The organism is Nocardia sp. SYP-A9097, from assembly GCF_009649815.1.
Taxonomy (GTDB): Bacteria; Actinomycetota; Actinomycetes; order Mycobacteriales; family Mycobacteriaceae; genus Nocardia.
Genome location: NZ_WJIC01000007.1, coordinates 285,744 through 342,148 on the forward strand (window position 1 = coordinate 285,744; position 56,405 = coordinate 342,148).

The 56,405-nt window shown below is 66.1% G+C and carries 58 protein-coding genes and 1 tRNA gene (1 of these 59 only partly in view); 23 read left to right on the forward strand and 36 right to left on the reverse strand.

Going from position 1 to position 56,405, the window contains the following annotated elements:
* From pepN to GFY24_RS17635, 4 genes are all read left to right on the forward strand, one after another.
* A protein-coding gene (gene pepN, locus GFY24_RS17620) for an aminopeptidase N (protein ID WP_153806113.1) crosses the window boundary here: on the forward strand, positions 1–2,094 show its 3' portion. The gene continues 495 nt to the left of window position 1, outside the view; 2,094 of the gene's 2,589 nt are visible here — the last part of the coding sequence; its start codon lies beyond the left edge, outside the window; the stop codon is at positions 2,092–2,094.
* Between the two features lie 318 nt (positions 2,095–2,412).
* Positions 2,413–2,979 (forward strand): hypothetical protein, encoded by a 567-nt coding sequence (locus GFY24_RS17625; RefSeq protein ID WP_153806114.1) that lies wholly within the window; start codon positions 2,413–2,415, stop codon positions 2,977–2,979.
* Positions 2,980–3,146: 167 nt separating this feature from the next.
* Positions 3,147–3,752, forward strand: a complete 606-nt coding sequence (locus GFY24_RS17630) for a ClpP family protease (protein ID WP_153806115.1) — start codon at positions 3,147–3,149, stop codon at positions 3,750–3,752.
* The gene (locus GFY24_RS17635; RefSeq protein WP_153806116.1) at positions 3,749–4,339 is read left to right on the forward strand and encodes a ClpP family protease; all 591 of its coding nucleotides are present in this window, start codon (positions 3,749–3,751) and stop codon (positions 4,337–4,339) included. The genes GFY24_RS17630 and GFY24_RS17635 overlap by 4 nt, the downstream gene beginning before the upstream one ends.
* 223 nt (positions 4,340–4,562) lie before the next feature.
* On the opposite strand, the gene GFY24_RS42060 is transcribed toward GFY24_RS17635, so the two are convergent.
* From GFY24_RS42060 to GFY24_RS17660, 5 genes are all read right to left on the reverse strand, one after another.
* Positions 4,563–4,874, reverse strand: a complete 312-nt coding sequence (locus GFY24_RS42060) for a helix-turn-helix domain-containing protein (RefSeq protein WP_228566423.1) — start codon at positions 4,872–4,874, stop codon at positions 4,563–4,565.
* A gap of 396 nt (positions 4,875–5,270) precedes the next feature.
* Positions 5,271–5,738, reverse strand: coding sequence for a DUF5130 domain-containing protein (locus GFY24_RS17645; protein WP_309230975.1), 468 nt, complete (start codon positions 5,736–5,738; stop codon positions 5,271–5,273).
* Positions 5,725–6,006, reverse strand: coding sequence for a hypothetical protein (locus GFY24_RS17650; protein ID WP_309230976.1), 282 nt, complete (start codon positions 6,004–6,006; stop codon positions 5,725–5,727). The genes GFY24_RS17645 and GFY24_RS17650 overlap by 14 nt, the downstream gene beginning before the upstream one ends.
* A gap of 77 nt (positions 6,007–6,083) precedes the next feature.
* On the reverse strand, positions 6,084–7,691 hold the full coding sequence (locus tag GFY24_RS17655) for a glycoside hydrolase family 13 protein (protein WP_309231003.1): 1,608 nt from the start codon (positions 7,689–7,691) through the stop codon (positions 6,084–6,086).
* A gap of 154 nt (positions 7,692–7,845) precedes the next feature.
* Positions 7,846–8,250 carry a globin gene (locus GFY24_RS17660; protein ID WP_309230977.1) on the reverse strand — a complete coding sequence of 135 codons (405 nt, stop codon included), beginning with the start codon at positions 8,248–8,250 and terminating at the stop codon, positions 7,846–7,848.
* A 481-nt stretch (positions 8,251–8,731) separates the two neighbouring features.
* Here GFY24_RS17660 and GFY24_RS17665 point away from each other — a divergent pair, with 481 nt between their 5' ends.
* The gene (locus tag GFY24_RS17665; RefSeq protein WP_153806256.1) at positions 8,732–9,253 is read left to right on the forward strand and encodes an HNH endonuclease; all 522 of its coding nucleotides are present in this window, start codon (positions 8,732–8,734) and stop codon (positions 9,251–9,253) included.
* 20 nt (positions 9,254–9,273) lie between these two features.
* Here GFY24_RS17665 and GFY24_RS17670 read toward each other — a convergent pair whose 3' ends face one another.
* Positions 9,274–9,729 (reverse strand): MarR family transcriptional regulator, encoded by a 456-nt coding sequence (locus tag GFY24_RS17670; protein ID WP_309230978.1) that lies wholly within the window; start codon positions 9,727–9,729, stop codon positions 9,274–9,276.
* Positions 9,730–9,790: 61 nt separating this feature from the next.
* Here GFY24_RS17670 and GFY24_RS17675 point away from each other — a divergent pair, with 61 nt between their 5' ends.
* Positions 9,791–10,153, forward strand: coding sequence for a hypothetical protein (locus GFY24_RS17675; protein WP_153806119.1), 363 nt, complete (start codon positions 9,791–9,793; stop codon positions 10,151–10,153).
* Between the two features lie 30 nt (positions 10,154–10,183).
* Here the strand turns inward: GFY24_RS17675 and GFY24_RS17680 are convergent, their stop codons facing one another.
* On the reverse strand, positions 10,184–10,756 hold the full coding sequence (locus tag GFY24_RS17680) for a helix-turn-helix domain-containing protein (RefSeq protein ID WP_153806257.1): 573 nt from the start codon (positions 10,754–10,756) through the stop codon (positions 10,184–10,186).
* A gap of 369 nt (positions 10,757–11,125) precedes the next feature.
* Between GFY24_RS17680 and GFY24_RS17685 the strand changes: the two genes are divergently transcribed.
* Together GFY24_RS17685 and GFY24_RS17690 are read left to right on the forward strand one after the other, a co-directional pair.
* On the forward strand, positions 11,126–11,920 hold the full coding sequence (locus GFY24_RS17685; protein WP_153806120.1) for an AzlC family ABC transporter permease: 795 nt from the start codon (positions 11,126–11,128) through the stop codon (positions 11,918–11,920).
* Positions 11,917–12,234, forward strand: coding sequence for an AzlD domain-containing protein (locus tag GFY24_RS17690; protein ID WP_153806121.1), 318 nt, complete (start codon positions 11,917–11,919; stop codon positions 12,232–12,234). The genes GFY24_RS17685 and GFY24_RS17690 overlap by 4 nt, the downstream gene beginning before the upstream one ends.
* A gap of 50 nt (positions 12,235–12,284) precedes the next feature.
* On the opposite strand, the gene GFY24_RS17695 is transcribed toward GFY24_RS17690, so the two are convergent.
* From GFY24_RS17695 to GFY24_RS17730, 8 genes are all read right to left on the reverse strand, one after another.
* Positions 12,285–13,016: a dienelactone hydrolase family protein gene (locus tag GFY24_RS17695; RefSeq protein WP_194852910.1), complete on the reverse strand. Its 732-nt coding sequence runs from the start codon at positions 13,014–13,016 to the stop codon at positions 12,285–12,287.
* 91 nt (positions 13,017–13,107) lie between these two features.
* Complete coding sequence (locus tag GFY24_RS17700; RefSeq protein ID WP_153806123.1) at positions 13,108–13,782, reverse strand: hypothetical protein; 675 nt, start codon at positions 13,780–13,782, stop codon at positions 13,108–13,110.
* Positions 13,783–13,801: 19 nt separating this feature from the next.
* On the reverse strand, positions 13,802–14,248 hold the full coding sequence (locus tag GFY24_RS17705; RefSeq protein WP_255458687.1) for a thioesterase family protein: 447 nt from the start codon (positions 14,246–14,248) through the stop codon (positions 13,802–13,804).
* Positions 14,245–19,146, reverse strand: a complete 4,902-nt coding sequence (locus GFY24_RS17710; protein WP_153806124.1) for an NAD-glutamate dehydrogenase — start codon at positions 19,144–19,146, stop codon at positions 14,245–14,247. The genes GFY24_RS17705 and GFY24_RS17710 overlap by 4 nt, the downstream gene beginning before the upstream one ends.
* 363 nt (positions 19,147–19,509) lie before the next feature.
* Entirely contained in the window at positions 19,510–21,186 is a 1,677-nt protein-coding gene (gene ettA, locus GFY24_RS17715) for an energy-dependent translational throttle protein EttA (RefSeq protein WP_153806125.1), read from the reverse strand.
* Between the two features lie 10 nt (positions 21,187–21,196).
* Positions 21,197–21,643, reverse strand: a complete 447-nt coding sequence (locus GFY24_RS17720) for a single-stranded DNA-binding protein (protein ID WP_153806126.1) — start codon at positions 21,641–21,643, stop codon at positions 21,197–21,199.
* A 150-nt stretch (positions 21,644–21,793) separates the two neighbouring features.
* Positions 21,794–22,753: a threonine/serine dehydratase gene (locus GFY24_RS17725; protein WP_309230979.1), complete on the reverse strand. Its 960-nt coding sequence runs from the start codon at positions 22,751–22,753 to the stop codon at positions 21,794–21,796.
* Positions 22,750–24,789 carry a cytochrome c oxidase assembly protein gene (locus GFY24_RS17730; protein WP_153806127.1) on the reverse strand — a complete coding sequence of 680 codons (2,040 nt, stop codon included), beginning with the start codon at positions 24,787–24,789 and terminating at the stop codon, positions 22,750–22,752. The genes GFY24_RS17725 and GFY24_RS17730 overlap by 4 nt, the downstream gene beginning before the upstream one ends.
* Before the next feature lie 203 nt (positions 24,790–24,992).
* Here GFY24_RS17730 and GFY24_RS17735 point away from each other — a divergent pair.
* Positions 24,993–25,066 (forward strand) — tRNA-Arg (locus GFY24_RS17735).
* A gap of 103 nt (positions 25,067–25,169) precedes the next feature.
* Here GFY24_RS17735 and GFY24_RS17740 read toward each other — a convergent pair.
* On the reverse strand, positions 25,170–25,700 hold the full coding sequence (locus GFY24_RS17740) for a hypothetical protein (RefSeq protein WP_194852911.1): 531 nt from the start codon (positions 25,698–25,700) through the stop codon (positions 25,170–25,172).
* 254 nt (positions 25,701–25,954) lie between these two features.
* Here GFY24_RS17740 and GFY24_RS17745 point away from each other — a divergent pair, with 254 nt between their 5' ends.
* Both GFY24_RS17745 and GFY24_RS17750 read left to right on the forward strand, forming a co-directional pair.
* Positions 25,955–26,272, forward strand: a complete 318-nt coding sequence (locus GFY24_RS17745; protein ID WP_153806129.1) for a hypothetical protein — start codon at positions 25,955–25,957, stop codon at positions 26,270–26,272.
* A 417-nt stretch (positions 26,273–26,689) separates the two neighbouring features.
* A complete protein-coding gene (locus GFY24_RS17750) occupies positions 26,690–27,028 on the forward strand; it encodes a hypothetical protein (protein ID WP_153806130.1) in 339 nt (112 codons plus the stop codon).
* Between the two features lie 124 nt (positions 27,029–27,152).
* Here the strand turns inward: GFY24_RS17750 and GFY24_RS17755 are convergent, their stop codons facing one another.
* The gene (locus GFY24_RS17755; protein WP_153806131.1) at positions 27,153–28,397 is read right to left on the reverse strand and encodes a glycosyltransferase; all 1,245 of its coding nucleotides are present in this window, start codon (positions 28,395–28,397) and stop codon (positions 27,153–27,155) included.
* A gap of 269 nt (positions 28,398–28,666) precedes the next feature.
* Between GFY24_RS17755 and GFY24_RS17760 the strand changes: the two genes are divergently transcribed.
* Positions 28,667–30,034 carry an ammonium transporter gene (locus tag GFY24_RS17760; protein WP_309230980.1) on the forward strand — a complete coding sequence of 456 codons (1,368 nt, stop codon included), beginning with the start codon at positions 28,667–28,669 and terminating at the stop codon, positions 30,032–30,034.
* Here GFY24_RS17760 and GFY24_RS17765 read toward each other — a convergent pair.
* Positions 29,985–30,527 (reverse strand): YaeQ family protein, encoded by a 543-nt coding sequence (locus GFY24_RS17765; RefSeq protein WP_153806132.1) that lies wholly within the window; start codon positions 30,525–30,527, stop codon positions 29,985–29,987. The two genes, GFY24_RS17760 and GFY24_RS17765, sit on opposite strands and share 50 nt — an antisense overlap.
* 12 nt (positions 30,528–30,539) lie before the next feature.
* Entirely contained in the window at positions 30,540–31,583 is a 1,044-nt protein-coding gene (locus tag GFY24_RS17770) for a beta-ketoacyl-ACP synthase III (RefSeq protein WP_153806133.1), read from the reverse strand.
* Positions 31,584–31,669: 86 nt separating this feature from the next.
* On the opposite strand from GFY24_RS17770, the gene GFY24_RS17775 reads away from it, so the two are divergent.
* Positions 31,670–32,251 (forward strand): TetR/AcrR family transcriptional regulator, encoded by a 582-nt coding sequence (locus GFY24_RS17775; RefSeq protein ID WP_153806134.1) that lies wholly within the window; start codon positions 31,670–31,672, stop codon positions 32,249–32,251.
* Here GFY24_RS17775 and GFY24_RS17780 read toward each other — a convergent pair.
* The 5 genes from GFY24_RS17780 to GFY24_RS17800 all read right to left on the reverse strand — a co-directional run bounded on the left by GFY24_RS17780 (position 32,248) and on the right by GFY24_RS17800 (position 36,190).
* Positions 32,248–32,898, reverse strand: coding sequence for a TetR/AcrR family transcriptional regulator (locus tag GFY24_RS17780; RefSeq protein WP_153806135.1), 651 nt, complete (start codon positions 32,896–32,898; stop codon positions 32,248–32,250). The genes GFY24_RS17775 and GFY24_RS17780 overlap by 4 nt on opposite strands.
* A 39-nt stretch (positions 32,899–32,937) precedes the next feature.
* On the reverse strand, positions 32,938–33,357 hold the full coding sequence (locus GFY24_RS17785; protein ID WP_153806136.1) for a hypothetical protein: 420 nt from the start codon (positions 33,355–33,357) through the stop codon (positions 32,938–32,940).
* Between the two features lie 612 nt (positions 33,358–33,969).
* On the reverse strand, positions 33,970–34,707 hold the full coding sequence (locus tag GFY24_RS17790) for a GAF and ANTAR domain-containing protein (protein ID WP_153806137.1): 738 nt from the start codon (positions 34,705–34,707) through the stop codon (positions 33,970–33,972).
* Between the two features lie 59 nt (positions 34,708–34,766).
* Positions 34,767–35,549: an ANTAR domain-containing protein gene (locus GFY24_RS17795; protein WP_153806138.1), complete on the reverse strand. Its 783-nt coding sequence runs from the start codon at positions 35,547–35,549 to the stop codon at positions 34,767–34,769.
* A 146-nt stretch (positions 35,550–35,695) separates the two neighbouring features.
* On the reverse strand, positions 35,696–36,190 hold the full coding sequence (locus tag GFY24_RS17800; protein ID WP_194852912.1) for a hypothetical protein: 495 nt from the start codon (positions 36,188–36,190) through the stop codon (positions 35,696–35,698).
* A gap of 332 nt (positions 36,191–36,522) precedes the next feature.
* On the opposite strand from GFY24_RS17800, the gene GFY24_RS17805 reads away from it, so the two are divergent.
* The gene (locus GFY24_RS17805; RefSeq protein ID WP_153806140.1) at positions 36,523–37,092 is read left to right on the forward strand and encodes a hypothetical protein; all 570 of its coding nucleotides are present in this window, start codon (positions 36,523–36,525) and stop codon (positions 37,090–37,092) included.
* Positions 37,093–37,178: 86 nt separating this feature from the next.
* Here the strand turns inward: GFY24_RS17805 and GFY24_RS17810 are convergent, their stop codons facing one another.
* The 6 genes from GFY24_RS17810 to GFY24_RS17835 form a co-directional block, all read right to left on the reverse strand.
* Entirely contained in the window at positions 37,179–37,460 is a 282-nt protein-coding gene (locus tag GFY24_RS17810) for a hypothetical protein (RefSeq protein ID WP_153806141.1), read from the reverse strand.
* 85 nt (positions 37,461–37,545) lie between these two features.
* A complete protein-coding gene (locus tag GFY24_RS17815) occupies positions 37,546–38,454 on the reverse strand; it encodes a LysR substrate-binding domain-containing protein (RefSeq protein WP_153806142.1) in 909 nt (302 codons plus the stop codon).
* A gap of 113 nt (positions 38,455–38,567) precedes the next feature.
* Positions 38,568–39,713: an LLM class flavin-dependent oxidoreductase gene (locus GFY24_RS17820; protein ID WP_153806143.1), complete on the reverse strand. Its 1,146-nt coding sequence runs from the start codon at positions 39,711–39,713 to the stop codon at positions 38,568–38,570.
* 10 nt (positions 39,714–39,723) lie between these two features.
* On the reverse strand, positions 39,724–40,719 hold the full coding sequence (locus GFY24_RS17825) for an ABC transporter substrate-binding protein (RefSeq protein WP_153806144.1): 996 nt from the start codon (positions 40,717–40,719) through the stop codon (positions 39,724–39,726).
* Positions 40,716–41,453: an ABC transporter ATP-binding protein gene (locus tag GFY24_RS17830; protein ID WP_153806145.1), complete on the reverse strand. Its 738-nt coding sequence runs from the start codon at positions 41,451–41,453 to the stop codon at positions 40,716–40,718. The genes GFY24_RS17825 and GFY24_RS17830 overlap by 4 nt, the downstream gene beginning before the upstream one ends.
* Positions 41,426–42,250, reverse strand: a complete 825-nt coding sequence (locus tag GFY24_RS17835) for an ABC transporter permease (RefSeq protein ID WP_309230981.1) — start codon at positions 42,248–42,250, stop codon at positions 41,426–41,428. The genes GFY24_RS17830 and GFY24_RS17835 overlap by 28 nt, the downstream gene beginning before the upstream one ends.
* Positions 42,251–42,423: 173 nt before the next feature.
* Here GFY24_RS17835 and GFY24_RS17840 point away from each other — a divergent pair, with 173 nt between their 5' ends.
* On the forward strand, positions 42,424–42,900 hold the full coding sequence (locus tag GFY24_RS17840) for a serine/threonine-protein kinase (protein WP_153806146.1): 477 nt from the start codon (positions 42,424–42,426) through the stop codon (positions 42,898–42,900).
* A gap of 96 nt (positions 42,901–42,996) precedes the next feature.
* Here the strand turns inward: GFY24_RS17840 and ectB are convergent, their stop codons facing one another.
* The gene (gene ectB / locus GFY24_RS17845) at positions 42,997–44,259 is read right to left on the reverse strand and encodes a diaminobutyrate--2-oxoglutarate transaminase (protein WP_153806147.1); all 1,263 of its coding nucleotides are present in this window, start codon (positions 44,257–44,259) and stop codon (positions 42,997–42,999) included.
* Positions 44,260–44,543: 284 nt separating this feature from the next.
* Here ectB and GFY24_RS17850 point away from each other — a divergent pair, with 284 nt between their 5' ends.
* Genes GFY24_RS17850 through GFY24_RS17860 form a run of 3 tightly spaced genes read left to right on the forward strand, consistent with a single transcriptional unit; the run spans position 44,544 to position 47,141 of the window.
* Positions 44,544–45,347, forward strand: a complete 804-nt coding sequence (locus GFY24_RS17850; RefSeq protein ID WP_309230982.1) for an ABC-2 family transporter protein — start codon at positions 44,544–44,546, stop codon at positions 45,345–45,347.
* Positions 45,340–46,161 carry an ABC-2 family transporter protein gene (locus tag GFY24_RS17855; RefSeq protein ID WP_309230983.1) on the forward strand — a complete coding sequence of 274 codons (822 nt, stop codon included), beginning with the start codon at positions 45,340–45,342 and terminating at the stop codon, positions 46,159–46,161. The genes GFY24_RS17850 and GFY24_RS17855 overlap by 8 nt, the downstream gene beginning before the upstream one ends.
* Positions 46,158–47,141 carry an ATP-binding cassette domain-containing protein gene (locus tag GFY24_RS17860; protein WP_309230984.1) on the forward strand — a complete coding sequence of 328 codons (984 nt, stop codon included), beginning with the start codon at positions 46,158–46,160 and terminating at the stop codon, positions 47,139–47,141. Before GFY24_RS17855 ends, GFY24_RS17860 begins: the two co-directional genes overlap by 4 nt.
* A 12-nt stretch (positions 47,142–47,153) precedes the next feature.
* On the opposite strand, the gene GFY24_RS17865 is transcribed toward GFY24_RS17860, so the two are convergent.
* Entirely contained in the window at positions 47,154–47,816 is a 663-nt protein-coding gene (locus GFY24_RS17865) for a DUF4389 domain-containing protein (protein WP_153806149.1), read from the reverse strand.
* A gap of 275 nt (positions 47,817–48,091) precedes the next feature.
* On the opposite strand from GFY24_RS17865, the gene GFY24_RS17870 reads away from it, so the two are divergent.
* Genes GFY24_RS17870 through GFY24_RS17885 form a run of 4 tightly spaced genes read left to right on the forward strand, consistent with a single transcriptional unit; the run spans position 48,092 to position 52,095 of the window.
* The gene (locus tag GFY24_RS17870) at positions 48,092–50,743 is read left to right on the forward strand and encodes a nitrate- and nitrite sensing domain-containing protein (RefSeq protein WP_309230985.1); all 2,652 of its coding nucleotides are present in this window, start codon (positions 48,092–48,094) and stop codon (positions 50,741–50,743) included.
* Positions 50,740–51,168: a roadblock/LC7 domain-containing protein gene (locus GFY24_RS17875; RefSeq protein WP_309230986.1), complete on the forward strand. Its 429-nt coding sequence runs from the start codon at positions 50,740–50,742 to the stop codon at positions 51,166–51,168. The genes GFY24_RS17870 and GFY24_RS17875 overlap by 4 nt, the downstream gene beginning before the upstream one ends.
* The gene (locus GFY24_RS17880) at positions 51,165–51,515 is read left to right on the forward strand and encodes a DUF742 domain-containing protein (RefSeq protein WP_153806150.1); all 351 of its coding nucleotides are present in this window, start codon (positions 51,165–51,167) and stop codon (positions 51,513–51,515) included. Before GFY24_RS17875 ends, GFY24_RS17880 begins: the two co-directional genes overlap by 4 nt.
* Positions 51,496–52,095: an ATP/GTP-binding protein gene (locus tag GFY24_RS17885; RefSeq protein WP_309231004.1), complete on the forward strand. Its 600-nt coding sequence runs from the start codon at positions 51,496–51,498 to the stop codon at positions 52,093–52,095. Before GFY24_RS17880 ends, GFY24_RS17885 begins: the two co-directional genes overlap by 20 nt.
* A 360-nt stretch (positions 52,096–52,455) precedes the next feature.
* Here the strand turns inward: GFY24_RS17885 and GFY24_RS17890 are convergent, their stop codons facing one another.
* The gene (locus GFY24_RS17890) at positions 52,456–52,776 is read right to left on the reverse strand and encodes a hypothetical protein (protein ID WP_309230987.1); all 321 of its coding nucleotides are present in this window, start codon (positions 52,774–52,776) and stop codon (positions 52,456–52,458) included.
* A gap of 396 nt (positions 52,777–53,172) precedes the next feature.
* On the opposite strand from GFY24_RS17890, the gene GFY24_RS17895 reads away from it, so the two are divergent.
* Positions 53,173–53,787 carry a DUF4254 domain-containing protein gene (locus tag GFY24_RS17895; RefSeq protein ID WP_153806152.1) on the forward strand — a complete coding sequence of 205 codons (615 nt, stop codon included), beginning with the start codon at positions 53,173–53,175 and terminating at the stop codon, positions 53,785–53,787.
* A gap of 43 nt (positions 53,788–53,830) precedes the next feature.
* Here the strand turns inward: GFY24_RS17895 and GFY24_RS17900 are convergent, their stop codons facing one another.
* From GFY24_RS17900 to GFY24_RS17910, 3 genes are read right to left on the reverse strand one after another with little or no spacing between them, the layout of a single operon-like run.
* The gene (locus GFY24_RS17900) at positions 53,831–54,157 is read right to left on the reverse strand and encodes a hypothetical protein (RefSeq protein ID WP_153806153.1); all 327 of its coding nucleotides are present in this window, start codon (positions 54,155–54,157) and stop codon (positions 53,831–53,833) included.
* Positions 54,158–55,306 (reverse strand): acyl-CoA desaturase, encoded by a 1,149-nt coding sequence (locus GFY24_RS17905; protein ID WP_153806154.1) that lies wholly within the window; start codon positions 55,304–55,306, stop codon positions 54,158–54,160.
* An 11-nt stretch (positions 55,307–55,317) separates the two neighbouring features.
* The gene (locus GFY24_RS17910) at positions 55,318–56,379 is read right to left on the reverse strand and encodes a ferredoxin reductase (protein WP_153806155.1); all 1,062 of its coding nucleotides are present in this window, start codon (positions 56,377–56,379) and stop codon (positions 55,318–55,320) included.
* Positions 56,380–56,405: the final 26 nt, after the last annotated feature.

Below are 56,405 nucleotides of genomic sequence, written 5' to 3' on the forward strand. Positions count from 1 at the left end.
GTCATCTCCAACGGCGCGGTGGCCGGCAGCCGCAAGATCGGCGCGGTGCTGGAGCACACCTTCGCCACCACCCCGCGCATGAGCACCTACCTGGTCGCGCTGATCGCCGGTCCGTACGCCAAGTGGACCGACAGCTTCGCCGACTCGCACGGTGAGATCCCGCTCGGCATCTACTGCCGCGCCTCGCTCGCCGAATATATGGACGCCGAACGGCTTTTCACCGAAACCAAGCAGGGCTTCGGCTTCTATCACACCAATTTCGGTGTGCCGTATGCCTTCGGCAAGTACGACCAGCTGTTCGTCCCCGAATTCAACGCGGGCGCAATGGAAAACGCGGGCGCGGTCACCTTCCTGGAAGATTATGTGTTCCGCTCCAAGGTGACTCGTGCCTCCTATGAGCGCCGCTGCGAGACCGTGCTGCACGAGATGGCGCACATGTGGTTCGGCGACCTGGTCACCATGAAGTGGTGGGACGACCTGTGGTTGAACGAATCCTTCGCCACCTTCGCCTCCGTGCTCTGCCAGGTCGGCGCGACCGAATACACCAATGCCTGGACCACTTTCGCGAATGTGGAGAAGTCCTGGGCGTACCGGCAGGATCAGCTGCCGTCCACGCATCCGATTGCCGCGGACATCCCGGACCTGCACGCGGTCGAGGTGAACTTCGACGGAATCACCTATGCCAAGGGCGCTTCCGTACTTAAGCAACTGGTGGCGTACGTCGGACAGGAGCCGTTCCTGGCGGGCCTGCGCGACTACTTCACCGAACATGCCTACGGCAACGCCACTTTCGATGATCTGGTGGGCGCGCTGGAGAAGGCATCCGGGCGCGATCTCTCGGATTGGGGTGCGCAGTGGCTCAAGACCACCGGCTTGAATATCCTGCGGCCGGAGTTCACCGTCGACGCCGACGGCAAGTACAGCTCGTTCACCGTCATCCAGGACGGTGCGGAGCCCGGCGCGGGTGAGCGTCGCACGCATCGCCTGGCCATCGGCGTCTATGCCGATCAGAACGGAAAGCTGGTGCGTACCAAGCGCATCGAGCTCGATATCGATCCGGCCGAGCGCACCGAGGTGCCGGAGCTGATCGGTGTCGCCCAGGGCAAACTGGTGCTGGTCAATGACGACGACCTCACCTACTGCTCGGTGCGCCTGGACTCCGGATCGCTGGAGACCGTCGTCGATCGCATTGCCGATATCGCCGAACCGCTCCCCCGCACGCTGGCCTGGTCGGCCGCCTGGGAAATGACCCGGCAGGCGGAGATGCGGGCCCGCGACTTCGTCGCCCTGGTACAGCGCGGCATCGGCGCGGAGACCGAAATCGGTGTGGTGCAACGCCTTCTGATGCAGGCGCACACCGCCATCTCCTCCTACGCGGACCCGAACTGGGCCACCGAAACCGGCTGGGGCGAGTTCGCCGACCGCCTGCTCTCGCTGGCTCGTGCCGCCGAACCCGGCTCGGACTATCAGCTGGCGTTCGTCAACGCGCTCACCGGAGCGCACCTGTCGGTCCGCCACATCGAGGCGCTGCGCCAGGTCCTCGAAGGCGATCCGGCGGCCGCCCTCCCCGGTCTGGAGGTCGACACCGACCTGCGCTGGCGGCTCATCCAGGCCCTCGCCGCCGCCGGTGACCTGGACAACGACGGCATCGAAACCCCCGCCATCGACGCCGAATTGGGTCGCGACGACACCGCCGCCGGTCGCCGCCAAGCCGCCGCCGCGGCCACGGCCCGCCCGCAGATCCCGGTCAAGGCCAAAGCGTGGGCCACGGTCATGGAAGACGACGCGCTCCCCAATATCACCGCCCGCGCGATCGTCGCCGGCTTCGCCCCGGTAGGCCAGGCCGGCCTGCTCACCCCCTACGTCGAACGCTACTTCGCCGAAATCCCGTCCGTCTGGGACCGCCGCTCCAGCGAAGTAGCCCAAACCGTAGTGGTCGGCCTCTACCCCCACTGGGCCATCACCGAAGAAGCAGTCGCGGTAGCCGACAAATTCCTCTCCAACGACCACCCCCCGGCCCTGCGCCGCCTGGTCGTGGAAGGCAAAGCAGGCATCGAACGCTCCCTCCGAGCCCGAGCCTTCGACCGCGCGTAACCCCCACTCCCGCAGCCCCTTTCGTCTTCGCGCGAGAGGGGCTGCGGGCGATTTACTCACTCATTCCGAATGGCGTGGCGCTGTTCCCACAGCTTGGCCTCGGCGAAAGCCTCATGCACGTCGTATGCCGAAATATGCACTCGCATAGACTCCGCCGGCTGCGTCAGCGGGGACCGCCATTGTCGGCAGCCCGGTCAGCGGGTTCGGCAGTGGAGTGCCGGGTATCGGATGGTCGGTCACTTCTATATCTCCACGTTCTCTCTGGGTTGTTGTGCGGATATGGTTGCGGCACAGCCGGTTCGGCCGCAGAATCGCGGCGTGAGATCGGCGGGCTCGGTGCGGAGAGCACAGTGGGGGTTGGCGGCTTTCGCCTGCGCGGTATTGCTCGTGTGGGTCGGTCTGCTGGTGCAGGATCGGTGGTTCGATCCCCAGCGGCCGCTCGCGGATGTGCCGGAAGCCCTGACCTTCACCGGTGTTGTCACCGGAGAGTTGAATCTCGGTGTCAACGTGCACGATTCAGAGGTCTCACTCCCGCCCCTACTGGCGACGCAGTGCGCCGGTTCGAGCAGCAATTCGGTCAGCATCGTGGGCAGCGTGGGCACGCACAAGGTCGTTCTGGAGATCGTGATCCCCCCGGATGAGGGAGCGCCGAGGTCACGGCAACTCGCTGTCACCAACGCGCGCCTGTATGTTCCCGGCGGCCAGGAGTCCATGGGCCGAGTCATGCGATATCTTCCCGGCCAGCACACCGATCCACCGGGAACCATCACCGTCGATGCGGACCGGCAGACCGGGACAATGGATGCTTGGTTCGCCCAAAACACCACGGCGGCGGGCGAACAGGAACCCGCGACGCATGTCGTCGGCCGCTGGCGCTGCCGCTGACCGTCATCTCACCGAAGCCCGAGCATAGCCGCCGAGACATGCCAGACCGGGTTCGGCGACCAACACCGAAACAGGCTGGGCGGGAGCGCGCGGTGCGCTGCTGTGGGCGGATCTGCCGTGGGCAGCGGGAGCGGAAATATCGGTGCGGTGTGCGGCACGGTGGACGTATGGCACAGGATGAGAAGACGCCGATGTTCAACTGGCGCACACGGGAACAGCTGTTCGGGAAGCGGATTCTGGTGCTCGACGGGGGGCTGGACGACGACAATGGGGCGCTGCTGATGACGCAGTTGCTGCAATTGGCGGCGGAGGATCCCGAGACGGGGATTTCGCTGTGGATTCACTCGCCGGGCGGGTCGGTGCCCGCCATGCTCGCGATTCGGGATGTGATGCGGCTGGTGCCGTGCGATGTGTCCACGCTGGCACTCGGATTGGCTTGCAGTGCAGGACAATTCCTGCTGTCTTCGGGGACGCCGGGAAAGCGGTTCGCGCTGCCGCACGCGCGGATCCTCATGCATCAGGGGTCGGCGGGTATCGGGGGCAGTGCGGTCGAGGTGGAGGTGCAGGCCGACGATCTGCGCTACACCGTGCAGACCGTGCTCGGCCTGATCGCCCAGGACACCGGGCAACCGTTCGACCAGGTCTACGAGGATTCGCTGCATGATCGCTGGTTCACCGCGACGCAGGCGAAGGAGTACGGGTTCATCGACGGGATAGTCGAATCCTTCTGGCAGATCGTCCCGCAACGACAGAAGATGGGGATCTCGGCATGACCAGCTACACCATTCCCAATGTGATTGCCCAGCATCCGCGCGGCGAACGCATCATGGACGTCTACTCGCATCTGCTGGCGGAGCGCATCGTATATTTGGGCACGCCAATCGATTCCGGCGTAGCCAACGCGCTCATCGCGCAACTGCTGCACCTGGATGCCGACAGCCCGGGCCAGGAGATCAGCCTCTACATCAATTGCGAGGGCGGCGACCTGTCCGCCATGCTCGCCGTCTACGACACCATGCAGCACATCTCATCCCCGGTGGCGACCACCTGTGTGGGCCAGGCCATCGCGGTAGGCGCGGTCCTCCTGGCAGGCGGCGCGAAAGGCCGCCGCACCATGCTCCCGCACGCCCGAGTGGTCCTGCACCAACCCGCCATCAGCGGCCGAGGCACCATCCCCGACCTCATAATCCAAGCCGACGAGGTAGTCCGCCTCCGCGCCGAAGTGGAGGCCATCCTCTCCGAACACACCGCCCAACCCCTCGAAGCCCTCCGCCGAGACACCGACCGCGACCGAGTCCTCACCGCCCGAGCGGCACTCGACTACGGCCTGGTAGACCAAATCCTCGGCCCCCGAGACTGATTCAGCACCGCCCGGCGAACGGCGAGTGTGCACGCATGGCGGCAACAACAGCGTGTCGCCCGCCCTGCGTGCACACTCGCGGACGTGCGCACGGGAGCATGGCGGCCAACTCCGCTCGGCAGCTCGGCGCCCCCTACCGACTATCGGACTATTGGCCGGCATGCGCATGGGAGCTCGGCGGCCACTCTGCTCGGCAGCCCGGCCTACCTCGGCTTTGACAGTTTCAGGCGGCCAACATAACCGGGCCGTTGAAGACCTGGGCGGTGGGGCGGGTGATCGAAGCCAGGCGCTGGCGGCGGAGTTCGGTGGCGACCTGTTCGGTGAGGCCGATCAGGTCGGTGCCGAGCGCACCCGCCAGGGCGGCGATCATCTCGCTGGATGGTTCCTTGCGCCCGCGCTCCACCTCGGAGAGGTACTGCGGCGAAATCCCGGCTCGCCCAGCGGTTTCCACCAGTTTCTCGCCCTGCTCCTGCCGCAGCGCCCGCAACTGAGCGCCGAGCGCCTCCCGCCACAGCGGCTCACGAACCGGGCGCAGGGCGCGCGGACGCTCACCGAGACCTCGGCGGCCGCGGGATTCCGGGAGGCGATCACTCCGGGCGGAGCTGTTCAGGGTCTGGTCGCCCGGCCGCGAATCGCGCGGCCCGGGGACCGTCTGCGGCCGTTGGGTTTCGGCCCGCTCGGCGAGTCCGCCGGGGATGGAGTGGAGTCGCGGCTGCTCGGACATGGTCCGAGCGTAAGACTGCGGGCCGGCCCGGCGCGCTCCGTTCTGCTCAGAGCAGATTTCGCCCGCCACGATCTCTCGCGGTCGTGGCGGGCGAAGAACGGCGCACCCCTTCCCTCTGCGCGCACCCGGTCGAGAAGCGGGGGCGCGGAGATGGAAGGGGTGCGGGGGTGTCCCCGGCGCCGCAGATTCGCGGCGCCGGTGTGGAGATCAGACCCGGCCGATAGCGGCGGCCATGACGCGCACCGCGGAGACCAGGCCGTCGATGAGCTCGCCCTGACGGAAGGAGCTCAGCGCGGCGGTGGCGCCGAGCTGGCAGACCCGATCGTTGGCGCGCTCGGCGACCTCACGGCCGGAGCGGACCTCGACGGCCTTGGCATTGGGGTCGACGGCGATGAGCACCGAGCGGGCCGAGTCCGGCGTACCGGGGAAGACCGCGTCGGCACCGGAGCCGGCGTCCGCGCCCAGGTCACCGATGAAAATGTTGAACCGCACCTTGGTGGCCCGGGTCGCATCGGTGAGCGCGTTGTCCATGAGCAGCCGCTCATGATCGGTGAACGGCACTTCGCTGAAAACGAAGCCCGCCTCATGCACGCCGGAGACGCGTCCACTGACGGTGACCGCGTAGCCGTGAGGTAGCTCGGCCTCGTTCACCGCAGGCCAATTAGAACTTGCCACTTGCCCGGCCTCCGATCAGGTCCGCCGCGGCGGATTCGATAGCAGCATGGTTGCCATGCGATGACTCGGCATTGTCGTGGTGACCGGAACCGGTCACCTCGTCCGTCGCGCTCCACAGCACCGGAGGCTGGGTCCACTTCGCGCCGAGCTCGAAGTGGTCCGGCTTCTTGCCGGGCAGCGGCTTACCGAGGAACGACAAACCGGCGATCACCAAATAGATCGCAAGCGGGATGCCGACGTAGATCAGCACTGTCTGGAGAATGCTCACAGCCCAACGGTAATCGATGCCCGGATCGTCACCGCCGACCGGTGAGCGTGCGCGCGCACGTGTCGTCGCGATCTCGCTCAAACAAGCCAGGCCGTAGCGTTTGCCGGAAGTTTTCTGGCGCTAATCGGAGCGCTCGCCAACAACACTTCACCCGCGGGCAGGGTTATCACCGCATTGGTGGCATTGAGCACACACAGCAGCCCACCGTCGCGCCGAAATGCCAGACAGCCCGGTGGACTTCCGTACCACTCCAACCCCGGCCCGCCGAATTCCGGTCGCACCGCACGCAATTCGATGGCCATCCGATACAGCGACAGCATGGAGTCCAAGCGCTCCAACTGTTTCTCCACCGTCACCGCCGACCACGACGCGGGCACGGGGAGCCACGACGCACCGCTGGTGAACGCGAACGGCGGCTGCTCCCCCTCCCACGGCAATGGCACCCGGCACCCGTCCCGTCCGCGCTCGGTATACCCCGAGCGAACCCAGGTCGGATCCTGTAGCACCGCCTCCGGCAGATCATCCACATTGGGCAGACCCAATTCCGCACCGTTGTAAATGAATACGCTGCCCGGCAGCGCCAACTCCAGCATGATCATGGCCCGCGCCCGCGCCTGCCCCACCGCGCCACCGCCGTACCGGGTGACCTCGCGCTCCACATCATGATTGGAGAGCGTCCAGGTCGCACTCGCACCCACCGCCGCGACCGCGTGCAGCGAATTGTCCACGGCGTCACGGATTCTGTCCGGATGGAACGGCGTCTCGGCTAATCGAAAGTTGAATGCCAGATGTAGCTCGTCCGGGCGCACGTAATCGCCGAACCGAGTGTTGTCGTCGACCCACACTTCGCCGATGGCAACCGCATTCGGGAACTCGTCCATGAGTTTGCGCAACCGGCGATGGATTTCGTGCACGCCGGGATTGTTGAAGCGCGGATCATTGTCGTCGTGCACTACCAAATGGGAGTCGTCGACGGGCCGCTGCTGAAGCTCCATATCCGGTAGACCAGCGGGTTTGGCCATTCCATGCGCGACATCGATACGGAATCCGTCGATTCCGCGCTGCAACCAGAACCGCACGGTGTGCTCGAAATCCTGTGCCACCTCCGGGTTATCCCAGTTCAGGTCCGGCTGTTCGGGCGCGAAGATATGCAGATACCACTGACCGGGCCTGCCATCGGCCTCGGTGACACGCGTCCAGGCCGGGCCACCGAAAATACTCGGCCAATTATTCGGCGGCACACCGCCATCCGGGCCACGACCGTCCCGGAACCAATAGCGGGCGCGCTCCGGACTGCCCGGCGCCGCAGCCAGCGCGGCCCGAAACCACCGATGCTGATCACTGGTGTGATTGGGCACCAGATCCATGGTGACCCGCATCTCCCGGTCATGCGCCTCGTCGATCAGATCGTCCAGGGCGCGCAGACCACCGAACAGCGGATCGATATCGCGCGGATCGGCCACGTCGTAACCGCCGTCCGCCATGGGTGAGCGCATGACCGGGCAGATCCACAGCGCATCCACCCCCAGCAGCTCCAAATAGCCGAGCTTGTCACGCAATCCGCGCAGGTCACCCACACCGTCGCCATCGGAGTCCGCGAAGGAACGGGGGTACACCTGATAGAAGACTGCGGATCGCCACCACGGCGCCGGCGCGGGCACGAAACCCGGTGCGACGAAGGGCACAGCGGCGGAGTTCTCGGTCACAGCGGTAATGGTGCCAAAGCCTGCCGACACTCGAGGGCACGACGCCGACACTTGTCCAGATTCAGCAAATGATCAGCGGATGCGCTGCGGAACCGGAAACGCTCTGCGGGCCTACAACTTCTGCGCCACGAATTCAGATCGGCGAGTTCATGAGCGAATTGGCGGCCATCTCGAAGTAGTCGAGCAGCTGCTTGCGATGCGCGTCGTCCAGCAGCGCGGGTTCGATCTCGGCGACCGCGATGTGCATGGCGCGCAACCAGGCATCCCGCTCGATCGGGCCGACCTTGAACGGGTGGTGCCGCATCCGCAACCGCGGGTGCCCGCGCTCTTCACCGTAGGTGCGCGGCCCACCCCAGTACTGCTCCAGGAACATCCGCAACCGGCGCTCGGCCGGACCGAGGTCCTCCTCCGGGTACAGCGGGCGCAACACCTCATCACCCGCCACCTCCCGATAGAAGGCGGCAACGATCCGCTCGAAGGTCTCCGCCCCACCCACGGCTTGATAGAAGGAGGTCGCTGTCTGCTCGCCGGTGCTCACGGTGTCTATTTTGCCTCCGCTTCGCTCCGGCGGGGTCCGCGGCCCCTAAGTCCCGCTTCTTCCCTCCCTCCGCTCCTCCGCTTCGCTCCCCCGCTCCACTCAGTCCAGAAACGGGACGGCCGCGGACCTGCGAGGTGGACCTCTCGAGGCTGTTCCCGTGGGTGTTTCATACCGTCATGCGTCGTTCATCCGTTTGTGCCCGACAATGTGCGAAATCACCGTGCAATGTGCGGCGTTCCATGGTCAACTGGGTGGCAGTCTGCCGAATACCACATCATCGGACGAGTACGAATTCGGGGTATTGCCCATGAAGCAGCGGCACGGCGCCCGGCACGAGGCGCGCACGCACCGACAACTCCAGCCCGCCGACGTCCACAATCGTGGGTCGGGGGCTACTCCGCTGCACATCTTGTCCGAACATTCCCATCCGGATGCGCATCATGATCATTCCGCGCATCGCCCGGCCGATGTCCTTCCCGGCCTGAGCTGGTCGAAGAGTCGCGTTCTGCTCTTGAACGCCACCTACGAGCCCCTCACCGCGCTCTCCGCGCGCCGCGCTGTCGTACTGCTCATCTGCGATAAGGCGCATACCGTTCACGACAATCCCGAAGGCCCGGTTGTGCACTCCGCCGGCACCTCGGTGGCGCTCCCCTCGGTGATCCGGCTACGCACGTATGTGCATGTGCCGTATCGCGCCCGCGTTCCCATGACCCGCGCCGCTCTCATGCATCGCGACCGCTATCGCTGCGCGTACTGCGGCGGCAAGGCCGAAACCATCGATCACGTGATCCCGCGCAGCCGCGGTGGCGCGCACACCTGGGAGAACTGCGTAGCCTCCTGCGCTCCCTGTAACCATCGCAAAGCAGACAAAATGCTCAGCGAATTGGGCTGGACCATGCACCATCAGATGGTGGCGCCCAAGGGCCCACACTGGCGACTACTCACCGCCAGTTCGGAGTTGGATCCGACCTGGCTGCAGTACCTCGGCGAAGGCGCGGCCTGAATCCCGCGAACCCGCCCTGATCAATCCCCGGTCGGCAGACCGGCGTCGGCGGCGAGTCTGCCGAGCACACGCAGGAACGCACCGCGCTCGGCGGCCGTCAGTCCGGCGGTCAACTCTTCATCGAGCGTGCGCGCGGCGGTGGTGCAGTCCCGCAGCAACTCCCGGCCACGGTCGGTGAGCGTGAGCACCTGACGGCGACGGTCCGCGGGATCGCGCAGTCGCTCGATCGCGCCGAGACGCTCCAGATGGTCGGCCAGCGCCACGACCAGACTCGGTGCGACCCCCAGCCGTAGCGCCAATTCCTGTTGTGACGCAACCTGTTCCAGGCTCAAGGCCGTCAGCAGACCCGCGTGTTTGGGCTTGAGGTCGTATGCGGCGATGCGCGCGGCGAACCGGTCCGCGACCGCCGAGCCGAGGGTGCCGAGCCGGAAGGACAGCGTCGACGGGAGTCCCGCGGGGTTCTTGACTTCGTTCACGGTGCAGATGATACTTCTGCCATAACCATTCAGACAGTGAATGATTTATGGAGAGAATGATATGGATACCTATACGGCCATCGCCCTGGCCAATGCCGTCGTCGCGGTGATCTCGGGAGCCTCCAGCGTGGCGGGCATGGTCCGGCCGGCGCTCGCGGTACCGGGCGGCGGCACCGTCAACGAGGGAACGACGTTCTTCGCCTACGGATATGGGGCTCGCGCGGTACCGCTGAGCCTGGTCCTGCTGACACTGCTGGCGGTCGACGCGCGCGGCGGACTGGCCCCGATTCTCGTGGTCGCCGGATTGGCGCAGATCGGCGACGGCATTATCGGCGCGAGCCGGCGCAATTGGCCGATGGCGGCCACCTGCGCCGTACTGGCGGCCGTTCATCTGGGTTCGGCGTGGTGGCTTGCCACCACATGAAAGCTGTTGGAATACTGAGGAATTCGGCGTTCAGCTGTATTCGCTGACGAGCAGCGCCCAGGTACCGGGTTCGAGTGCCTCGAAGACGTGCGGCGAATCGCCGGGGTAGCAGATGTAGTCGCCGGGATGCAGTTCCACCGGGGCGTCGGCGGGGCCGACCTTGGCCCGGCCACCGCCCAGCACAATATGTTCGACCACGCCGTGGCTGTGCGGGTCGGAGTCACGAGAGTGACCGGGTTCGGCGGTAATGCGGTAGATGTCCCGGCGCGCGGTGGGCGGCGAGGCCGCGAGCAGCGTCGTCCGATACTCCGACTGGGATGAGGCGAGCATCGCACCCTCGCCCGCGCGGATCACCTGGACCATCGGCCGCGGCGGATCCAGCAGGCGCGAGAACGGAATATCCAGGGCGACGCAGAGTGCCCACAGCGTTTCGATGCTGGGATTCCCGGAGCCCGACTCCAGTTGCGAGAGTGTGGATTTCGCGATTCCCGCCTTACGCGCGACCTCGGTCAGCGAGAGCCCGGCGCGGGCGCGCTCGCGGCGCAGGGCGGCGGCGATGGCCTCCTGCGGTGACGCGGACGAAGGACTGTCGGACTGGGTCATATCGGGTTCACACAGTACCCGGCGCGAGCTTTCGACTACGACCACGCGGCCGATCGCAGACCAGCGGCGAGAAGGCCGCCTCGCAGCGAGCGATTCATGACGGGCGCGAACCGGCGATGGCCATGACGCGGCGGGCGGAATCGTGCTACCGATCGACGGGAAGCCCGCCGCCGCAATGCCCGTCGTCCCGGCAGGCTTTCGGCCGGGATCCACGTCACAGCGGAATGACCTGGCCGCGACGCGAGCTGTTGAAGTAGCGGCGGGGTTACCAAGGCTGCGACTGTGGAGTTTTGCGGCATGGCGATATGGCCGGTTGGCTGCGGACGGGGTCTTTGACTTACCGAGCGGGATGCGTTCAATATAGACGGCATGCGTTCGATATGGCGAACACTCGATCGGAGTGTAGTGACGGGGATTGCGGCGATCTGCCTGGCAGTCGCCATGATCGGCGTCTCCTACGGGGCGACGGCGGTCACCTCCGGATTCCCCACCTGGCTGCCCATGCTGATGAGCGTGGCCGTGGTCGCGGGCGGGTCCGAGTTCGTCTTCCTCGGCATTCTCACCGCGGGCGGCAGCCTCGTCGCGGCGGTGCTGGCGGGTTTGCTGGTCAATGCCCGGCACCTGCCCTACGGCCTGTCCGTGCCGGATGTGGTCGGCACCGGGTGGCGGCGACTGCTCGGCACGCACGTCATGAACGACGAATCGGTCGCCATGGCCCTGGCCCAGCCCGATCGTCCCCGCCGGCGCGCCGCCTACTGGCTGTGCGGGCTCGCCGTGCTGGCCGCTTGGCCGCTCGGTGCGGCTATCGGCGCGATCCTCGGGTCGGTTGTCCCGAACCCCAATGCCTTCGGCCTGGATGCGGTTTTCCCGGCGGTCCTGGTCACCCTGGTCCTGCCCGCTCTGCGTGACCCCCTCACGCGCACAGCCGCTCTCGCCGGTGCGGTGGTTGCGGCAATCTCCACACCGTTCCTGGGAGCCGGGTTACCCGTGCTACTCGCGCTCACCGCAGTCCTGCTGGTCGTCCGCCGCGCCGGTTCCGCCGACACCACCAACGAGGATGAGGTCGCGGAAAATGCCGGGTCGGCCACACACGTGGATGACACCGGTCGAGCCGAGAACATCGTTCTGGTCAATGCCGCCGCACAAGTTCAGGCCACCCCATGACGGGCACGCTGCTCGCGGGTGTCATCGCACTTGCCGTGGGCACCTTCGCTTTTCGGTTCGCGGGTCCGGCGCTACGGAGCCGGGTGAAGGTGTCCCCGCGCACGGTGAAACTTCTCGAGGTGTCCTCGGTGGTGCTACTCACCGCCCTGGCCGTCACCACACTCATGCCGTCGGGCGGCGGCCACGCCGGATTGGCACTCCCCGCAGGCGTTCTGGTCGCGGCCGTGCTGGCGTGGCGGCGAGCGCCGCTGCTGGTCGTCATTCTGACGGCGGCGGTCATCACCGCGGGCCTGCGTGTGCTCGGCGTGCACTGACGACAGCGCCACTCACGCTGGACCTTTCACCCGGTCGCAATGGCGAGACCTCACTCGCGCAGTAGGCCGACCAGGCGCGACCAGGCGTCTTCGGCGGCCTCCGGGCGGTACCAGTCGCGACCCGGGTAGACGAAACCATGTGGGGCGTCCTCGTAGACGACGAGTTCGTGCTCGATACCGTTGTCCGAGAGGGTCTTCTCGAGTTCGGCGCGGGCGGCGGCGTCGATGAGCGGATCCTCGCCGCCGAAGAACAGGATTACTCGACCGGTGATTCCCTCGGTCAATTCGATGGTGGGTTCGGGGGTCGAGAGCGGGATATCGGTATTGGTGAGCCAACCCGGATAGAAGGCGGCGAGCACATTCAGTGGGAGCTGGGTGGCGGCGTAGTAGGCGACGTGGCCGCCCGCGCTGAAACCGACCATGCCGACCGAGGTCGCATCGCGGCGCTTCAGCTCGTCGATGCAGGCGGCGATATCGGCGACCACCCCGACGCGATTCAGCGTGCGCAGGAGCTCCAGTCCGCGTTCCCGGCCTTCCGGAGTCCAGTCGAGACCGGCGCGAGGTTCGGTGCGATAGAACAGATCCGGGACCAGCACGGTGACGCCGAGGGACGCGAGCCGCTCGGCCGCGGCGAGCACCGACTCGTGCTGGCCGTAGATCTCATGGCCGACAATGACTCCCGGATAGTCGCCGGGCGCTTCCGGGTGGGCGAGGTAGGCGCTCATCACCGCGCCGTCGACGTCGATATCGATCCACTCCGTCACGATGCCTGTATCGCTCATGAACTCAAAGTAGCCATGGCCGCCGGGCGGCACCAATCGAACGGCCGATCCCTGCCATCGAATGGTCGATGGCAGGGCGGTGGCGTGAAAGTCAGTGTGAGAGTAAAGGAATCGCGGGACCGCGGCGGCGGGCGACCGATCCGTACCGGGCATCGAGGCGCAGCCAGGTGCGGGCGGCGCGCACCCGGACGATCTCGTCCACCGAGATCCGCCGGGAATCGGTCTCCTCACCGCTGTGCGGGATGAAATCCATTGCGGCCAAGGCGAAGACGACACGCATGGGGACCTCGACCTGTTCCCCGCCGCTCGACACGGTCAGCACCGTCTGGTCGAGGAGCGAGGCGGGCGGGCCGTGGCCGGAACCGTGTTCCTGCGCCAATTCCGCTCCGCGCTCGGCCAATTCGACGAGCATGCGGGCCGGCACATCATCGATATGCGCGAAGCCGGTCTCCGGCGGCAGCGCCGAGCGCCAGGCCGAATCCATGGCATAACCGAGCGGGAACGGAGCGGCACAGTCCGGGCCGTGCAGCCCGGCCAGCACCGTCTCCCCGCTCACGGTCACATCATCGGTGCTGAGAACCGCCACCACGGTGCGGACCGCGAGCGCCTCGAAACCGGTTCCGGCCCAGGCCGATACGTACCGATCACCGCGGCGGCGCAGCCGGATGACCGCGCCCGGATCCAGCCGCACCGCATGGGAGATGAAGGCGGAGAGGTTTTCTCGCTCCGCGGGGTCTGGAAGGTGCAGGGTCAGTTCGCCGGACATCACTGTGGTCGGACTCGGCTCAGTCGGCCAGCCACAGCGACAGGTAATCCCGTTCCGCGGGGTCGAGACGGCGTAGTCGCTGGGTGTCGATATCGAAGGCGGCGAGCTGGGTGGAGGCGACCACCGCGGCCGGGGAGTCCGGATCGGCCCCACCGGCACGCACCTCGTAGCCGACGGTGAAATCGACGGCACGCAACCGCTCGATCCACATGGAGACGTCCAGTGGTGAATCCTCGTGCCGCAGCTGGCCCTTGTACTGCACACGCAGGTCCGCGAGTACACAGCCCGAGCGCAGCCGCACGGTGGGCCGGTCATCGGTGAACAGCCACGGAATGCGAGCCTCCTCCAGCAGGGTCACCATGCGGGCATGGTTGATGTGCTGGAAGGCGTCCATATCGGACCAGCGCACCTCGACCTTGGTATGGAAGCGGACTTCCGTCTTGCCATTCAAACCGACACTCGTCAACGCGGTACCTCCGATTGCGCACCCACCCCGCTCACCATGCTGCGCACCTGACGCGCCGCAACCGACAGCGTGGCCAGGTCGTGGGTTCCGGACTCGAACAGCTCCGACAGGGCGGCACGGGCGCGACCCAGGCGGGACTGATTTTTCGACTCCCAGTATGCAATTTTCTCCTCGGCTGTCTCCTCCGGGTCACCGGCGGAGAGCACATCGAGGGTCAGCGAGCGCAGTGATCCGTACATATCGTCGCGCAGCGCGAGACGTGCGAGCGCATGCCAGCGATCACCGCGTTCCAGGTGGCTGACCGCCTGCAACAGCCAATCGATCTTGAGGTGATCATTGAGCGCGTAGTACAGCGCACCCACTTCCTCACCACTGCGATCGGTGATATCGGCGATATCGATCACATCGAGCAGCGGGAAGAGATTCAGCAGCCCGAACACCTCGGTCGCCAGACCGGACGGCGCACCCCGCTCGATGATCGCCCGCGACTGCTCGTTCAGCGTGTCGATGTGATGACCGCGCAGCCAGCCCGGCACCTTGGGCGCGAGCTGACTCACCTCATTGGCGTACCGGTGGATCTCCGCGCCGACCGCGACGGGTTGCGGTCGGTTGTTGAGCAGCCAGCGCGAGGCCCGATCCAGGGTGCGCTTGGTCTCGAGTTCGAGGGCGTCCTTTATACCGGTCGATACCTCGGCCGCGCGAATGCGATCCCACACCGAATGCAGCCCGAAAATCTGGGTGGCGGCGGTGAAGGCGCGCACCGCATCCGACGCGGTCGCCCCGATCTCCTCATTGAGCCGGTGCGCGTAGGTGATACCGCCGAGATCCACCATCTCGTTGATCAGCATGGTGGTGGTGATCTCGCGGCGTAGCCGGTGCTTCTTGATGGCCGCGCCGAAGCGGGCGCGCAGCGGGGTCGGGAAGTAGTGCGGTAGCCGCGCCGAGAAGTGCGCACTGTCCGGCAGATCGCTGGCCAGCAGATCCGTCTTGAGCGAAAGCTTCACGTGCGCCATGAGATTCGCGAGCTCCGGCGAGGTCAGACCCGTGCCCTGCTCCTGACGGAGCTTCATCTCCGCATCGCTGGGCAGCGCCTCCAGTTCACGGTCCAGGCCGCGGCGCTCCTCCAGTTCGGCGATGACGCGGTGATGCACATTGAGCATGCCCGGCGCCTCGGCCCGGGACATGCCCATCAGATAGTTCTGGGAGACGTTGTCCCGCAATACGAGTGCGGCGACCTCATCGGTCATGGAGGCCAGCAGCGGATTGCGTTCGGCTTCGGGCAGCTGACCGCTCGAGACCACACCGTCGAGCAGAACCTTGATATTGACCTCGTGGTCGGAGCAGTCCACGCCCGCGGAATTGTCGAGGGCATCGGTGTTCATCTTGCCGCCGAGACGGCAGAATTCGATGCGGCCCAGGGCGGTCACGCCGAGATTGCCGCCCTCGCCGATCACCTTGACGCGCAGTTCATTCGCGCTCACCCGGACGGTGTCGTTGGACTTGTCGCCCACATCCGCATTGGTCTCGGTGCTCGCCTTGATGTAGGTGCCGATACCGCCGTTCCACAGCAGCCCCACCGGGGACTTCAGAATGGCGCGAATCAATTCCGGCGGGGACAGCGCGGTGATATCGGCGGCCAGGCCGAGCACCTCACGCACCTGCTCGCTCACCGGAATGGACTTGACCGTGCGGTCGTAGACGCCACCACCGGCGCTGATCAGCGAGCGATCGTAATCGGCCCAGGACGAGCGTGGCAGCGCGAACATGCGCTCACGCTCGACGAAGGAGCGCTCCGCATCCGGGGTCGGATCCAGGAAGATATGCCGATGGTCGAAGGCGGCGACCAGGCGGATGTGCCGGGACAGCAGCATGCCGTTGCCGAATACGTCACCGCTCATATCGCCGACGCCGACGACGGTGAAATCCGTTGTCTGGGTATCGATATCCATCTCGGCGAAGTGCCGCTTCACCGACTCCCAGGCACCGCGCGCGGTAATACCCATGGCCTTGTGGTCGTACCCCACCGAACCACCGGAGGCGAAGGCGTCACCCAGCCAGAAACCGTATTGGTTCGCGACATCATTGGCGATATCGGAGAAGGTGGCGGTGCCCTTGTCCGCCGCGACCACCAGATACGTGTCATCGGTATCGCGGCGCAGCACCTGCGCGGCCGGAATCACCTGTCCGGTAGCGCGATCCACATTGTCGGTGATATCGAGCAGACCGGAGATGAAGGTGCGATAGCAGGCCACCCCTTCGGTCTGCAGGGCTTGGCGGTCGGTGACCGGATCGGTGGTGGCGGCCGGGGGCTGCTTCACTACGAAACCGCCCTTGGCGCCGACCGGGACGATGACCGCGTTCTTCACCGCCTGCGCCTTCACCAGGCCCAGGACCTCGGTGCGGAAATCCTCGAGTCGGTCGGACCAGCGCAACCCGCCGCGCGCCACCGGACCGAACCGCAGGTGCACGCCCTCGACCCGCGGCGAGTACACGAAGATCTCGAATTGCGGTCGCGGCTTGGGCAATTCGGCGATCTCGCGCGGCTCCACCTTGAACGACAGATAGTCGCGCGAGTGGCCGTCGGCGTCGGTGACGTAGTAGTTGGTGCGCAGCGTGGCTTTGATCAATCCGAGAATGGCGCGCAGGATGCGGTCCGCGTCCAGGCTCACCACCTCGTCGATGCGGTGCCGCATAGCGTCTTCCAGCTCGCGGGCGTGACTCTCGTCCGCGGAGCGCGGATCGAAGAGCGCGGCGAACAGGTCGACGAACATGCGTGCGGCATCGGGATAGGCGAGCAGTACGCGGGTGATATTGGCCTGGCTGTACGGGAACCCGGCCTGCTGCAGATATTTCGCGTAGGCGCGCAGGATGGAGACGGTGCGCCAGTCGAGTCCGGCGCGCAGCACCAGTTCATTGAGGCCGTCGGCCTCGGCGCGGCCGTACCAGAGCGCCTCGAAGGCGGTGGTGAAACGCTCACGCAGACCGCGCACCTGATCGTCGAGGGCCGTGGGGCGGGCGGAGGACTCCACCAGCTCGGCCTCCATATTCCGGTCCAGCGCCGCGCGCAACAGCTCCGGGCGGGCCAGCAGGCCGAAATCGTAGACCCACTGTTCGGGGCCGGAGTCGAACTCCAGTTGATGCGGCCGCTCGTCGATGACCTCGATGCCCAGGCTCTGCAATACCGGCAGCACCTGGCTCAGCGAGATACCGCTACCGCCGATGTAGAGCGCGAATCGCCAGGAGCCGGGCTCGGCGTCGGCATTGCGGTACAGGTACTGGGCGATACCGCCCTCGGAAAGCCGTTGCAGCCGAAGGATATCGGCGACCGCGCGGTCGGCGCGGAAATCCTCCTTGTAGCTCTCCGGGAGGGCGTCGACATAGCGCTGCACCACGGCCGGGTCCAGCACGGTGGAGTTGGCCACCTCATCGCGCAGGTGGTCTTCCCAGGTGCGGGTGGCCTCGGCGAGCAGGTGCTGAATGCGCAGCCGATTGGGTTCGGCGGTGTCGGCAATGGCGCCCACGTCGGGCAGCCGCACCGTGAAATACACACTGGCGATGTCGCTTTCGGAGACGCGCGCCGAATAGTCGATGGACTGGCCGCCGAGTTCACGGACCAGAATGTCCTGCATCTCCAAGCGCACTCTGGTGGTGTAGCGGTCCCGTGGCAGGTAGACCATGCAGGCCACGAAGCGGCCGTAGCCATCCATGCGCATGAACAGCCGAACCTGCCGGCGCATACCGATATTCAGCACGGCGCTGGCGGTGCGGCGCAGTGCGACACCGTCGGAGGAGAAGAGTTCGGTGCGCGGGAAGGACTGGATGACCTCGAGCATCTGCTGACCGGAGAAGGAGTCCAGGTCGAATCCGCTGGCCTCGATAATCGAGCGCACGCGGCGTTCGATGACGGGGATGTCCAGCACGTTCTCGTGCAGGGCGGTCACGGTGAAGACACCGATGAACAGGTGTTCGCCTGTGACACTGCCGGATTCGTCGATCTCGGCGACGCCGACGAAGTACGGGTAGACCGCGCGGTGCACGGTGGCCGGGACCAAACCCTGGGTGAGCATGAGCAGCGGCTGATCGCCGGAGTTGTCCGGGACACGGAAATCGGTGCCGTCCAGCGAACCCAGTACACCCAAGCCGGTTCCGGCGGCCATAACCGACTTCGCCTGTCCGGCAACGGTGCTGCGCTCGTAGCGGGCGTAGCCGAGCGGGGTGAGGTGGCCGTCCGCGAGCCAGCGCAGCAGGTTGGCGCAATCGGTGAGATCCGTTGCGGCAAAGGGTGATGCGCCCGCCTTGGCGGCATTGTCGAGCTCATCGGCGACCCGGCTCTGCACCTCGCGCATGGCCTCGGTATCGCCGATGACCTGACGCACATCGGTGAGCACATCGGGCAGGCCTTGCGCCACCTGGTCGAGCTGTTCGCGACTGGTGGAGGGATGCAGCTGAACGTGCATCCAGGATTCGCGCAGTCCGGTGGCGCCATTGCCGTCGACCTCATGTGGCACAGCGGTTTCCAGGCGACCCGACGCGTCGCGGGTGACCTCGAAAATGGGGTGCACGACCTCGCTGACGCTGACGCCCACGCGGCTCAGATACGAGGTGACCGATTCGACCAGCAGCGGCATGTCCTCGGTGACCATCTGCACCGCGGCACCGAGCTCGGCATCATCCTCGGGATGGTAGACGCGCAGGCTGGCGGTGCCGAGAGTACGCTGCATGGCCAGATCGATCTGGCAGCGGAAGATCTGGGTCGAGGTCGCGGGGATCGCACAGTCGGCGTCGCCCGCGTCGACGTGACGGAAGTACGCCTCCTCGAGTGATACGAGGTTGCCGCGCAACGAGGCGGGCAAACTCGCAGCCCACGCCGCGCTGGACAATTCGGACGAGACCGTCATTTCGCCTGCTCCTGGGATTCGGTTCCGTAACCACTTTGACGCCGGTCCGAGAGTAGCTGGGCGGCGCATGCGCCGGGCTGAATTCCTATCAATGCCACGACGCGTCGCACGGTTCTAGCAAACCGGGCGGTATGGCCTCGTCCATAGCGTACCGGAATAACCAGGTCGTGCGCGACAAACCTTGCACCAAAAGACATTTCACGCAATAGGGCGTACGCGAAACTGTCGAGTTCGCTCTGCGATTGCCGTGCAACCAGGGGGCCAATTGATGATCATCCTGGTGAACAGCGAGCCGTCAGTTAACGGCTTGCGGGTTACGCGCGAGCGATCCGAATCGCCCGCGCGTTTGCCGGATACGCCGACTCAGTCGCGAGTCAGCTTGCGGTGGGTGACACGGTGCGGGCGCGCCGCGTCCGGACCCATGCGCTCGATCTTGTTGGCCTCGTAGGCTTCGAAGTTGCCCTCGAACCAGAACCAGGCGGCCTCGTTGTCGTCATTGCCTTCCCAGGCCAGGATGTGCGTGCAGGTGCGGTCCAGGAACCAGCGGTCGTGGGAGATGACCACGGCGCAGCCCGGGAAGTTCTCCAGCGCGTTCTCCAGCGAGCCCAGGGTCTCGACGTCGAGGTCGTTGGTGGGCTCATCGAGCAAGATCAGATTGCCGCCCTGCTTGAGGGTCAGAGCCAGGTTCAGGCGGTTGCGCTCACCACCGGAGAGCACACCGGCTGGCTTCTGCTGATCCGGGCCCTTGAAGCCGAACGCCGAAACGTATGCGCGGGAAGGCATTTCCTGATTACCGACCTGGATGAAGTCCAGCCCCTCGGAGACCACCTGCCAGACATTCTTGCTCGGGTCGATACCGGCGCGGTTCTGGTCGACATAGCTCAGCTTGACCGTCTCGCCGACGCGCACGGTGCCGCTGTCCGGGTTCTCCAGGCCGACAATGGTCTTGAAGAGCGTCGACTTACCGACACCGTTCGGACCGATGACGCCGACAATGCCGTTGCGCGGCAACGTGAACGAGAGATCCTTGATGAGCTGACGGTCGCCGAAGCCCTTGTCCAGGTTCGCAACCTCCACCACGATGCTGCCCAGGCGCGGACCCGCGGGGATCTGAATCTCCTCGAAGTCCAACTTGCGGTGCTTATCGGCCTCGGCGGCCATCTCCTCGTAGCGACCCAGACGCGCCTTGTTCTTGGCCTGCCGCGCCTTGGCCCCGGAGCGGACCCAGGCCAGCTCGTCCTTGAGGCGCTTCTGCAGCTTCTGGTCCTTCTTGCCCTGCACCTCGAGGCGCTCGGCCTTCTTCTCCAGGTAGGTGGAGTAGTTGCCCTCGTACGGGAAGGTGCGGCCGCGGTCGAGCTCGAGGATCCACTCCGCGACATTGTCGAGGAAGTACCGGTCGTGGGTGACGGCCAGCACGGCGCCCGGGTAGTTGGCCAGGAACTGCTCCAGCCACAGCACCGATTCGGCGTCGAGGTGGTTGGTGGGCTCATCGAGCAGCAGCAGGTCGGGCTTGCTCAGCAGCAGCTTGCAGAGTGCGACGCGGCGACGCTCACCACCGGAGAGGTTGGTCACCGGCTCGTCCGGCGGCGGGCAACGCAGCGCGTCCATAGCCTGCTCCAGCTGGGAATCCACATCCCACGCATCGGCGTGGTCGAGGTACTCCTGCAGCTGGCCCATTTCCTCCATGAGCTCATCGGTGTACTCGACGCCCATGAGTTCGGCGACCTCGTTGTAGCGGTCCAGCTTCACCTTGACTTCGCCGAGGCCCTCCTCGACATTGCCGCGAACGGTCTTGGCCTCGTTGAGCTCCGGCTCCTGCATGAGGATGCCCACGGTCGCGCCCGGCGCCAGCCAGGCCTCACCGTTGTTCGGCTGATCCAGTCCCGCCATGATCTTCAGAACGCTCGACTTACCGGCGCCGTTCGGGCCGACAACACCGATCTTCGCGCCCGGAAGGAAGTTCAAGGTCACATTGTCGAGCACGACCTTGTCGCCATGCGCCTTTCGAACCTTAATCATCTGGTAAATGAACTCAGCCATATGGGCAAGCCTAACTGTGTTGAGTTGCCGGTTCTCCGGCGCGGTCGGCATCGGTGGGCGGCTGTGGCGACGGCTCGGGGCGGTCGTTGTGGCCGAAGTGTTTACGCAGCACCGGGGCGGTGCAACGGCCCAGGTCGGGGCCGAGGGCTGTGGCGCGCATCTCGAGATCGTTGCGCTCCATACCGTCTCGGGTGGTGTACTCGTTCGAGCGGAGTTGACCGTAGGCGATGATCGGATCACCGCGCTGCAGGGACGCCTCGACACCCTCCACGAGTTTGCGCCAGCAGTTCACTGTCAGATACAGGGTGCCACCATCGACCCATTCGCCGCTAGCCGCGTCGAAACGGCGGGTGGTGCTGGCCAGCCGGAAGCTGAGCACCTGCTCGCCATTGGGCAGTGCCCGGCGACTGGGATGGGTGACCACCCTGCCGATCACCGCGGTATTCGCCTCGTACATCGCTGTCCCCCTTGCCGATTCGGCTCGTCTGCTGTGGTGAATCCAGCTTGAACCGGCGAGAAGTCCGGCGACAGACCCACTTCCGCGATTGTGGATAACTCGGCGCTGTGGATAACTACAGCGCGCGGAGACCCGGGCGCGCGGCCCCGGCTACAGCGTCGCTAGATCGGTATTCGCGCCGCACAATACGATCACCGGCCGCTCCCCCGACCCCGGGACATACACCCCACTCTGAATCGCGGCCAGCGCCGTCGCCCCCGCGGGCTCCACCACAATGCGGAACTCACGCCACAGATACTCCCGCGCCATCACGATCGCGTCATCGCTGACCAGCAGCGATCGCACCGCGTACCGCTGCGCCACCTCCATGGCGATATCACCGATTCGATTGGCGCCCAGCGCATCCGAGGCCACGCTCGACACCTGGACATCCACCGGCCGCCCGGCCGCGATCGCCCGGTGCAGGGTCGGCGCGCCATGCGGTTCCACGCCGATCACCCGTCCGCGCAGCCCCAGCGCCACCGCGACCCCGGCGACCAGCCCGCCACCACCGACCGCGACCAGCACCGGCGGCCGGCCGCGCACCTGCTCCTCTATCTCCAATCCGACCACGCCCGCACCGGCCACGATGGCGGGCAGGTCGTAGGCGTGCAGCTGCATCGCGCCGCGCTCACGGGCGAGGTGGCAGGCGTATCGGTGTGCCTCCGCGTAAGTCGTTCCGTGCCACAGCACTTCAGCCCCGTGCGACCACATAGCCGCGACCTTCGTGTGCGGAGCGGATTCCGGCACCACCACGGTGCAGGAGAGTCCGCGCAGCGCGCTTGCCAGCGCCGCGGCGATACCCGCGTTGCCGCCGGACGCGATCACCACATGGGTGACTCCCGCATCGGCCTGCAGCAGCGCGTTCAAGCATCCGCGCACCTTGAACGTCCCGCCGTGCTGCAGATACTCGAGCTTCAAACTCACCGGCACGGGTCCGCGCGGACCCAGGATCTCGGTGTGGAAGACCGGTGTCTTACGGGTCTGGCCGTGCAGCAGCCGGCGCGCGCGCCGCACATCGGATCGATAGAGCCGCTTGGGTTTCCGGGTCGCCTGGGCGACGTCACTCACTTGCGTACCTCTCGATCACGCCGGGCAAGCTCGGCGTACATGGCGTTGTACGAAGCGAGTTCCGCGTCGTCATCCCGATCGGCGGCACGGTCCAGTCTGGTGGCCAGTTTCTTGTCGCTGCGTGACCATTGGATGAGCAGCGCCAGCATCACCACCACCAGCGGGATTTCACCGCTCGCCCAGGCGAGGCTACCGCCGGTGTGCTGGTCCTCGAGCAGGTTGTTGTTCCAGCCCAGGCCCAGGCCGCGGTAGAACCAACCGCCCAGGACCGTATCCATGCTCATCAGCGCGATACCGAAGAACGCGTGGAACGGCAGCGAACCGAACACCATGCCCAGCTTGGTCAGCGGCTCCACCTGCCGCGGCTTGGGATCGATCCCGATGACCACCCAGTAGAAGAGGTAACCGCTCAACAGGAAGTGCACGTTCATCAGCAGATGCGCGCCGTGCGAGCCGACGAACGTGTCGAACAGGCCGCCCAGGTAGAGCACGTAGAACCCGGACACGAAGAACACCGCGGCCACCACGGGCTGGGTCATGAAGCGCGATACCGGATTGTGCACCGCCGCCAGAATCCACTCGCGCGGTCCGGGCGGGGCGTCCCGGCCGGCCGGCGGCAGTGCGCGCAATGCCAGCAGCACCGGGCCACCCAGCGCGAACAGGATCGGCGCGAGCATGGACAGCATCATGTGCTGGCCCATATGCACGCTGAACATGGCCGGGGCATACCGGCCGACACCGGAACTGGTCGCGATGAGCAACACCGCGCACGCGCAGAGCCACGAAATGGTCCGGCCCACCGGCCACGCATCGCCGCGCTTGCGCAGCCGCGCCACGCCGCGCAGATACAGCACCGCGAGCACGATCGCGAGGGTGCCGAAGATCAGGTCGAAACGCCAGTCGAAGGCCAGGCGCGCGAGGTTCGGCGGACCGGCCAGGTTGTAGCCGATCTCGACCTCGGCCGGGGTCGGCACTTTCCGCAGTTCGGGCGGCGGGGTGCGGCCGAGGCCGACCGCCAGGCCGATGGTGGCGGCGAAGATCAGCGCTTCGACACCGGCGAATCGGATTAGCGCGCCGCGATCGGAGGGGTTTTTCTCCAGCGCGGGAATGGCGCGCTGCCGCTGCAGGTAGCCGATGATGCCGAGCACGATCAGCGCGGTTGTCTTCGCCAGAATCAACCGGCCATAAGTAGTACCGAACAGATCCGCCCACGGCACCCGAATCCAGGCATTGATCACACCGCTGATCGCGATCACCACATAGGAGACCGTCGCGATCCGCGAGAACCTGCGGGTGGCGAGCGCGGTGTACTCGCCATCACGCAAGGCGTACGCGAGCACCGCGAACAATCCGCCCACCCAGAAGCAGGCCGAAAGCAGATGCAGGATCAGGCTATTGGTGGCGATGTCATGCGCACCGCCCGCCGAGGAATGCCCGGTCAGCGCCACCGGCAGCAGTGAGAGCACCGATAGCAACAGCAGCGCCGGCGTCCAGCCCCAGCGCAGTGCGAGCCGGCAGCCGACCGCGAGCGCCAGCACGAAGAACACCGTGAATCGCCAGGACCCGGCCACATCGACCTGATCCGCGGCCTTCCACACCGACTCCGGGCGCAGCGAGTCCATGAAGGGTTGCCCGGTGGTATCCGACAGTGTCAGCGGCACCAGCAGCGCCGACGCGCCCGCCCACACCAGCGCCGCGTTCCCCGCGCGCCTGAGCGCGCGATATCCGCCCACATCGAGCAGACCGTTCTCCTGCGGTGGCACGAAGAACGCCGCGAACAGCAGCGATCCGATGGTGAGCGCCGCGGCAAGATCCGCGACGGCCCGCACCGCGGGCAGCCCGTACGTGGTCAGCGGCCCCGGATCCGGAATCCCCAGCAGACTCAGCGCCTGCGACGCCGAAAGCCCGACCACCAGCGCCGCCACCACCGCCGTGACCGCCCCGCCAAGCGCGGCCACCACCGTGAACGTCCCGCCCGACCCCGACCGATTCGCCTGAACAGCTGTAGCGGTGGGCGAATCCTGCGGCGACGACATACGCCCAGCGTAGTTCGAAGTTACGGTCCGAACTCCCCGGGGGTTTCCCGTCCTCCGGTCCGCTCCCCCGGCCCGACGCGCCGAACGGTTGCTGGGCGAGCCCCCAATCTCCTCCTGGACGCTCGCTATACTCAACTCGCTGGACACCGAGATCAATATGGTTCAAGGTGTTTGGTGGCCGCATCGCCCAGATGCCCCGCACTGCCTCCGTAGCTCAGTTGGATAGAGCAAGGGCCTTCTAATCCCTAGGTCGCAGGTTCGATTCCTGCCGGGGGCGCTTTCCAACCCTGACCTGCGACGAAGTCGCGAGGTTCAGCGGTGCCCACCTCCATCCGAACCCAAACACGGGTGCGGGGCCATCACTGTCGATGTAGCAGTCCCTACCGGTCGCGACCGAGGGAAGGCTCGAGAACCGTGGCTGCCTCGAGCACACCTTTACAGGTGGCGGCATCGGTGGCCATACCGATCCGCAAGGTTCCCAGTTTGGTGCGGAGGTAGGCGTCGCAACCCATCGGAATCGTCTTGTCCAGCACGGCAAGTGACTGTGGTGTGGTGAATGCCTCTCGACCATTGATGGTCGTCGTGGTCGGATGGCCGTTGACGTCCGAGCGGGCGTAACCGAGTGCCCGTTCGTAGGCCGAGTTGGGGCCTATGTTCATGACATGCTCCAGGACCAGCCCGCCACCGCCGGTTCGGTCCACCGCGCAGCGTTGGGGGAAGGTGTCCGGTGCCGGATGGGTTTTGGTGGCGGGGTCGAAGCCCGCTTTGCGGAAGGTGCCGTTCTTGATGTCCGTGCACGGATCGAAGAGCGCCGATCCGGTCGGGCCGTCATCAGCATCATCCGCACCACAACCGCTCGCGAGCGCTACCGCACACGCCACGACAAGAATGCGACCGAGAGCCGTCCGCACAGTTCCTCCCCGAACAAACCATCCCGCAATGGAATAGCAGAGCTTCCGTCCCGCTGTTCCCTATCGGGACGCGATGCTAGCCGGTCTTGTCGTCCACTAGGTGGCCCAGCATTTACGACGGCTGGGTAGTCCTACGGATTCGCCGGGAGCTTGAGTCGGCGATGTTGGTGCGCATGATGACTACATGCGCCCTGGTGCCGAGCTCGCAGACCAATCGTCGGCGAATCCCTGTGTGGGACTGGGTGATCACTGGCGTGTGCCTCGTTCTGGACTTCGTGACCGCGATGGGCTTGGCGCTGTTCACCGGAATGTTCGCGATGGCAGGGGATTCGTGTGCGCCTGACAGCCCCTGCATGGGCCAGGTCGGCCATGGCATCGCTATCTCTCTACTGGGGATACTCGCAGTCCTGGTAATCGGATTGGGCTGTGTGATCGTCGCTGCGATCTCCCGCACCCGGCTGTTCATCTGGGCTCTGGCGACCTTGCTACTGCTGCCGGTCCCCTTTGCCATCGGTAGCAATATCGCCAACCATGCCTCGGAGCTGAGCACGGTTGGACCGTCGCACCCCTGATCCTGGACAACCGGCCGGGACCGCGTGCTCCAACCGACGGGGGATGTCGGCCGAGTACGGCTGGGCCGCAACCAGAATGGCGTAGTGGTTGGCCTGGGTCGACATTTTGGAGATCGGCTGTCTGGGAGTAGAAGATCTCGTACGTCGGCCAGTGACCGATCCTGAAGTCCGGCCCGGGGTATCAGAGGAGTGCGAAATGCCACCGCCTGCACCGCGCCGCCAGCTGGGCTGTCTGACAGCTATGGCTTGACGCCATCGACGCAGCCGACCCGCCGGCCGCAGCCCCGTCCGACTTGTGCGCGGCGATCGGCACTGCACTGTTCGAGCGGTTGGTCCCGCACGGGGTACCTCTGAGCCAGGCGATCTATTCGTCGGGTTCGGACGCGGCCTGCGATTACCACACACCCAACGACCGCTTTGGTCGGTTCGAACACGTATGGCTTCCTGCATGTTCGGCTGCTGCGCTACGGCAGGGTCGGCTGGAGCTCGGGTTCGGATCTTGCCTCCGACGCCCTCGCCGAATCCTGTGAGAACACCGCGATCGGCGGGCGGTTCCAGGGCGCGCACGGCCTCGGGGATGAGGCATGTGTCGCCTACCAGGACGAGGGCGCGGGCGGTACCGGATTCGGCTCGGCGATCCTTCGCCGTGGCGCGGACCTGGTCTGGGTGGACTACTACACGAACCCGGGCACCACCGATCAGGCCCGGCGAGCAGTCACCGACGTGGCATTGGCTGCCCTCGCCGGTGTCCCCTAGCTGAAAGGGGCCCAGGGTCACCAGCTTGATCCAGTTCGGCAACCTCACCTCGTTGACACAACAGTCGGTCCTGGCCGCCGACGCCGATGGCTGGATCGTTCCACAGCCGTAGCTGCACCAACTGTCAGACGGTTGAGCGGGCGATGACGGATTCGATTTCCTGTAGGACTATGCCTGCGCCGTCTTCCTCAGCTAGTTCGGCGGCTACCCGGGTCAGGTTGGCTCGGAGTTGGGGATCGGTGGTGGCGGTTTGGATGGCGGCGGTTAGCCAGTCGGGGGTTAGGGCGGGTTGGCGGGTGGTGGCGGCGGTTGCGCCTAGGAGGTTCAGGCGGTGGGCCCAGAATTGTTGTTCGGGGATTTCGGGGACGGCGATGGTGGGGACTGCGGCGCGTAGGGCGGCGGCGGAAGTGCCTGCGCCACAGTGGTGTACGGCGGCGGCCAGGTGGGGGAAGAGCCAGTCGTAGGGGATGTCGCCCAGGGGGAAGATGTTGTCGTCGGCTACGTTGAGGCCGGTCCAGCCGGCTTGGACTATGCCGCGGACGCCGGCTCGGCGTAGGGCGGTGCGGATGATTTCGCCCAGTTCGGCGGTTCGTTGAGCGTCGTTGATATTGCTGCCGAAGCTGACGAAGACGGGGGCGGGGCCTGCGGCGAGGAATTTCAGCAGGTCGGCGGGGGGCTCCCAGTCGAGGGGGCGGGCGGGCCACCAGAAGCCCGCGACGTCGATGCCCTCGCGCCAGTCGATGGGGCGGGGTGCGACGGTGGGTGAATAGCCGTGCAGGATGGGCCATTTCGCGGCGGTGCGGCGTCGGCGCAGTTCGCGGACCGATGTTTTGGGCAGGCCGAGTTGGTGCCGGAATTCGCGCACTACCGCGCCGTAGCGGCGGTCTACCAGCCAGGCGCCGATATCGGAGGCCAGCCGATTTCCGTAGGGGCCGAGCGACCAGACGCCGGCGACCGCGGGCGGGTATTCGGCTGTGGCGCAGGTGGGTTGGAGGCGCAGGCCGATGCTGGGTATCCCATTCGCCTCGGCGAACGGATGACCCGCGAACTCGGCGTAGGGGGTGAGCAGCAGCAGATCGGCGGGCTCGTCCCGCAATGCCGCGAGCAGACCCTGGCCGATAACCCGGAAGCCCGCGGGCGTATTGAACGCCGCCACGGTCTTGCGCTGGACCTCCGCGTAGTCGCCCTCGAAGCCGAAGTTCAACTCCATCAGTCGAAATCGGAGTCCGCACCCTTGGATCAGCTCCGCGAAGCTTTCATGCCCGGCGATGACGACCTCGTGTCCGGCCTGCTGGAGGCGGGCGCCGAGGCCGGTCAGCGGTGCGACGTCTCCCCTGCTGCCGATGGCGACAATCACAATCCTGCTCATAAACTCTCCCGTTCCAATGGCCAAGAGCCACACCGGATCCTATCGATCAAGCTCGAAGTCGGCATGGTTTACGCTGAGCGCCAAAGGAATTGGGGGCTTCCCTCGCACAGACCGCGCGGTGCCCGACGGACGCCGAGACGGAGATACCGGGCCGCCTACTCCCTCTTATAGCCGATTTCCATAAAACGAACCGCAGACTCGAATTCACCGAGTCGAAACACTCCGAACCACACCGGCGAAACAGTGAATGCCGATGCTTCACCCGACCCGTGAAGTTAGAGGTAATTGGTGTGAATTCGGGAGATACCGCGTGGGTGCTGGCCAGTGCGGCACTGGTCATGCTTATGACGCCGGGCTTGGCGTTCTTCTATGGCGGCATGGTCGGCGGCAGGAGCGTGCTGAACATGCTCATGATGAATTTCGTCGCGCTCGGTGCGGTGACGACGCTGTGGCTGTTGTACGGGTACAGCGAATCATTCGGCTCGGATGCGTATCAGGGACTGATCGGCGGACTGTCGCATGTGATGCTGCGTGATACGCACGGCACGCTGTCCGGGCCGGCCGGGCATCAGATTCCGACCATGGCGTTCGTCATGTTCCAGCTCATGTTCGCGATCATTACGACCGCGCTGATATCGGGGGCGATCGCGGGGCGGGCGAAGTTCTGGGCGTGGGTGGTGTTCATAGTCGGCTGGACGACGGTGGTGTATTTCCCTGTCGCGCATTGGGTTTTCAGCACGACCGGGTTCACCGGGACTGATGATGCCGGGAATTCCTCGGATTTGGGTGGCTGGATTGCCAACCGGCTCAAGGCATTCGACTTCGCGGGCGGTACCGCGGTGCATATCAACGCGGGTGCGGCGGCGCTGGCTCTGGTTTTGGTGATCGGTGATCGGCACGGCTGGCCGCGTAGTATCGCGCGCCCGCACAATGTGCCGTTCACCCTGCTCGGTGCCGCGCTGCTGTGGTTCGGCTGGTATGGCTTCAATGCCGGATCCGCTTTGACCGCAGGCGATCTCGCGGCGCTGGCCTTCACCAATACCACCATCGCGACCGGTGTCGCCTCGCTGGCCTGGATCATTGTGGAGCAATTGCGTGACGGTAAGCCGACCACATTGGGTGCGGCGTCGGGCGCGGTCGCCGGACTGGTGGCCATCACTCCGGCCTGCGGATTCGTCGGCCCCTCAGGCGCTTTGGCGATCGGTGTCGCGGCGGGTGTGATCTGCGCATTGGCTGTCGGCCTGAAATTCACCTTCGGCTATGACGATTCGCTCGATGTGGTCGGCGTGCATCTGGTCGGCGGCCTGGTGGGCACGCTGCTGGTGGGCGTCTTCGCCGATGTCACGGTGAATCCGGCGGGCGGTAACGGCCTGCTGTACGGCGGCGGCTGGGCACAGTTGGAGCGGCAGTTGATCGCCGCGTGCGCCGTACTCGGCTACTCCTTCGTGGCCACGTATATCGTCGGCTGGCTCATTCATAAGACCATCGGTTTCCGGGTCGATCACGAGGCCGAGGTGACCGGCATCGACGAGGCCGAACATGCCGAATCCGCTTACGATCTGGGCATTTCCGCGTCGAGCGGTGCGCCTATCCGATCGGCTGTTCCTGCACCGATCCGCGCAGACTGGCGTCATTGATATCCAGGTACAGCACCCGCTCGGTGATCGAGAGTGACGCGGTATTGCGCCGATCCAATACCGCCACAACGGAATCGATGAATTCCCGGTCGAAGCTGTAGAGCGGAATCGCCTCGGCCCGGTGAATCTTCTTGCCCGCCAATTGGGCCAGCACCTTCACCGGATCCCGATGGGTGTAGATGGCCGCGCGCCCGGCCAGTTTGCTGCCGCGATGTACGCGCTCGGCGTCCGGCGCGCCGATCTCGATCCAGGCGGTGATCTGCCCGGTGAGATCGCGCACCAGTACCGCGGGTTCATCGGCGGCGGAGACCCCGCCCTCGCTGAAGGTGATGCCCTCTTCGTATTCGAGCAGATACGCCAGCAGCCGGGTCACCATGAACTCGGCCGATTCCGACGGATGCCGGGCCACCCGCAATTCCAGATCCTGGTAGACCCCGCGATCGATATCGGCGAGCTGGATTGCGAAGGTGTGCATCGTTGCGCTGAGGGCCATAGTGGCTGCAGCTTATCCGGTGGTGATGGCCGGAAGAGTCACCACCTGACCGGCATAGGCCAGGCCCGCGCCGAAGCCGAGCAGCAGCGCGGTGTCGCCGGGCTCGGCCTCGCCGGCACGGAGCAATTGCTCCATAGCCATGGGAATGGAAGCGGCACTGGTATTGCCGGTTTGGGCGATATCGCGGGCGATGGCGACCGAGTCCGGCATATGCAGGGTGCGGGTGAGCGCATCGGTGATGCGGCTATTGGCCTGGTGCGGGATGAAGGCGTCGAGGTCGTCGACCGATACCCCGGCGCGATCCAGGGCGTCGCGGCATGCCTTCTCCAAAAAGGTTACGGCCCAGCGGAATACGGCGGTGCCGTTCATCCGAATGTAGGGCCGCTCGGTATGTCCGCCCGCGGCCTCGGCGGCGGCGACCTCGGCGAAGTATCGCGCGAAGTCCTTGTCCTGTTTGATGGCGTCGGTCTGGCTGCCGTCCGACCCCCAGGCGACCGGGCCGATGCCCTCGACGTCGGAGGGTCCCACGACCACCGCGCCCGCGCCGTCCGCGAAGATGAACGCGCAGGTCCGGTCGGTGGGATCGAGTAGATCCGAGAGGCGTTCGACGCCGATGACGAGCACGTGCCGGGCCTGGCCCGCGCGCACCAGATTGGCGGCGTTGGCGAGCGCGTAACAGAAGCCCGCGCAGCCGGCGGAGACGTCGAAGGCGGCGGTGTCGTGCATGCCGAGTTCGGTGGCCACGATCGCACCGGCGGAGGGTCCGAGCACCATCTGCGAGGAGGTCGCCAGGATGACGGCGTCGACCTGTTCGGCGGGGATATTCGCGGCGGCTAGCGCGTCGCGGGCGGCGGCGGTGCTCATGGCGACGATGGTTTCGTCGGCCTCGGCCCAGCGGCGGGCTTCGATACCGGAGCGGGTGCGAATCCATTCGTCCGAGGAGTCGATGCGGTCGACGATCTCGGCGTTGGGGACGACGCGGCGGGGCCGGTATACGCCGAGGCCCAGGGTGGTGGCGTGGGTTACCGGGGTTGCGGTGGCGATCTGCGCGGTCATGGCATCCTCTCGACATGAACCGATCGGTTCACATGGATAGGTTTAACATGGACCGATCGGTTCAAGCAAGGGTTGGAGGAACTTCCATGACGGCGGGACCGCGTGCTCGATTGATCGCGAGCACCATCACGACGGTGCAGGAACACGGCGTGCACGCGGCGGGCCTGAGTGAACTGCTCAAGCGCAGCAATGCCTCACGCAATTCGCTGTATCAGCACTTCCCTTCGGGCAAGGGCGAATTGGTGGAGGCAGCGGCCAGGATTGTGTCCAGGGTGGTGTACCAGCACGTCAGCCGTATGGCCGATGCCCTGCCCGGCGCCCCCTCCCCTGAACGCTGGCTGGAGGATCTGCTCGCCTTCTGGCGCGTGGAGCTCGAGACCAGCGATTACCACGCCGGATCGTTCATGATGGCCGCGGCGCTCGACGAACTCGATCCGGCGCTGCAATCCACCGCAGGGCAGGCGTTCAGGGAGTGGACCGCCCGGCTCGCCGACGGCCTGGTCGCGGCGGGCATCGAGCGCACGGCGGCGAGTTCGCTCTCCGGACTGCTGCTCTCGGTGATCGAGGGCGCGATCGTGCAGAGCCGCGCGCTCAAATCCAGTCATCCGTTCGATGACGCGAGCACCCAGCTCGCCCTGCTGCTACGCCACCATTTGAAAGCGGACTAGCGAATCGCCTTGCGCAGCAAGGTGAGCCAGCGATGCACGGGCGGCCGCAGGTCTGCCAGACTGTCGGGCGTCCCCGCCTGCAGGCCGAGCAGCGAGCGGGTGCCGTGCAGGCGGTCGAACAACAACCCTTCGAGCAGGCTGATCGCATTGTGCGCGGCCTGCTCGGCATCGGGCGCGCCGAGGGCTTTCATCAGCGCGGTGGCCGCGGGCAGTGAGAAGAGGCAGCCCGCGAGCGCTTCACGCAGGGTCTGGTCCGCGGCGGTATCGGCGGCCAGCGCATACCGGGCGAGCGCGTCCCGGCGGCGCGGCCCCAGCAGCAGATCCAGTTGCCCGGCCATGAGATCGGCGGCCGAATCCACCGACGGCGCGCTCGGACCCTGCGATTGCTGCGCGGCCAGAAACGCCTGCCGTGAGGTAGTGGCGAGGTGAATTACCGCCGCCCGCAACAGATCCTGCCGAGTCCGGTAGTAGTACGAGGTCGATCCGCGCGCGATTCCGACCCGATCGTCGATGGCATGATGCGTAACCGCCCGATTCCCGCCCTCGGCGGCCAATTCGAGCGCGGCCGCACAGATCGCCGCCCGCCGACCCGAGCTCTCGGAGGTCCCCCGCTTTTGAGTCGGTGCGGATGCGCTACTGCGAGCCATCGCGGCCCTTCCCTCCGATGCCGCCATCTTCCTCCACAGTTATAGAGGATTCCTCAGCTCGGGGCTGCGCCAGCGTTGTGGGTCGAGCATGCGCAGGCCGCCGGCGGCGGGTTGCCAGGCACCTGCCACCCAGGCGCTGCCCGCCCAGTGCATGCGGTTCACCCAGCTGGATTGTGGGACGGTGACGATTCTGCCGTGATACTGGTCCAGTTCCAGCGCGCAGGCGGAGGCGACCAGGTAGGGCGCGCCGGGGACGGAGTCGGGGGCGGGGAGTCGGTCGCAGACCTGGTCGGCGGCGAGGGTGAGGTCGGCGGCAACCACCGTGCCGATGGGGAGCACGGCGACGCGGTCGGCGTCGACGTGGACCGCGACCACGGTCCATTGCAGGAATACCGCACCGTCGTCGTCCTCGATAGGCTCGGGATACGTACCGCCGCCGGTGTTTTCAATGCTGTTCATCACGCCCCCTGGGCGGATTCGAGTGTCGGTCGAATCGCCGGAGTTCGGAAGGGTGCACGCCGGACCCGCACCGGCCACTGGAACTCACGGGTCGATACGGGACCGAACCGCTCTCATATTATCGCGACAGCATGTCCGCAAACGTAAAACTCTTTGCCACACAAGTAAACTCATGGCGCTAGGGTTCGAGTCACGCCGGTCGGCATTCGCGGCCGAACCGCCGCCGCCACGCACCATCGACCGCACGGTCGCCGCGATCACGGCCTGTTCCAGCCCTATGCCCACCAAACGATGCCGGCCGCGCCATGCTCGCGATCGCCGGGGACCGCTTCGTCATGACCGAACTGCGCATCGGCCGTCCGGCGGCGCGTAACCGCCTGCACTGAAAAGGGATTCGAGCCCGCGGCCCGGATTCCGTTCGGGTACGCGAACAGTGGGTGACGATCGCGGAAATACATTGTGCTGCTCCAGGTTCGCTTCGGCGGACGGGACGACGTCCGTGCCGTGCGCAAATCGACCACCGGGGTCCGGAGCAACTCGAAGTGCGGTACGAAGTTTACCCCCGGGCGTTCCGCGGGGCATCCGTAGCGGGCACCCCGCCGAGGGTCCGCACTATTTGCGGACCTGATGCTCCAGGATGGCTTCGAGCGTGACACCATGGTCCACCAGTGCGCGCGAGACATCGGCCAGCCGCTGATTGGTATCGCGCGCGTATTTACGCAGCGACCCGAACGCGGTATCCATATCGAGATGCGCGCGCTCGGCGAGCATGCCCTTCGCCTGTTCGATGACCACGCGGCTGTTCAACGCGATATTGAGTTGATCGTTCAGCACCAGTGAGTCGGCGAGAATGCGCGCGTGCACAATGCCGATGGTCGCGAAATCGGCCAGTGCCTGCCCGATCCGCACCTCATCGAGTCCGAGCACGCCCGCGCGAGTGGTGAACAGGTTCAGCGCCCCGATCCGGTCGTTCCGCAAGCGCAGTGGCAGGGCACAGACCCCGCGGAATCCTTCGAGGGCGGCGCGCTCGGCGAAGGCGGGCCAGCGCTGGGTGCCGTGTTCGAGATCCTCGACCAGCACCTGTTCGCCGGTCCGGTATGCCTGCAGGCAGGGCCCGGCGGCGGATTCGACCTGGAGCAGTTCGAGCAGCCGGGATTCCTCGGAGGTGGAGGCGAAGACCTGCAGGTCACCGTGCCCGTCGGCCAAAAGCAGTCCGGCCGCGTCGGCGGGTAGCAGATCGACACTGGTGTCGACGAGCTCCTGGGTCAGCTCCACCGGGTCGTAGTCCACCACCAGGGTGTCCACCATGCGTACCAACGCGGCGGTCAGCGCTCCGTCTCGACCTGCCATCCTCCACTCACCTCTTCTCTCGTCAATCCTATGGGCGTGCCGGGTCGGGCGTGTCGGCGCTAGGGAACCGGTTCCGGGTCGGGCTCGTGTTCGGATGGGAAGCGCAGTCGGCGCGCGACCACGGCGGCGGCGGTCTCGCCGAGGGTGGCGCCGGTGGCGAAGGCATGTCCGACCAGCCTCGCATAGGCGGCGGCGGACGAATCCAGTTGTACCGCAACCATTCCGGTGGCCTGGTGGATCTCGCGCGCGGAGACCGACTGTTCCCACCAGGGTCCGAGCGCGAGCCCATCGAGCTCGCGCCCGCCATTGCGCGAGGCCGGGGTCAGGGCGGCCAGCAGCACCGTGGTGATCACATCGGCGATCCGAACGGCATCGGTATACGCCTGGACATCGCGGATCACCGGGTCCGCGCCGACCAGGTCGAGGAATCCGACCCGGATCGCACCCAGCCGCAAGGGAATCGAGCAGATCGATGAGAGCGATTGCGGCAGCCGGTCCCACTGGGCCAGTAGCGGCCAGCGGCCACCGGTGACCGCGCTGCCGAAGTCGGGGACGCGAATGGGGATGCCGCCCAGATGCGCGTCCGGGCCGGGACCCTCACCGACCGCGGCTTCGGCATCGGCATCGGCATCGGCCAGTCGTCCCGCGGCCCCGCCCACCGCGCCGAGTACCTCCCACCGACTGTCCGGCATGGCGAGGGTGAGTGCCGCCGCCTCGATCGGCAGCACCCGAACGCAGGCGGCGCAGAGGCGTTCGCCGTGCACCGAGGCGGAATCGGCATCGGCGCCGAGTTCGCGCAGTACCGCCAGGAATTGAGCGACCACGGTGTGCGGCGGGTTCACCGGAAACCGCCGGAGCAACGCCCTCGGTCGACCACCATCGCCGGCTCCCGTCCGCGTTGCCGCATCACGGCGGCTGAACCGCGGTGTATTCGCGCCACTTCATGCCAAATGGGGCGAACCACTCGGGACCGTGCGGGTGACGGCTTTCACGACCCCGCACTGCGGCGTTGCGCGGTGCGCCAGTATTGCGGGTCCAGCATGCGCAGGCCACCTTCGGCGGGCACCCATTCGGTGGCGATCCAGGCGTTCTCACCCCAGTTCATCCGGTTCACCCAGGTCAGTTGTGGCACGGTGACCACGCGGCCGGCGCGCATATCCACTTCGAGGGTGCACGGCGAGGCGACGAGGTAGCACGCGCCGGGAATCCCGTCGGGAGCGGGCAGGCGTTTGCGGACCTGTCCGGCGGCCAGGTCCAGGTCGGCGGCCATCACCATGCCGATGGGCAGTAGCCCGACCCGGTCGGCGGTCACGACGACGGCCACCACCGTCCATTGCCGGCAGTCGGACTCGTCCGAATACTCGTCGGATATGGCTGTGGCGCAGGCCACGGAATCGATCAGCCGCGCATATTCGGTGCGGGCTCGGGGGACGAATCCATCGGATTCCACACCGTCGCCGGTGTTCTCGGTAGCGCGCATCACGTCCCTCAGGGCAGGCTCGATCAAGTTGTCGAACCGCCGGGGTCTCGAGCGGTACAGTCCGGAGTCACCAGAGCCGCTGGTTTTCCACGGGTCGGACCGAACCGAAATCAGTCTATCGCTGTAGTATCTACGCCGATGTAAAACTCGTTGCCGCACAAGTAAACTCAGCTCACACCGGTCGGTATGCGGTGGAATATCGCATACCGGATGTTCGCGCACCCGAATAGCGGTCGATACACCACGACCGAACGGACCGCGGCCCGGGAGGCCATTAACTCGTCCGGCAGCCGACGCGATAACTTGGACAGGTGATGAAGGATTCCGTAACCACAATGGCAGGAGCATGGCGGGCAGGTGACGGCACCGCGGTGCCGTTCCGGGAGGCAACCGTGGCGTGGGCGCTGGCAGCGCACGCCGAATTGGCCGAAACCGCAACCGGGTACGGACATTTCGTCACCGTGAACGAGCTGGCCGAGCGCGTGCAGGAAGTCTCCGGCGTGCACACCAAGGCCCCGACACGCACCTGGATGGATGCCATTCTGCGCAAGGTGGCCCGGCGCTGCCATAGCGCGGGTGAGCCGCCGCTGGCGGCGTTGTGTGTGCGGCAGAACCACACCGTGGGCGATGCCTATAAATATGTACTCGAATTGGCGGGGCTGCCGATTCCGGTCGATCTGGAATTGCATGCTGCCTATGCCCGTTGGCAGTGCTACGAGTTCTACGGGGCCGCGATTCCGGCCGATGGTGGTGTGCCGCCGCTCACTCCGAAGGTGGCGGCCAAGCGCCGGATGACAATCGCCACACCGCTGGTCGAGCCGAAGCCGGAGCAGGTGCGCGAGCGGCTGTGTGAGGAGTGCTTCATCCAGTTGCCCGCGAACGGCGTCTGCTACTTCTGCGCGTAATCACGCCGATCGAAATTCACCGTGCGGAGTCGGATCGCCGCGCATGCTGCGAAAGTCGCTGTGCCGATAAAGGATTCGGAGCCCGGTCAGGGATTCGGTTCATTGTCGGGCAGCGGATCGGGCATCTCCTCGAGGGCGGCGATCTGCAGGTGGATGAAGGCGGCTATGCGATGCCGGGCCGCGGCGGGTAGTCGAGCGATATCGGCAGCGGCGAGCGGATTCTCACCCAGTGGCGGAGGCGGCTGCGCGTCCGCCAGGTGAGGTGGCTCCGCCGCGGGCTCCCCGGGCACCACCTCCAGATGAGGACGCTGCGCAGACGCCGGACTGTCGGGCTCGTCCGGGTCGGCGGCGACGGCTGATCGCACCATGTCGTGACCATAACCCGTTCGCGAGCGACGCGTGAGGCGTTGGCGCACTTGAGCCTTCGCGATGCGGACGGTGTGAGCGCGAGTGTTACGCGGGGCGACCAGCGATGCTGTAGAGGTCTCGGGCCGGGCCGGTGAGGCGCTGTCCCTTGGGCCAGACGGCACGTAGATCCCGGTTGAGATCCAGACCGGTCACCTCGGGGGACACCAGGGTGCCGTCGGCGAGTTCACCCGCCACCGCGAGCGAACTGAGCACCGCCGGGCCGACGCCCTCGGCCACCGCGGTTTTGATGGCGGTGGTGGAGGAGAGTTCCAGCACCACGCTCGGCTGCCAGTCCGGGATGACGCGAGTCATGGCTCGCTCGAACGAGATTCGGGTACCCGAGCCCAGTTCCCGATAGATCAGCGGTGTCCGCGCGAGCTCCTCGGCGCCGAGTGCGCACCCCCGCGCCCAGCGATGCCCCGGCGGCACCACCACTACCAGGCGGTCCCGGGCCACCAGATGTGTCTCCAACTCCCCCGGCACCACCGGACTCTCCACGAATCCGATGCCCGCGCGCCCGTCCAGTACCGCCCGGGCGACCTCCGCCGAATTCCCCGACTCCAGCGCGAGCGACATCTCCGGCATCCGAGTCCGCAAGGCCATCAACCACTTCGGGAACAAATACTCCGCGACCGTCTGACTGGCCGCCACCCGCAACCGCGAATCCCGCTGCTCGCGCAGGGTCCCGATCCCGGCGTCCAGCCGCGCCGCCGCCTCCACCACATCCCGTGCCCACTCCGCGATCAGCGCCCCCGCCGCCGTGGCCCGCGACCCCAGCGTCGTCCGCTCCAGCACCGGCACCCCTACCAACTGCTCCAGATAACGAATCCGCGAACTGGCCGAAGGCTGGCTGATCCCGTGCGCCTTGGCCGCCCGCCCCAAACTCCCCAACTCGATCACCGACAGCAACAGCTCCAACGCGGCAAGATCAGGCACCCGAGGCGACAACGGCATAGACCCACCCTATGCCTGCCCGGCAAACCCACTCTCGAACCCCGCGAGTGTGCACTCAGGGCGGTGACCCCCGCGTGTCGCCCGCCATGAGTGCACGCTCGGCGGTCTTGCGGCTAGCTGCTGGACGCGCCTGCGAAGGGGATGGTGGCGGGAGCGGCGGGGCGGCGGGTGGGGTGCTGCCAGAGGCCCTTTCGTTCCAGGATCGGGAGGACGCCTTCACCGAACCAGTACGCCTCTTCGAGGTGGGGGTAGCCGGAGAGGACGAAGTGGTTGATGCCCACCCTGGCGTATTCGACGAGTCGTTCGGCGACCTCTTCGTGCGAGCCCACCAGGGCGGTGCCCGCGCCGCCGCGTACCAGGCCGACGCCCGCCCACAGGTTGGGGGCGATCTCCAGTCGGTCGGTGCTGCCGCCGTGCAGTTCCGCCATGCGGCGCTGGCCTTCGGATTCGCTCCTGCCGAGGGCGGCCTGTACTCGTTCGATATCGGCCGGGTCGATTCCGGCGAGGAGTTTGTCCGCGACGGCCCAGGCCTCTTCCGAGGTGTCGCGGGTGATGACGTGAATTCGCAAGCCGTAGTCCAGCTTTCGGCCGTGATCCACCGCGAGCCCGCGAATCCACTCCAGTTTGCGGCTCACCGCGAGCACCGGTTCACCCCAGGTGAGGTAGGTGTCGGCGTACTGCGCTGCGACCGGTCCGGCGGGACCGGAGGAGCCACCGAAGAAGACCGGCGGTACCGGGTCGGGATGATTGGAGAGCAGCGCGTTCTCCACCCGAATATGTTCGCCCGCAAAGGAAAACGGCTCGTGCGAGTTCCACAGCGATTTCACCACGTGCAGGAATTCCCCGGTGCGCGCGTACCGGGTCTCCTTGTCGGCGAAGTCGCCGAAGGCCGCCTGTTCGGCCGGTTCGCCACCGGTCACCACATTGAGCAGCAAGCGCCCCTTCGAGTGTCGCTGGAAAGTGCCCGCCATCTGCGCGGCCAGGGTGGGACTGATCAGCCCGGGGCGCAGTGCGACAAGGAATTTCAGTGATTCGGTGGTGCCCGCCAGCATGGCGGTGGTGAGCCAGGCGTCCTCGCACCAGGATCCGGTGGGGGTGAGCACCGCCTCGAATCCGTTCGTCTCCGAGGCCGCCGCGATCTGGTTCAGATAGTGCAGCGAGGCCGGGCGGTCACCCGACATGGGGGTGCCGTGCCCTCCGACCACCAGGCCGCGCGAGTCCCCGGAGGTGGGCAGAAACCAATGAAAAGACAGGCTCATTCGATTTTCCTCAGGAGTTGAAGCGGTCATTGAAGCGGGTGTCGACGAAGTCGGTGATGGTCACCTTGCCGGGGATGAGACCCGCGCCGGTGAAGGCGTCGGCCACCGACTGCTCTTCGGCGATGGTGGCGTCGTCGAGCGGATGATGCTGGTATGAAGCGCGTTTCACCGCGATCAGGGTGATGTCGTATGGCACGCCGGTGATTTCGGAGGATTGCCTGGCCCAGGTCTCCGGATTCGATTTGATCCAGGTCTGCGCGCGCTGGATGTGGGTCAGCAGATCACGCAGTGCCGCCGAACTGGCCTTGTTGGCAAGGGCTTTGGTACCGGCCACGAAGAAGGAATCGCCGCGCAGGTATCCCTCGCCCGTCACCAGTGCCCGATTGCCGCTCTGTTCCGCCTGTGCCACATAGGGATCCCACACCGCCCAGGCATCGACCCGGCCGGTGGAGAGCGCCGCCAGCGCGTCGGCGGGCTGCAGATACTGCGGTTCGATATCGGCGAAGGTGAGACCGTTCTTGGCCAGCACGGTCAGCAGATGCTGATGAGCGGAACTGCCCTTGGTGACGGCGATCTTCTTGCCGCGCAGGTCTTTCGGATCCTTCAGCGCGGAATCCTTGGGCACCAGGATCGCCTGCCCGGTCAGTCCGCCGAAGTAGCTCGCCACAATCTTGATCTGCGATTTGGCGGCTGCCGCGAACACCGGCGGCGCGTTGCCGACACCACCCAGATCCACCGAACCCGCATTGATGGCCTCGAGAATCGGCGGCCCGGCGGTGAAGGTGGACCATTCCAGCTTGTACGGCAGGTTCTTGCCCTCGCCGGATACCTCGAGCAGGGCCTGCAGCGCCTGCCCCTTCTGGTCGCCGATATGCAGCGTCACCTGCGAAAGATCCACGGAGCCATCCGCGTTCACGCCCTTGGTGTTGTCGTCACCGCTCCCGCAGGCCGCGGTCGCGAGGGCCGCGGTGACCGCGAGGGCGGCGATGAGACGTCGGGTGATCATGTGGTTCCTTCCGGGTTCACGCCGAGTTCGGCGAGCAGACTCGCGCGCAGGGCGACGAATTCGGGGTGATCGCGGCGGCGTGGCCGCGGCAGGTCGATGCGCAGTTCGCGGGCGATCCGCCCGTCGGCGAGCACCAGGGCGCGATCGGCGAGCAGTAGCGCCTCGTCCACATCGTGGGTGACCAGCAGGACGCCGGGCCGGTGTTCGGCCCACAACTGCAGCACCAGGGTGTGAATGGTGATGCGGGTCAAGGCATCCAGTGCGCTGAAGGGTTCGTCCAACAGCAGTAGATCGGGTCCCCGGACCAGGGCGCGGGCCAGTGACGCGCGCTGTGCCTCGCCGCCGGAGAGGGTGAGCGGCCAGGCGTCGGCGCGGTCGGTCAGTCCGACCTCGGCCAGGGCGGCACGGGCAGCGTCCTTCGGATTCGCTTGCCGCAGACCGAGAGTGATATTGGCCAGTACTCGCTTCCACGGCACCAGGCGCGGTTCCTGGAAGGCGACGGCCACCTCATCGGGAACGGTGAGTTCGCCCTCGGTATCGCGATCGAGTCCCGCCAGCGCGCGCAGCAGGGTGGATTTCCCGGATCCGCTGCGGCCGAGCAGGGCCACGAATTCACCGCGACGAATATCCAGATCGATGCCGTGCAGGACCCGTCTTTCGCCGAAGTCCTTGACCAGACCGCGAACTCGGGTGTCGGCGGCCGATGTCACTGCGCCAGGAAGCCGCGTCGCCATGCCAGCGCTCTCCTTTCGATGATCCGGACGATCGCGTCGGTGAGCAGCCCGAGCACGCTGTAGACGAGCAGTCCGACCACGATCACGTCGGTGCGCAGGAATTCGCGGGCATTGTTGATCAGATAGCCGAGTCCCGCATCGGCATTCACCTGTTCGGCGACGATCAAGGCCAGCCAGGCCACGCCGAGCGATTGCCGCAATCCGACCAGGGTCTGCGGTAGTGCCCCCGGCAGCACTATGTGCCGGATGAGCGCCGCCCGCCCGAGCCGCTGCACCCGCGCGAGTTCGGCGAGTTTGCCGTCCACACTGCGGATTCCGGCAAAGGTGTTGAGGTACAACGGAATCGCCACACCGAAGGCCACCAGCACGATCTTGGGCAGCTCGCCGATCCCGAACCACAGAATGAACAGCGGAATCAGTCCGTAGAACGGCAGCGTGCGCAGCATCTGCAGAATCGGATCGACCAGGCTCTCCCCCACCCGGCTCAGCCCGGCGGCCAGCGCCAGTGCGATACCGGCGACCGCGCCGATGGCGAAGCCCAGCGCGGCCCGCTGCAGTGAGATGGTCAGCGCGTCGACGAGGGTGCCGTCGGAGATCAATTCCCCGGCCGTCCGCACCACGGTGACCGGCGAGGCCAGCAGTCGTTCGGGCAGCACCCCGGTGGCCGAGGCGACCTGCCACAGCAGCACCAGCAGCACCGGACTGATCAGCCGAACCCAGGAAATCGGCACGCCCGGCAGGCGTACCAGGCGCGGCCGAGCTGTAAATGGCCTGGCCTGCACGGCAACTGAAGACACGACAGCACCTCGGGCAATTGGGGGACGGGGACCGGGCGGCCGAGCCCTCCGGTCGCCTCGTTCGAGGTTGCCGCCCCGCGCACGGCTCGTCACCTGTTGGAATCCGTGTGATTCTTGATCAGCCGCATCCGGTGACTGCCACAATGGATCCGCGCCGAGGAGCAGAGGACGTAATGACCGGTCCGCATCGCCCGCTCACCGTCGGATCCCGGTTCGGCCCGTACCGGCTGATCGGGCGCGGTGGCATGGGCGAGGTGTATCAGGCCTATGACACGGTCAAGGACCGGACCGTGGCCATCAAGGTGCTCCCCGAACGGCTGGCGCAGGATCCGGTGTACCGGCAGCGTTTCCAGCGCGAATCGCGTGCGGCGGCGCGGTTGCGCGAGGCGCATGTGATTCCGATTCACGACTACGGCGAGATCGACGGGCGACTCTTCATCGATATGCGCCTGGTGGACGGCCACAGCCTGCGCGGTCTGCTCCACCGACACGGGCCGACGGCCCCGGGCCGCCCCGTCGGGATTATCGAGCAGATGGCCGCCGCGCTGGACGCCGCGCACAATGACGGTCTGCTGCCACCGGATCATCCGGAGGACGGCCCGAAAACCGAAGCGGCGCTGCTGATCTGGTTCCAGCGGAACTTCGGCTGAGATCGGAAGGGGTGATGCCGGGCTCCCTCCGCAGCTGGGAGCCCGGCACCGGGTCGGCACCGGTGTGGGCGGTGACGACGTTCTGGGAGTGCGCCGCTAGTGAGCGTCGCGCACGATCTCCACGGCCCGGGTGAGAATCCCGAGACCATGGTCGATTTCGTCCTCCGACGCGGTCAGCGGCGGCAGCAGCTTCACCACTTCGTCGGTGGATCCGGAGGTCTCCACCAGCAGGCCGAGTTCGAACGCGATCCGGCAGACCTTGGCGGCCTGCGAGGCATCGTCGAACACCAGGCCGTGCACCATGCCGCGACCGCGGGTGGAGATGCCATGGAAGTCGGTGGTCAGGGTGGTCAGATGTTGCTGGATGCGCGCACCTTTGGCGAGGGTGTCGAGCTCCATGCGATTGTCGGACCAGTAGTGCGTGAGCGCGACCTCACCGGTGATGAAGGCGGCGTTATTACCCCGGAAGGTGCCATTGTGCTCACCCGGAGCCCACTGGTCCAGCTCCGGCTTCATGAGTACCAGCGCCATCGGGAGCCCATATCCGCCAATGGATTTCGACAGCGTCACGATATCCGGATTGATGCCCGCGACCTCGAAGGAGAAGAACGGCCCGGTGCGCCCGCAGCCCATCTGCACATCGTCGACGATGAGCAGAATCCCACGCGCGGAACACATATCGGCGAGCGCGCGCAGCCATTCCGGGCGTGCGACATTCACCCCGCCCTCGCCCTGCACGGTCTCCACGATGACGGCGGCCGGCTTGTCGAGCCCGGACGAGCTGTCGTCCAGGGCGCGCCGCATCCACGAAAGCCCGTCCATGCCTTCGAGATACCCGTCGTAGGGCATCGGGGTGGCATGCACCAGCGGAACGCCCGCCCCGGCGCGCTTGGCCGCATTACCGGTGACCGACAGCGCGCCGAGCGTCATACCGTGAAAAGCGTTGGTGAAGTTGAGAACCGCGGTGCGCCCGGTGATCTTGCGAGCCAGTTTGAGCGCGGCCTCGACGGCATTGGCTCCGGTCGGCCCCGGGAACTGGACCTTGTACTCCAGCCCGCGCGGCGCGAGCAGCACGTCCCGAATGGTCTCCAGCAGACGGCGTTTGGCGACGGTGGACATATCCAGCCCGTGCGTGATGCCGTCGCTCATCAGGTAGTCGATGAGCGCCCGCTTGAGCACCGGATTGTTGTGCCCGTAGTTCAGCGACCCGGCCCCGGCGAAGAAGTCCAGATACTCCTTACCGTTCTCGTCGGTGAGCCAGGACCCGCGCGCGGCCTCGAAGACCGTCGGCCAGGAACGACAGTAACCGCGCACGTTGGATTCGAGGGTCTCGAATACGGTCGTCTCGGCCACGGTCATCGATCGTCCTAGCGTCGGAGCAAAGTGAAACAGGGATGTTTCTACCATTGATCGATGACGCGGCGGAGGGTTTTCGGCGAATCCGAACGAACAAGACGAAAGTGACGGCCGTCCCATCCGGAACGGACCGAGCATAGTCCGGTCGAACCGAACGAATCACACCCCGCACAGCGACGACCACACGAACAGTCCGTGCACGCGCCCCTCGGTACCCCGTTAGCTGGGAAACCGCTGTGCGCGAAGCACATTGCCGGTGCGGCCGTGTCGGGTAGTGTGAAACTCTTGTGCGTGCCGAGGTGGGGGTTTACTGGCAACTGGTGAAGGCCGGATTTCGCAGGCAGTCACACTATCGCCTGGCTCTGGTGGCGGGGCTCATCACGAATGTGGTGTTCGGATTCGTGCGGGCGGCCGTCTTGACGGCTGCGGTGCACGCCAATCATGGCTTCGGGGGTTACGACGCAGGCACCATCGGCGCGTACATCTGGTTGTCGCAGGGGCTGCTCGGCGCGATCGCGTTCTGGACGCTGCCCGATATCGTGGAGCGCATTCGCACCGGCGATGTGGCCATCGACTTCCTGCGGCCCATCGATATCCAATTCGCACATCTGGCCGAGTATCTGGGGCGGGCCGCGTACTCGCTGCTGCCGCGCGGATTGCCCAGCCTGCTCATCGGCGCACTCACCTTCGGGCTGGCGCTGCCGAATACCGCCGGACCGTATGTGCTGGGCGTGATCAGCGTGGCGGCGGCCATCGCACTCTCATTTCTGTCCATGTTCGCGGTATGCCTGGCCGGATTCTGGATGGTGGATACGCGCGGTCTGCGGGCGCTGCACATGATCTGCGGCACCTTCCTGGCCGGATTGTTCGCACCGCTGCATCTGTTCCCGGAGTGGTTGCGCGCCATCGCCTTTGCCACACCCTTCCCGTCCATGCTGCAGTGGCCCATCGATGTGATCTCCGGCCGTACCACCGGGCTCGCGGCGGTGGGAATTGTAGTGACGCAATGCCTCTGGCTCGGGGTACTGGTGCTGCTGGGCCGAGTGATATTGCGCGCCGGCCGCCGCAAACTGGAGGTGCAGGGTGGCTGAGACACCTTCCCGCCCTGCACGATTGGCGCCCTACCGGGCCGTGCTGGCCTCCCGCCTGCGCGCCCAGCGATCCTATCCGCTGTCCTTCGCCACCGATCTGTTCAGCGCCTTCCTGATCGGGCTGGTCGAGTTCGCCGAAATGTGGGTGATCTTCCACAATGTGCCGCAGCTGGGCGGACTCGAGCTGAACTCCATGCTGCTGCTGTTCGGGATGAGCAATACCAGCTTCGCGATGGCGGATATGCTTGTCGGGCACGCGGATACGCTGCCCGCCTATATCCGCATGGGTAAGCTGGACGCCTTCTATCTGCGCCCGCAACCGCTGCTGCTGCAACTCATGACCAGCGATATCGCCTTGCGCCGGGTGGCCCGCATAGCGGTCGCGGGGACCGTGCTCGGCTTCGGCCTGGCCCGCAATGACATTCACTGGAGCGCAGCACATATCGCCCTCTTCGCGATCACCCTCGGCTCGGGCGTCGCGATCTTCGCCGGACTCTTCGTGACCGCCGCCGGTGTGCAGTTCTTCCTCATCGACGGAGCCGAGCTGACCAATGCCTTCACCTACGGCGGCTCGTACGCGTCCATGCAACCGGCCTCGGTCTTCCCCACACCCATGAAACTCATCTTCGGATTCCTCATTCCGGTCGCCTTCACCTCGTACCTGCCCGCCATCGCACTGCTGGATCTACCCGGATCCGGACTGCTGCCGAGCTGGCTGGCATGGGCGTCCCCACTGGCGGCGCTGTGGGTTTGGGCACTCGCGCTGTACTGCTGGCGACTGGGTACCAGGCACTATCAAGGAGGCGGCGGGTGAGCGAACCGATAATCGACATCGACGGTCTGACAAGGACTTTCGTACTGCGGCGCAAGAACGGGCGGTGGCGCAGGCGGCGCGAGGTGCTCACGGCGGTGGACGATATGAGCTTCACCATCGAGCCCGGCGCGGCCGTCGGGTACATCGGCGCGAACGGTGCGGGCAAGTCCACCACCATCAAGATGATCACCGGCATTCTGGTGCCGACGACCGGGCGACTACGTACCTGCGGGCTCGATCCGGTGCGGCAGCGGCGCGAACTGGCGAGCCGAATCGGGGTGGTGTTCGGGCAGCGCTCGCAGCTGTGGTGGGATCTGCCACTGCGCGAATCGTTTTCGATCCTGTCGGCCATTCACCGGCTGGAACCCGGTGCGGCGCAACGGCGCACCGCGGAGCTGGTGGAGCAGCTGGAGATGGGCAGCACCCTGGACACCCCGGTGCGGCAGCTCTCACTCGGGCAGCGGATGCGCGCCGAGGTCGCCGCGGCGCTACTGCACTCGCCGGAGCTGGTAATCCTGGATGAGCCGACCATCGGCCTGGATGTGTTGTCCAAGCAGCGATTACGCGAATTCCTGCGGCATGAGCGCAGCAGCCGCGGCACCACACTGCTGCTCACCACACACGATATGGGAGATATCGAGCGGCTGTGTGACCGCGTACTGGTGGTCGATCAGGGCAGTCTGGTCTACGACGGTTCGCTCACCGGATTGGCCGCCACCGTCGGCGCGCACCGGGTGCTGACCGTCGATCTGGCCGAGCCCACCCTGGATCTCACCGATCTACCGGGTGCGAAACTGCTCGGCAGCGAGGGCGGCGGTATCCGCCAGCGGCTCGCCTTCGATACCGAGATCACCACGGCCGCACAGCTGCTCGCGGCGGTGTCGGCGCGGGCCGAGGTGCGCGACCTGTCCATCGAGGAACCCGATATCGAGGATGTGGTGCGCCGCATCTACGAGGCTGCGGCGCACCCGCTTTCGTGAATCCCGCCCTGGTTAAGACAGTTCCGAATCGTGGCTCAGATGCTGTTCGGGCTCATGCGGCCCTTGATCCAGCCGGAACGGCGGGTACACGTCGGTCATCAGACCGCCGTAGGCGTACACCCGGATGGCCCAGCGGTTGACGCCGACCACGAAATCGTAGAGCCCGCGCGGGTACTGTCCGGTGAAAAGCAAGGCGATCGCCGCGACGAGCAACAGAATCGGCAGCAGCGTGAACTGATTCCGGCCGCCACCCATCAATGCCGCGATGATCAAGTAGTGCGGGATGGCCAGTAGCCACCATTTGACCAGAACCAGCCAGCGGTTCAGTTGCTCTGGATAGTCGATCTCCAGATCGGCCGGATAGTTGGGATCGGGTTCCAGGCTGAACGGTGGATACCTGTCGGTACCCAAAACCGTGTAGCCATAGAACCGCACCCGCCACGACCAGCGCTTCACACCCACATTGAAATCGAAGAGTGCGCGCGGAAAGCTGCCGGTGAAGAGAATGGCGAAGAAAGCCACGATCGTGACGACGAAATAGGCGATGTACAGGAAGATCAACACGATCACATGTGGAATGGCAAGTATCCACTTAACCAGCCACATCCAGCGGGTCAACCCCGGATCGAGATCGCCGCGCACCCGCACGGGATAACCGGGAGCACTTGGTTGCATGATGCACTCCTCTCGAGCGCCGGCGACCGCGATGTCGGGCGCCGGAAACAGCGGTGCTGCCGTTGTTCACACCATTGTCTTCCCCCGGACGCGAAGATCACATCTGCTTCTCACCTATTGTGAGCAGATTTGTAATAGCGCAAACCCGGTCGAGTTTCACCCGCCACACCCGTCACATTCGAATTGCGGCGAACGCCTGATTGTGCGACGTTGCTGATTATTCCCCCCGTGCACTCGGCCGAGTCGGCACGGACGGCCGATGTTCAGGAGTGAGTGTGAATTTGCGTCCGGCACGCTTGTTGCCGCGCGGTAACGTAATCCTCACGCCCGCACTGGAATTCCTGCGACCCCCGACAATTCGAGCGCGACTGCGCCGAATTCTGCTGGTCGCGGTGGCGCTGGTGCTGGCACTGCTCGCCGTCATCATCAACGGCGAGGTCATGCGCTACCGCGATACCGGAAGTGCCGCGCACGCTGTGGATCTCGCGCTCGCGGTGCAGGATCTGGTGCACGAGGTGCAGCGCGAGCGCGGGCTCACCAATGGCCTGCTGGGTGGCGACGAAACGGCGCGACCCGCCGTCACCGCCCAGCGCACCGCGGTGGATACCGCACTGCGGCAACTGAATCGGGAACTGGCCGAGAACGCACCCGGCTCGGATCAGGTGCGCGGCGCACTCGATCAGTTCTCCGGAATCAGCGCCAAACGCGGCGATGTGGACGCACGCCGCATCGACCGATCGTCCTCGTTCACGTTCTACACCAGCGCGATTCTCGCCTTGAATCAGGCGCGGCCGGGTTTGGAGACCGCGCAGGACAGCTCGCTGTGGCGCGGTATGCAGACGCTGTACGCGCTCGGAGACGTCAAGGAGTTCACCGCACAGCAGCGCGGATTCCTCAATGGCGTCTTCTCCGCCGGCTCGTTCGGCTCGGGCGAGTACGTGCAGTTCCTCGACATCCGCGCCGGAAAGCAGTCCGCCATCACGGCTTTCGAGCGCAATGCCACCTCCGAGGAGCGCTCGCAGCTCTACGCCGCCATGCGCACCGACGAATCGGTGCGCGCCGCCGAGGCCGAGGCGGTCGCCATCGGATCGATGCGCGGGCCGCTGATGGAGCCGGTGAATCCGGCGGACTGGTGGCGCGAGATGACCTCGGTCATCGACTCCGAGCGCGGCGTACAGCGCTTCGTCGGCGATGAAATCCACTCGCGCGCGGGCGAATTGCGACGCGACGCCGCGATCGTATTGGCGCTGTACGTACTCGCCGCGCTCACCGCCATCGGCGCCATGATCGCGGTGGTGATCAGCACCGCGCGCGCCATCATCCGGCCACTGGCCGACCTCGCGGCCGAGGCCGACGCGGTCTCCGGACAGCGCCTGCCGCAGCTCATCACCGACTGGCAGGACAGCTCCGGGAGTGATCCCGCGCCACCGGAACCGGTCAAGGCCGATGCCACCGCGGGCGAGGAAATCGCCTCGGTGGCACGGGCTTTGGACCGGGTGCAGGCCACCGCCTTCGAACTCGCCTCGGCGCAGGCGCGCCTGCGCCGCAACACCACCGAATCGCTGTCGAATCTGGCCCGGCGCAATCAGAATCTGGTGCGCCGGCAACTCGGTCTGATCAGCGATTTCGAGCGCGAGGAGCTCGATCCGAAGGCACTCTCCAATCTCTTCGAACTCGACCATCTGGCAACACGTATGCGGCGCAATGCCGAAAGCCTGCTGGTGCTGGTCGGCGAGTCCAGTCCGCGCCGCTGGGCGCAGTCCATTCCACTCACCGATGTGATCCGCGCGGGCCTGTCCGAGGTGGACGATTACCGCCGTGTTGTCATGCGCCGCCTGGACGATGCCGCCGTCGCGGGCTCGGCGGTGAGCGAACTGGCGCATATGCTCGCCGAGCTCATCGAGAACGGATTGGCCTTCAGCCCACCGGATCTCGAAGTGGAGATCTACGGTCGGCGGCAGGGCCAGCGCTATCTCATCGCGATTGTCGATCACGGTGTGGGCATGCCCACCGAACAACTCGCCATTGCCAATGCCCGGCTGCGCGGTGAGGCCGATTTCCTGGTCGCGCCCACCCGCTACCTCGGGCATTTCGTCGTCGGCCGCCTCGCCCAGCGCCTGGGCATCGAGGTGGAGCTCACCGTCTCCCCCGTCAGCGGCGTGGTCGCGCGGCTGCTGCTGCCCGAGGCCCTGCTCGGGGACCAAGCGCGTCCGGCCGTCCCCGAGGTCGGTGCCCTGGACGCCAAACACGCTGCCACCGCCGAACTTCCGACCACCATGCCCGAACCCAGCTATGGCCGGCACCGCCCCGCCCCGGCCCCGCCTGCCGCGGTCGGCACGCCCGAAGTGGTGACCGCCGGTGAGACCGATCGCAATGCCGAGCTCGCCTTCACCACCGGAACGCTGACCACCGCCGCGATCATCGAACCGGTCGACCCGCGCGGCAGATACGCCAATGGCGCGCGCAGCGTTCCGACCGTCGGCAGTTCGGTCAAACTCATCCCGCTCGGCGAGGCTCCCGATAGCGGCGCGGCGCAGCACCTTTCGGCCGGACCCGCGGTCGTCGCGTCCGCACCGGGCACGGGGCAACCGGACAATCCCGCCGCTACCTCCGGCGCGGCGCGGGCATCCTCACCGGAAGCAGCCTCCGGTGTTACGGCTTCCGCCCCGCAGGTGCAACGCACACGAAACGGTCTCGTCAAGCGCAGCAGGAAGACTCGTGAGAATTCGGGTGCCACGCCGGGTGGCGCCCAACCCGCGCCGCCGTCCCCGCCGGCCGCCCCGCAGGCCGACCGCACCCCGGAAGAGGTGCGCGGCATGCTGGCCGGTTTCCGGGCCGGGCATCAGCGTGGCGAACGCGGTGTGCCGCTCGGTAATACGGGCGCACCCGCCCGGCCCGGCTCGAACAACCAGGAGGACCGCAGGTGACGACCCATTACACCGAGACCGACCCGCACGCGTTCAATTGGCTGCTGGCCGATTTCGTACGCGGCACCGACGGCGTGCGCGATGCCGTCGCCGTCTCCTCCGACGGATTGCTCATGGCCAAGTCCGAGGGCCTGGATCGGAGCGGGGCGGACCGGCTCGCGGCCATTGTCTCCGGGCTTACCAGCCTGGGCCGAAGCGCCTCGCGCAGTTACGATTTCGACGGTCTGCGGCTGATTATGATCGAAATGGGCCGCGGTTTCCTCCTGGTGTCGTCCATGACCAATGGCAGCTGCGTCGGCGTCATCGCCGACCACAATGCCGATGTGGGCCTGGTCGGATATCAAATGGCCATTCTCGCCGAACGCGCCGGCGCGCTGCTCACTCCCGCGCTCATTACCGAACTGCGGGAATCGCTGGGCCGATGAATGATTCGACCGGAGCGGCCGAAGCCGATGCACAGGTGGTGCGACCGTTCATGATGACCGCCGGGCGCACCACTCCCCTGGTCGACGGGCTGCGCATCGAAACCCTGGTGCGGGCCTCCCCGGCCGCGCTCTCGGCCCCACTGCGCTTCGAATTGGAGCGGGTGGTGCGACTGTGCCAGCGACCGCACTCCATTGCCGAGATCGGGGCCGCGCTGCGGGTGCCGATCGGGGTGGCGCGGGTGCTGGTCAGCGATCTGGTCGCCGCCGGTCATGTGACGGTGAGCCAGGGTAGTGAATTGTCCATCTCCGCGATCGAAAGGATCCGGGATCTTGTTCGGGCACTCTGAGACTTCCTCCCCCGCCCCGCTCGCCTCCTCGGTGAAGATTGTGGTCAGCGGCGGATTCGGCGTCGGCAAAACCACGCTCATCGGGGCCATCTCCGAAATCGAACCGCTCGCCACCGAGGCCGCCATGACCGAGGTCTCGGTCGGCATCGACACCCCCGGCCGCGATACCGGCAAAACCACCACCACGGTGGCGCTGGACTTCGGTCGCATCACCCTCGACAAATCCCTGGTGCTCTACCTGTTCGGCACACCCGGCCAGGAACGCTTCGAATTCCTCTGGGACGACCTACTCGACGGCGCGCTCGGCGGAGTGATCATGGTCGACACCGATCGCGTCGAAGACTGCTACCCGGTGCTCGACTACTTCGAACGGCGCCACACCCCATTCGTGGTGGCGGTCAACCGATTCGAAGCCGCACCGGCCTTCGAACTCGACGAGGTCCGCGAAGCCCTGGACATCAACCCGACCATCCAACTCCTGGAATGCGATGCGCGAGACCGGGAATCGGTCAAGACGATCCTCGTAGCCCTGCTCGAACAAATACTCCAGGCCCGCCGCTCCCCCGCCCTGGCACACTGAGCCCTGCCCTCCGCAGCAGACCCGGGTTCAACAAAAAAGTCCGCCCCGAGTGCGAACGCACTCGGGGCGGTGTCCCGAAAACCCTTGTCGGGATTAAGGTTTAACGGCCGCCGAAGGAGCCGGTGAAGAGGGTGTCGATGATGCCGCTGAACGCAGCGCTACCGGTGCTGAACAGGCCATGGAGGGCAGCGGAACCGGTATCGATGATGACGGGAATCATTAGTTTTTCAAACCTCTCTGTTTGTCTCGCCGCCGTGCGGGATTTCCATCCGGCGACGTGACCCACCCTGCAGGGGTTGCCTTACACAACCCTGATCAGTAGCTGAGAGATAGCTGAGTTGACGCGTGTCCCCCGCCACACTAGCGAGGCGCGTGCCCCTCCGCCGAATACAGGCTCACTTCACCGTCTTCGCCCAGGAAAGCGTTGACCAGCATCGTCCCCGACGCCCGCAACTCCTCCGGGGTCGGCACGGCGATGGTGACCGAGATCTGCGGTACCGCAGCCCAATTCACGACATAGCGTTCGGGCGGTCCGTCATCACCGGAAAGGTGCGCGAGCCGGAACACCGACACCCGCCGGCGAACAATCAGAGTGCGCACGACTTCGGCGATTCGCTCCGGGTCTTCCAGCGCGAACATGAAACCGAAGCGAAGCTCCGGTGAGGACGCATATGCGGACACAAACACCCAGGCTAACGGAGTGCGCGGCACACCGCTCCCGGCGCGCCGCACCGATAGCTATTCATAAGCCTGGGTAACGGGCTCGGGTGTCGATCTGCCACCTTTCGCAGCACCCACGTGACCCAGTTGTAATGCTGTGTAACGATTCTCCGGCAGGTTCGCCGATCCGGCGCCGATTGGTTGCGCCCGTCCGACTATCGCGCTTTCCTGAATATGTCCCGTATTTCGGACAGTCTCCCCATCGCACCGTCGCGAATTTCCCGGTTTCTTCACCGTGCCGTTTGTGGTGGGCTGTGCGTCCGGCGTGCGGGCCTGCGCCGGAGCCGAGGGGAGCCCCTCCCCGAAACCTCCTCGGCTCTGGCGCATCCAAAACTGCACTGGCTAAGGGTGGGAAATATGGCAACCGAATACACCGGTACGGGGTACGGAGCCGAGCTTCCATCGCCGACAACGTTGCTGCGAGCCTTCCGCGAACCCGTCACCGCGATCCTGTCCGAACCCGCCGCCGACCCGCGCGCCCGCGAGGTCCTCGAAGCGGCCCATGACCTGGTGCAATGTCATGAGCGACGGCACCAAGCACAGGCGGCGGCGCACACCACCGGAGCCACGCCACGACGCGTGGCCGCCTGCATTCGAACGGTGGAGGATATCGACGCGCGACGCACCGAACTGGTGGCTCGCATCGACGAATGGGTGGCGATCAATATCCCGCATCGGTCCGGGGCCTCACTGCATACCGAGACCCTGGGCGCGGTGATCGACCGGATGGCCGCGAAATGGGTTGCGGCGCAACAGGCTTTGGGAGTTCCGCCACCGGAGACCGCGCCCCGGGTGAAGCTCACCGAGGGCCGCGGACGCCGACGTGGCAGCAGTCCGCACCTGGGTGAGCCGCCCCGGCACGCGGACAGCGAGGCGCACCTGCAGTGGTATCGCCTCGCCGAACTCGCCGATGGTTACAAGGATCTGATCACCGAGGTGGCACAACACCGCAGACGGCTGCCGGTGTGGTGAAAGCTCCTCGGCGAGAACACATCCCGCCGCGGTCGAGTACGGATCAGTAGCGGTCGACGACCTCGGCGTCGATCACCGCACCGGCGGCCGGCACACTCGGCGGCGGCGTATCCGCTTGCGCGACAGGGGCTTCCGGCTCATCGTCGAAATCCCCATCGGCTGCCGAGTCGGCCCGGTTCGCCCGCGCGTCCTGCTGTGCCGCCGCGGCGGCCTCGCGCATCTCGATGGCGTCGGTGATCCAGTCGCCGATCTCCTTGGTCACCTCGGCGACGGTGCCGGTGATGATCGAGGCGATAGCGCCGACGTGCCGTGCTCCGGACGACGTCAGTTCCTGGATCAGATCCTTATTGCTCTCGAATTTGGAGATCATCTACACGCCCACTTCGCTGTCCTGCCCCCGGCGCACCACGATAACACCGGCAGGTTGCGGCTTCCCGGCGAGCACCGGCGGCAGCGCCAGCTTGAACAGCTTCGCCCACACCGAACCGATCTGCTGACTGAAGCTGCCCGTGTTGTACGGCAATCCGTGCTTCTCGCAGAGCGCCTTCACCTCGGGCGCGATCTCCGGATACCGGTTGGCGGGCAGGTCCGGGAACAGGTGGTGTTCGATCTGATGCGAAAGATTGCCACTCATGATGTGGAACAGCCGACTGCCGTCGATATTGGCCGAGCCGAGCATCTGGCGCACGTACCACTCGCCCTGGGTCTCCTCGGCGCATTCCTCCTCGGAGAACGTCTGTACACCCGAGGGGAAGTGCCCGCAGAAGATGATCGAGAAGGTCCACAGATTGCGCGCGATATTGGCGGTGAAGTTGCCCGCGAGAGTGGACAGGAACAGCGGTCCCGTCAGCGCCGGGAAGACCACATAATCCTTGAGCACCTGCCGCCCGGCCTTGCGCGCCTGCCCTTTGAGCAGGGCTTTCACATCCGACCACTTGCGCTTGCCCTGGACGATGTTCTCCACCTCCAGGTCATGCCCCATCACGCCCCATTCGAACGCGAGCATGAGGAAGAACGCGTAGACGGGATTGCCCAGTCGCATCGGATTCCACGGCTGCGCCTCGTCCACGCGCAGGATGCCGTAGCCGATATCCCGGTCCATGCCATGGATATTGGTGAACGTATGGTGCAGGTAATTGTGCGAGTGCCGCCACTGATCGCCCGGGCATACGTTGTCCCATTCGAAGACCCGCGAGTTCAGGCCGGGTTCACGCATCCAGTCGTACTGGCCGTGCATGACATTGTGGCCGATCTCCATATTGTCGAGAATCTTCGACACGGACAGCGCGGCCACGCCCGCCAGCCAGAACGGCGGCAGGAAGCCCAGGTACATGAGCCCGCGCCCGGCAATCTCGAAACCGCGCTGCGCCTTGATGATCGAGTAGATGTATTCGCGATCCCGCTCGCCCAGATCGTCGGTGACGCGGGCACGGATCTCGTCGAGTGCCGCGCCGATCTCCTCGATCTGCTCGCGGCTCAGGACTACGGGACCTGCGGGTGTTTCGGTAAGCATCGCCATGATGTGCTCCCTCAAATTGCGATGTCGACGTCCCCGACGGGGGCGTTGATACAGAGTTGGATGGGCTGGTCGGGGTCGGCGTCGACCTCGCCCGTGCGGAGATTTCGGGTGCAACCGCTCACCTTGACGGCCGTGCAGGTGAAGCAGATCCCCATGCGGCAGCCGTATTCCGGTGTGAGACCGGCGGATTCGGCCTGTTCGAGCAGGCTCGCACCGGTGTTCTCGATGCTCTTGCCGCTGCCGGAGAAGGTGATCTCTCCCTCGGCGGTGGTGGGATCGCCGGGTACGACGGTGAGGGTGAACTCCTCGCTGTGCAGCCGGTCGGCGAGTTGTTCGGCCTTGTAGACGGTGCGCACGGCCTTCATGAGTCCGGGCGGGCCGCACAGGTAGGTCTGCGCGGAGGCGAACCAGGGCGCGAGCCGCTCCAACTCGTCATAGTTGAAGTTGGCGTCGGTGCCGAGTTCTGGATAAAGCATTTCGACACGGAAGTTGTTGTGCTGCAGGGCGAGTGCCTCCAGCTCGGTGCGATGCGGCACCCATTCCGGTGAACGGTTGTAGTGCAGGAACAACACCTTGCCCGCATACCCTTCGGTGGCGAGGGTACGCAGCATGGACAGCGCGGGCGTGATGCCGCTGCCGCCGGTGATGAGCACAATCCGGTCCGGCCGCTGCTCGGGCAGGTGGAAAACCCCGGCCGCGGGCGCGAGGTCGACCACCATGCCGGGAATCGCGTTCTCATGCAGGTAGTTCGAGACCAGGCCGTGCGGATGCGCCTTGACGGTGAGTTCGATGTGCTTGTCGCGGCGGCGGTCGCTGTTCACCGGTGAATAGCAACGGGTATGGCGCACACCGTCGATGACCACGCCGATCTGCACGTACTGCCCGGCCATATGCCCCTGCCACTGCCGGGTCGGGCGCAGCGTGAGCGTCACCGAGCCGACCGCGCTACGGCGCACGTGCGTGATCTCGGCGCGCATCTGGCGCAGCGTGAAGGTGGGCCGGACCAGTTCCAGGTAGCGGTCCAGCGGGTGCGGGGTGGTCAGCTTCTCCACGAGGTCGATGAGTCCAACCATGCGGGCCTCCTGTCGCGTCGCCGGGC

What these genes read in the sequence shown, in the direction of transcription:
- GFY24_RS17630 (WP_153806115.1), top strand. Translation starts at nt 3,147, where the DNA reads ATGGCACAGGATGAGAAGACGCCGATGTTCAACTGGCGCACACGGGAA.
- GFY24_RS17635 (WP_153806116.1), top strand. Translation starts at nt 3,749, where the DNA reads ATGACCAGCTACACCATTCCCAATGTGATTGCCCAGCATCCGCGCGGC.
- GFY24_RS17675 (WP_153806119.1), top strand. Translation starts at nt 9,791, where the DNA reads ATGGATACCTATACGGCCATCGCCCTGGCCAATGCCGTCGTCGCGGTG.
- GFY24_RS17680 (WP_153806257.1), bottom strand. Translation starts at nt 10,756, where the DNA reads ATGACCCAGTCCGACAGTCCTTCGTCCGCGTCACCGCAGGAGGCCATC.
- GFY24_RS17685 (WP_153806120.1), top strand. Translation starts at nt 11,126, where the DNA reads ATGCGTTCGATATGGCGAACACTCGATCGGAGTGTAGTGACGGGGATT.
- GFY24_RS17690 (WP_153806121.1), top strand. Translation starts at nt 11,917, where the DNA reads ATGACGGGCACGCTGCTCGCGGGTGTCATCGCACTTGCCGTGGGCACC.
- GFY24_RS17695 (WP_194852910.1), bottom strand. Translation starts at nt 13,016, where the DNA reads ATGAGCGATACAGGCATCGTGACGGAGTGGATCGATATCGACGTCGAC.
- GFY24_RS17700 (WP_153806123.1), bottom strand. Translation starts at nt 13,782, where the DNA reads ATGTCCGGCGAACTGACCCTGCACCTTCCAGACCCCGCGGAGCGAGAA.
- GFY24_RS17710 (WP_153806124.1), bottom strand. Translation starts at nt 19,146, where the DNA reads ATGACGGTCTCGTCCGAATTGTCCAGCGCGGCGTGGGCTGCGAGTTTG.
- ettA (WP_153806125.1), bottom strand. Translation starts at nt 21,186, where the DNA reads ATGGCTGAGTTCATTTACCAGATGATTAAGGTTCGAAAGGCGCATGGC.
- GFY24_RS17720 (WP_153806126.1), bottom strand. Translation starts at nt 21,643, where the DNA reads ATGTACGAGGCGAATACCGCGGTGATCGGCAGGGTGGTCACCCATCCC.
- GFY24_RS17730 (WP_153806127.1), bottom strand. Translation starts at nt 24,789, where the DNA reads ATGTCGTCGCCGCAGGATTCGCCCACCGCTACAGCTGTTCAGGCGAAT.
- GFY24_RS17755 (WP_153806131.1), bottom strand. Translation starts at nt 28,397, where the DNA reads ATGAGCAGGATTGTGATTGTCGCCATCGGCAGCAGGGGAGACGTCGCA.
- GFY24_RS17765 (WP_153806132.1), bottom strand. Translation starts at nt 30,527, where the DNA reads ATGGCCCTCAGCGCAACGATGCACACCTTCGCAATCCAGCTCGCCGAT.
- GFY24_RS17770 (WP_153806133.1), bottom strand. Translation starts at nt 31,583, where the DNA reads ATGACCGCGCAGATCGCCACCGCAACCCCGGTAACCCACGCCACCACC.
- GFY24_RS17775 (WP_153806134.1), top strand. Translation starts at nt 31,670, where the DNA reads ATGACGGCGGGACCGCGTGCTCGATTGATCGCGAGCACCATCACGACG.
- GFY24_RS17780 (WP_153806135.1), bottom strand. Translation starts at nt 32,898, where the DNA reads ATGGCTCGCAGTAGCGCATCCGCACCGACTCAAAAGCGGGGGACCTCC.
- GFY24_RS17785 (WP_153806136.1), bottom strand. Translation starts at nt 33,357, where the DNA reads ATGAACAGCATTGAAAACACCGGCGGCGGTACGTATCCCGAGCCTATC.
- GFY24_RS17790 (WP_153806137.1), bottom strand. Translation starts at nt 34,707, where the DNA reads ATGGCAGGTCGAGACGGAGCGCTGACCGCCGCGTTGGTACGCATGGTG.
- GFY24_RS17805 (WP_153806140.1), top strand. Translation starts at nt 36,523, where the DNA reads ATGGCAGGAGCATGGCGGGCAGGTGACGGCACCGCGGTGCCGTTCCGG.
- GFY24_RS17810 (WP_153806141.1), bottom strand. Translation starts at nt 37,460, where the DNA reads ATGGTGCGATCAGCCGTCGCCGCCGACCCGGACGAGCCCGACAGTCCG.
- GFY24_RS17815 (WP_153806142.1), bottom strand. Translation starts at nt 38,454, where the DNA reads ATGCCGTTGTCGCCTCGGGTGCCTGATCTTGCCGCGTTGGAGCTGTTG.
- GFY24_RS17820 (WP_153806143.1), bottom strand. Translation starts at nt 39,713, where the DNA reads ATGAGCCTGTCTTTTCATTGGTTTCTGCCCACCTCCGGGGACTCGCGC.
- GFY24_RS17825 (WP_153806144.1), bottom strand. Translation starts at nt 40,719, where the DNA reads ATGATCACCCGACGTCTCATCGCCGCCCTCGCGGTCACCGCGGCCCTC.
- GFY24_RS17830 (WP_153806145.1), bottom strand. Translation starts at nt 41,453, where the DNA reads ATGGCGACGCGGCTTCCTGGCGCAGTGACATCGGCCGCCGACACCCGA.
- GFY24_RS17840 (WP_153806146.1), top strand. Translation starts at nt 42,424, where the DNA reads ATGACCGGTCCGCATCGCCCGCTCACCGTCGGATCCCGGTTCGGCCCG.
- ectB (WP_153806147.1), bottom strand. Translation starts at nt 44,259, where the DNA reads ATGACCGTGGCCGAGACGACCGTATTCGAGACCCTCGAATCCAACGTG.
- GFY24_RS17865 (WP_153806149.1), bottom strand. Translation starts at nt 47,816, where the DNA reads ATGCAACCAAGTGCTCCCGGTTATCCCGTGCGGGTGCGCGGCGATCTC.
- GFY24_RS17880 (WP_153806150.1), top strand. Translation starts at nt 51,165, where the DNA reads ATGAATGATTCGACCGGAGCGGCCGAAGCCGATGCACAGGTGGTGCGA.
- GFY24_RS17895 (WP_153806152.1), top strand. Translation starts at nt 53,173, where the DNA reads ATGGCAACCGAATACACCGGTACGGGGTACGGAGCCGAGCTTCCATCG.
- GFY24_RS17900 (WP_153806153.1), bottom strand. Translation starts at nt 54,157, where the DNA reads ATGATCTCCAAATTCGAGAGCAATAAGGATCTGATCCAGGAACTGACG.
- GFY24_RS17905 (WP_153806154.1), bottom strand. Translation starts at nt 55,306, where the DNA reads ATGGCGATGCTTACCGAAACACCCGCAGGTCCCGTAGTCCTGAGCCGC.
- GFY24_RS17910 (WP_153806155.1), bottom strand. Translation starts at nt 56,379, where the DNA reads ATGGTTGGACTCATCGACCTCGTGGAGAAGCTGACCACCCCGCACCCG.